42 protein-coding genes are annotated in these 46,451 nt (G+C 70.0%); 22 read left to right on the top strand and 20 right to left on the bottom strand.

All coding sequences use genetic code 11. The features are described 5' to 3' along the window. The first annotated feature begins 259 nt into the window (after nt 1–259). From G5C60_RS22560 to G5C60_RS22540, 5 genes are all read left to right on the top strand, one after another. Entirely contained in the window at nt 260–1,273 is a 1,014-nt protein-coding gene (locus G5C60_RS22560) for a hydroxyacid dehydrogenase (protein ID WP_206439855.1), read from the top strand. A 128-nt stretch (nt 1,274–1,401) separates the two neighbouring features. Beyond that, nucleotides 1,402–2,487 carry a substrate-binding domain-containing protein gene (locus tag G5C60_RS22555; RefSeq protein WP_165262132.1) on the top strand — a complete coding sequence of 362 codons (1,086 nt, stop codon included), beginning with the start codon at nt 1,402–1,404 and terminating at the stop codon, nt 2,485–2,487. A 391-nt stretch (nt 2,488–2,878) separates the two neighbouring features. Beyond that, entirely contained in the window at nt 2,879–4,213 is a 1,335-nt protein-coding gene (locus G5C60_RS22550) for an ABC transporter substrate-binding protein (RefSeq protein ID WP_165262130.1), read from the top strand. A 10-nt stretch (nt 4,214–4,223) separates the two neighbouring features. Beyond that, nucleotides 4,224–5,108, top strand: coding sequence for a carbohydrate ABC transporter permease (locus G5C60_RS22545; RefSeq protein WP_165262128.1), 885 nt, complete (start codon nt 4,224–4,226; stop codon nt 5,106–5,108). After that, entirely contained in the window at nt 5,108–6,046 is a 939-nt protein-coding gene (locus tag G5C60_RS22540; RefSeq protein ID WP_206439854.1) for a carbohydrate ABC transporter permease, read from the top strand. Before G5C60_RS22545 ends, G5C60_RS22540 begins: the two co-directional genes overlap by 1 nt. Before the next feature lie 91 nt (nt 6,047–6,137). Here G5C60_RS22540 and G5C60_RS22535 read toward each other — a convergent pair whose 3' ends face one another. The 3 genes from G5C60_RS22535 to G5C60_RS22525 all read right to left on the bottom strand — a co-directional run bounded on the left by G5C60_RS22535 (nt 6,138) and on the right by G5C60_RS22525 (nt 10,613). Further along, nucleotides 6,138–7,757, bottom strand: coding sequence for a glycoside hydrolase family 43 protein (locus G5C60_RS22535; protein ID WP_165262126.1), 1,620 nt, complete (start codon nt 7,755–7,757; stop codon nt 6,138–6,140). Nucleotides 7,758–8,002: 245 nt separating this feature from the next. After that, a complete protein-coding gene (locus tag G5C60_RS22530) occupies nt 8,003–9,205 on the bottom strand; it encodes a glycoside hydrolase family 1 protein (RefSeq protein ID WP_165262124.1) in 1,203 nt (400 codons plus the stop codon). A gap of 58 nt (nt 9,206–9,263) precedes the next feature. Further along, nucleotides 9,264–10,613: a glycoside hydrolase family protein gene (locus G5C60_RS22525; RefSeq protein ID WP_165262122.1), complete on the bottom strand. Its 1,350-nt coding sequence runs from the start codon at nt 10,611–10,613 to the stop codon at nt 9,264–9,266. A gap of 182 nt (nt 10,614–10,795) precedes the next feature. Here G5C60_RS22525 and G5C60_RS22520 point away from each other — a divergent pair, with 182 nt between their 5' ends. The 4 genes from G5C60_RS22520 (at nt 10,796) to G5C60_RS22505 (ending at nt 15,197) form a co-directional block, all read left to right on the top strand. Beyond that, the gene (locus G5C60_RS22520) at nt 10,796–11,818 is read left to right on the top strand and encodes a substrate-binding domain-containing protein (protein ID WP_165262120.1); all 1,023 of its coding nucleotides are present in this window, start codon (nt 10,796–10,798) and stop codon (nt 11,816–11,818) included. Nucleotides 11,819–11,926: 108 nt separating this feature from the next. Continuing rightward, the gene (locus G5C60_RS22515; RefSeq protein WP_165262118.1) at nt 11,927–13,270 is read left to right on the top strand and encodes an ABC transporter substrate-binding protein; all 1,344 of its coding nucleotides are present in this window, start codon (nt 11,927–11,929) and stop codon (nt 13,268–13,270) included. Nucleotides 13,271–13,460: 190 nt separating this feature from the next. Next, complete coding sequence (locus G5C60_RS22510) at nt 13,461–14,330, top strand: carbohydrate ABC transporter permease (protein WP_241266977.1); 870 nt, start codon at nt 13,461–13,463, stop codon at nt 14,328–14,330. Between the two features lie 12 nt (nt 14,331–14,342). Next, complete coding sequence (locus G5C60_RS22505; protein WP_165262114.1) at nt 14,343–15,197, top strand: carbohydrate ABC transporter permease; 855 nt, start codon at nt 14,343–14,345, stop codon at nt 15,195–15,197. Nucleotide 15,198: 1 nt separating this feature from the next. Here the strand turns inward: G5C60_RS22505 and G5C60_RS22500 are convergent, their stop codons facing one another. Then, complete coding sequence (locus tag G5C60_RS22500; protein ID WP_165262112.1) at nt 15,199–16,152, bottom strand: formylglycine-generating enzyme family protein; 954 nt, start codon at nt 16,150–16,152, stop codon at nt 15,199–15,201. 43 nt (nt 16,153–16,195) lie between these two features. Then, complete coding sequence (locus G5C60_RS22495; RefSeq protein WP_165262110.1) at nt 16,196–18,535, bottom strand: SpoIIE family protein phosphatase; 2,340 nt, start codon at nt 18,533–18,535, stop codon at nt 16,196–16,198. Between the two features lie 466 nt (nt 18,536–19,001). On the opposite strand from G5C60_RS22495, the gene G5C60_RS22490 reads away from it, so the two are divergent. After that, complete coding sequence (locus tag G5C60_RS22490) at nt 19,002–19,877, top strand: TauD/TfdA dioxygenase family protein (RefSeq protein WP_165262138.1); 876 nt, start codon at nt 19,002–19,004, stop codon at nt 19,875–19,877. A 24-nt stretch (nt 19,878–19,901) separates the two neighbouring features. Here G5C60_RS22490 and G5C60_RS22485 read toward each other — a convergent pair whose 3' ends face one another. The 7 genes from G5C60_RS22485 to G5C60_RS22455 form a co-directional block, all read right to left on the bottom strand. Continuing rightward, nucleotides 19,902–20,423: a MarR family winged helix-turn-helix transcriptional regulator gene (locus G5C60_RS22485; protein WP_165262108.1), complete on the bottom strand. Its 522-nt coding sequence runs from the start codon at nt 20,421–20,423 to the stop codon at nt 19,902–19,904. Nucleotides 20,424–20,519: 96 nt separating this feature from the next. Continuing rightward, on the bottom strand, nt 20,520–22,175 hold the full coding sequence (locus G5C60_RS22480) for a hypothetical protein (protein WP_165262106.1): 1,656 nt from the start codon (nt 22,173–22,175) through the stop codon (nt 20,520–20,522). 14 nt (nt 22,176–22,189) lie between these two features. Next, the gene (locus G5C60_RS22475; RefSeq protein ID WP_165262104.1) at nt 22,190–24,019 is read right to left on the bottom strand and encodes a flavin-containing monooxygenase; all 1,830 of its coding nucleotides are present in this window, start codon (nt 24,017–24,019) and stop codon (nt 22,190–22,192) included. A 109-nt stretch (nt 24,020–24,128) separates the two neighbouring features. Further along, nucleotides 24,129–24,956: an SDR family oxidoreductase gene (locus tag G5C60_RS22470; protein ID WP_165262102.1), complete on the bottom strand. Its 828-nt coding sequence runs from the start codon at nt 24,954–24,956 to the stop codon at nt 24,129–24,131. Further along, entirely contained in the window at nt 24,940–26,157 is a 1,218-nt protein-coding gene (locus G5C60_RS22465; RefSeq protein ID WP_338145893.1) for an NAD(P)/FAD-dependent oxidoreductase, read from the bottom strand. The genes G5C60_RS22470 and G5C60_RS22465 overlap by 17 nt, the downstream gene beginning before the upstream one ends. After that, nucleotides 26,154–26,351 (bottom strand): ferredoxin, encoded by a 198-nt coding sequence (locus G5C60_RS22460; protein WP_165262100.1) that lies wholly within the window; start codon nt 26,349–26,351, stop codon nt 26,154–26,156. Before G5C60_RS22460 ends, G5C60_RS22465 begins: the two co-directional genes overlap by 4 nt. Nucleotides 26,352–26,380: 29 nt before the next feature. Then, complete coding sequence (locus tag G5C60_RS22455; RefSeq protein WP_165262098.1) at nt 26,381–27,622, bottom strand: cytochrome P450; 1,242 nt, start codon at nt 27,620–27,622, stop codon at nt 26,381–26,383. Nucleotides 27,623–27,884: 262 nt separating this feature from the next. Here G5C60_RS22455 and G5C60_RS22450 point away from each other — a divergent pair, with 262 nt between their 5' ends. The 8 genes from G5C60_RS22450 (at nt 27,885) to G5C60_RS22415 (ending at nt 36,169) form a co-directional block, all read left to right on the top strand. After that, the gene (locus tag G5C60_RS22450) at nt 27,885–30,287 is read left to right on the top strand and encodes a glycosyl hydrolase family 65 domain-containing protein (protein ID WP_165262096.1); all 2,403 of its coding nucleotides are present in this window, start codon (nt 27,885–27,887) and stop codon (nt 30,285–30,287) included. Nucleotides 30,288–30,380: 93 nt separating this feature from the next. Continuing rightward, nucleotides 30,381–30,722 carry a metalloregulator ArsR/SmtB family transcription factor gene (locus tag G5C60_RS22445; RefSeq protein WP_165262094.1) on the top strand — a complete coding sequence of 114 codons (342 nt, stop codon included), beginning with the start codon at nt 30,381–30,383 and terminating at the stop codon, nt 30,720–30,722. Nucleotides 30,723–30,790: 68 nt separating this feature from the next. Continuing rightward, nucleotides 30,791–32,470 carry a SulP family inorganic anion transporter gene (locus tag G5C60_RS22440; protein ID WP_165262134.1) on the top strand — a complete coding sequence of 560 codons (1,680 nt, stop codon included), beginning with the start codon at nt 30,791–30,793 and terminating at the stop codon, nt 32,468–32,470. Nucleotides 32,471–32,575: 105 nt separating this feature from the next. Beyond that, complete coding sequence (locus G5C60_RS22435) at nt 32,576–33,142, top strand: hypothetical protein (RefSeq protein WP_165262092.1); 567 nt, start codon at nt 32,576–32,578, stop codon at nt 33,140–33,142. A gap of 126 nt (nt 33,143–33,268) precedes the next feature. Then, complete coding sequence (locus G5C60_RS22430; RefSeq protein ID WP_165262090.1) at nt 33,269–33,745, top strand: Fur family transcriptional regulator; 477 nt, start codon at nt 33,269–33,271, stop codon at nt 33,743–33,745. 202 nt (nt 33,746–33,947) lie between these two features. Continuing rightward, nucleotides 33,948–34,712, top strand: a complete 765-nt coding sequence (locus G5C60_RS22425; protein ID WP_165262088.1) for a class E sortase — start codon at nt 33,948–33,950, stop codon at nt 34,710–34,712. 78 nt (nt 34,713–34,790) lie between these two features. Beyond that, nucleotides 34,791–34,961: a 50S ribosomal protein L32 gene (gene rpmF, locus G5C60_RS22420; protein WP_165262086.1), complete on the top strand. Its 171-nt coding sequence runs from the start codon at nt 34,791–34,793 to the stop codon at nt 34,959–34,961. A gap of 5 nt (nt 34,962–34,966) precedes the next feature. Further along, nucleotides 34,967–36,169 (top strand): GTP-binding protein, encoded by a 1,203-nt coding sequence (locus G5C60_RS22415; protein ID WP_165262084.1) that lies wholly within the window; start codon nt 34,967–34,969, stop codon nt 36,167–36,169. 85 nt (nt 36,170–36,254) lie between these two features. On the opposite strand, the gene G5C60_RS22410 is transcribed toward G5C60_RS22415, so the two are convergent. Both G5C60_RS22410 and G5C60_RS22405 read right to left on the bottom strand, forming a co-directional pair. After that, entirely contained in the window at nt 36,255–37,466 is a 1,212-nt protein-coding gene (locus tag G5C60_RS22410; RefSeq protein WP_165262082.1) for an MFS transporter, read from the bottom strand. A gap of 5 nt (nt 37,467–37,471) precedes the next feature. After that, entirely contained in the window at nt 37,472–37,705 is a 234-nt protein-coding gene (locus G5C60_RS22405) for an MFS transporter (RefSeq protein WP_165262080.1), read from the bottom strand. On the opposite strand from G5C60_RS22405, the gene G5C60_RS22400 reads away from it, so the two are divergent. The 3 genes from G5C60_RS22400 to G5C60_RS22390 all read left to right on the top strand — a co-directional run bounded on the left by G5C60_RS22400 (nt 37,699) and on the right by G5C60_RS22390 (nt 40,014). Further along, nucleotides 37,699–38,181 carry a helix-turn-helix domain-containing protein gene (locus G5C60_RS22400; protein ID WP_165262078.1) on the top strand — a complete coding sequence of 161 codons (483 nt, stop codon included), beginning with the start codon at nt 37,699–37,701 and terminating at the stop codon, nt 38,179–38,181. The two genes, G5C60_RS22405 and G5C60_RS22400, sit on opposite strands and share 7 nt — an antisense overlap. A gap of 156 nt (nt 38,182–38,337) precedes the next feature. Beyond that, nucleotides 38,338–38,697: a DUF779 domain-containing protein gene (locus G5C60_RS22395; RefSeq protein WP_165262076.1), complete on the top strand. Its 360-nt coding sequence runs from the start codon at nt 38,338–38,340 to the stop codon at nt 38,695–38,697. A gap of 93 nt (nt 38,698–38,790) precedes the next feature. Beyond that, nucleotides 38,791–40,014: a phosphodiester glycosidase family protein gene (locus G5C60_RS22390; RefSeq protein WP_165262074.1), complete on the top strand. Its 1,224-nt coding sequence runs from the start codon at nt 38,791–38,793 to the stop codon at nt 40,012–40,014. A gap of 37 nt (nt 40,015–40,051) precedes the next feature. Here the strand turns inward: G5C60_RS22390 and G5C60_RS22385 are convergent, their stop codons facing one another. From G5C60_RS22385 to G5C60_RS22360, 6 genes are all read right to left on the bottom strand, one after another. Next, nucleotides 40,052–40,246 carry a hypothetical protein gene (locus G5C60_RS22385; RefSeq protein WP_165262072.1) on the bottom strand — a complete coding sequence of 65 codons (195 nt, stop codon included), beginning with the start codon at nt 40,244–40,246 and terminating at the stop codon, nt 40,052–40,054. A gap of 138 nt (nt 40,247–40,384) precedes the next feature. Further along, complete coding sequence (locus G5C60_RS22380) at nt 40,385–41,251, bottom strand: phosphatidylinositol-specific phospholipase C/glycerophosphodiester phosphodiesterase family protein (RefSeq protein WP_165262070.1); 867 nt, start codon at nt 41,249–41,251, stop codon at nt 40,385–40,387. 182 nt (nt 41,252–41,433) lie between these two features. After that, nucleotides 41,434–42,519, bottom strand: coding sequence for an acyl-CoA dehydrogenase family protein (locus tag G5C60_RS22375; RefSeq protein WP_165262068.1), 1,086 nt, complete (start codon nt 42,517–42,519; stop codon nt 41,434–41,436). Beyond that, complete coding sequence (locus G5C60_RS22370) at nt 42,516–43,697, bottom strand: acyl-CoA dehydrogenase family protein (RefSeq protein ID WP_165262066.1); 1,182 nt, start codon at nt 43,695–43,697, stop codon at nt 42,516–42,518. The genes G5C60_RS22375 and G5C60_RS22370 overlap by 4 nt, the downstream gene beginning before the upstream one ends. Beyond that, nucleotides 43,694–44,668, bottom strand: a complete 975-nt coding sequence (locus tag G5C60_RS22365) for an NADPH:quinone oxidoreductase family protein (protein ID WP_165262064.1) — start codon at nt 44,666–44,668, stop codon at nt 43,694–43,696. Before G5C60_RS22365 ends, G5C60_RS22370 begins: the two co-directional genes overlap by 4 nt. 94 nt (nt 44,669–44,762) lie before the next feature. Then, nucleotides 44,763–45,365 carry a helix-turn-helix domain-containing protein gene (locus G5C60_RS22360; protein WP_165262062.1) on the bottom strand — a complete coding sequence of 201 codons (603 nt, stop codon included), beginning with the start codon at nt 45,363–45,365 and terminating at the stop codon, nt 44,763–44,765. 77 nt (nt 45,366–45,442) lie between these two features. On the opposite strand from G5C60_RS22360, the gene G5C60_RS22355 reads away from it, so the two are divergent. Continuing rightward, nucleotides 45,443–46,381 carry an NAD(P)/FAD-dependent oxidoreductase gene (locus G5C60_RS22355; protein ID WP_165262060.1) on the top strand — a complete coding sequence of 313 codons (939 nt, stop codon included), beginning with the start codon at nt 45,443–45,445 and terminating at the stop codon, nt 46,379–46,381. Nucleotides 46,382–46,451: the final 70 nt, after the last annotated feature.

Here is a 46,451-nt window from a genome sequence, read left to right as displayed (position 1 = left end):
CTCCGAAACACTTTGGGTAACCGATTACGACGCGATGTAGAGTCGCGTCACCATCGACACCGACCGGCGAACTCCCCCCTCTGGTAGGGCAGGAGGCGCCGAACCCGCTGTTCACCACCTGCCGCCGCATTGGCGTACATACCCGGGAGCATCGAGAGAGTTCCCACTCGGCGATCGTCATCCTGATTGACCGCCCTCCACGCCAGACATACCGTAGAACACGCTTTCAGAAAACGTTTCCCAGCGCCTCAGGAGAGTCATGACCAGCGCCCAGCTGCCGAGGGCCGTGTTCGCCATGGATCCGGTGCACCTCCCCCTGCTCTTCCCTCCGCCGCTCATGGCACGGCTCCAGGAGGTCGCCGAGATCGACACCACGCTCGTCGTACAGGACTTCACCGAACCCGGCGCCGCCTCGGCGCTGGCTCGGACCGAGGTGCTCATCACCGGCTGGGGCTGCCCCCACCTCGATGCGGACGTCCTCGCCGCGGCACCCCGCCTGCGCGCCGTCCTGCACGCCGCGGGCTCGGTCCGCTCGCTGGTCGGCGAGGCCGTGTGGGAAGGCGGACTCACCGTCTCCAGCGCCGTGACCGGTAACGCGCTGCCGGTCGCGGAGTACACGCTCGCCATGATCCTGCTCGCCGGGAAGGACACCTTCGCGCACCGCGAGCGCTTCCGTGACACCCACGCCTACCCGTCCACCGCCGAGACCGCGGACACGGGCAATCTCGGCCGCCGGGTGGGCATCATCGGCGCCTCACGCGTGGGCCGCCGACTACTGGAACTGCTGCGGCCCTTCGACCTCTCCGTCGCGTTGTACGACCCCTACGTGGACGCCGACGAAGCCGCTGCGCTCAGCGTCGAACTGCTGTCGCTCGACGACCTGTTGCGCCGCAGCGACATCGTCAGCCTGCACGCCCCCGACATCCCCGAGACCCACCGCATGCTCGACCGCGACAAGCTCGCCCTCATCAGGGACGGCGGAGTACTGATCAACACCTCCCGCGGAGCCCTGGTGGACCCCGACGCGCTGGCCGACGAGCTGGTCGGCGGCCGGCTGAACGCGGTACTGGACGTCACCGAACCCGAACCGCTGCCCGCCGGATCCCCGCTGTACAAGCTCCCCAACGTCTTCCTCACGCCGCACATCGCCGGCTCGCTCGGCAATGAGCTGGCACGCCTCGGCCGCATCGTCGTCGACGAGCTGGAACGCCTTTCCGCGGGCCTGCCACCGGCCCACGAGGTGCGTCACGCGGATCTGACCCGTGTCGCCTGAATCCCGCCCCGAGCATGTGCGGCCACCGCGGAGAAACAATGGGATACGGTTCCAGCACCGGCCCGGGGCAGGGGCCCTGCACGGCCGGTGGGAGTCACTGGGACGACTGAGACGAAGGAGCCGCTACGGTGAGTCAGCGCACGGCGTCGAGTGACTCCGGACGGGCCACCATCCGGGACGTGGCGGCACGGGCGGGCGTCTCGGTCGCCAGCGTTTCGCGCGTCCTGTCCGGCAACTATCCGGTGTCGGAAGAACTGCGCCGCCGGGTGATGAAGGTCGTTCAGGACCTGGACTACGTCACCAACGCCCACGCCCGCTCACTCGCCGGTGGCGGCACGCCGACGGTGGCCATCCTCATCAACAACATCACCGGTGCCGCCTTCACCCATGTGGCCAAGGGAGTCGAGGGCGCGGCCTCGTTGCGCGGCTGGCTCTCGCTGGTCGGTACGACCGGAGACGATCCGGAACGGGAACTCGCGCTGGTCAACCTCATGCGCCAGCAGGGCGTCGCCGCGGTGATCCTGCTCGGCGGAGCGTACGACGTCGACGAGTACCAGCTGAGAATGGCCCGGTTCGCCCGCTCACTGGACGCGGCCGGCTCTCACCTCGTACTGGTGGGCAGGCCTCCCCTGGAGGGCGACGTACCGGCGACGACGGTGGACTACGACAACGAGGGCGGCGCCTACGCCATGGCCAGCCACCTCCTGTCCGCCGGTCACCGCCGTGTCCTGGTGCTGCCGGGCCAGGCCGAACTCACCACCGCCCAGGACCGGTTGAAGGCCGCCCGGCGGGCCTTCGAGGCGTACGGCGTGCCCTTCGATCCGGACATGGTGCTCCACGGCCCCTACGACTACGAGCACGGGTACGACGCCGTCGAGGAAAGCCTGCGGCGGGGGCTGGACTTCACGGCGGTGCTCGCGGGTACGGACGTGGTGGCCGCGGGTGCCATGCAGGCCCTGCGTGCGGCCGGACTCAGGGTGCCCGAGGACGTTTCGGTCGTCGGCTACGACGACATCCCGCTGGCCTCCCAGCTCACTCCCCAACTGACCACCGTTCATGTGCCGTACGAGGAGATGGGCCGGGTCGCGCTGCGCGCGGTGGCCAGTCGGCGCGAGAGCGGCGCGGGCCGCCGCAAGGGCAGTGACGGCGACCATGTGGTGCTGGGCACGCACGTCGTCGTACGGCAGTCCGTCCAGCCTCCCGCAGTGTCTTAAGGGCCTGGGGAGATGCCCCCAGCCCTGCGGTCGTAGCAGCTCGGATGATTGCTGTTACGTAAACGGCTTCAAGGCTGGTCGATGGCTCCGGGAAGCGTTCCGAGAGTGCCACGCGTATCGACTTCCGCACCGCTGACCTGCACATTTACTGCGGTGGGCGGGTGGGGTGCGACAGCGATGACGCGCAACGTCAGCGACAACCGAACTTAACAATTTGCCGTCGGACTCTTGCGTGAAACAGAGCGGGCGACCTACGTTTCACAGCAACCGTTTTCTATAGCTTCCGCAGAGGGTTTCCGAGACACGAGCCGGCGTCTTCTCCGCTCGCCGTCGCCCCACCGAGCCACCCCTCTCTCCCGCGATCGTCTACGCCTCGAAGGATGACCGTACGATGAACTTCACCAACCCCCGGAGAAGGTTCGCTCGCGCCGCTGTCGCGGGCCTCGCCCTGACAGGTCTGCTCGCCGCCTGCGGCGGCTCCGGAGACGACGAGCCCGCCAAGTCCTCCGGCCCGGTCACCCTCGACTTCTGGGGCTGGGCCAACGGCCAGGAGGCCGTCGTGAAGGCGTTCAACGCCTCCCACAAGGACGTCCAGCTGAAGTACACGAAGGTCACCGACCAGCTGACCATGCAGAAGCAGCTGACCAACGCCGTCAAGGCCGGCAACGCTCCCTGCCTGATGCAGAACACCGGCGAGTACGTGACGAGCTGGGTCTCCCAGGGCGCGCTCGCCGACATCACGAAGTACGTCGAGGCCGACAAGGACAAGTTCAACCCCGGCTCGTGGGCCACCGGCCAGGTCCAGGGGAAGGTCTACGGCGTCCCCACCGCCTCGGCGCCCGCCTTCACCATCTACCGCACCGACCTCTTCGAGAAGTACGGCCTGAAGGCACCCGCCACCTGGGACGACTTCATCGCTGCGGGCAAGGAGCTGAAGAAGCACGACGTCAAGATCACCAACTACGCCGGTGAGGACCCGAGCACCCTGGAGGTGCTCGCCATGCAGGCCGGGGCGCACTGGTACTCCGTCGAGGGCGACTCCTGGGTGGTGAACTTCCAGGACGAGGGCACCCTGAAGGCCGCCGACGTGATCCAGCAGATCATCGACAACGACCTGAACTCCAAGCTCTCGTTCGCCGACTACGCGGCCGTCCAGCGCAACTACGACAACGGCGGCACCGCGACCCGGCAGATCTCCACCTGGCAGATGTCCGGCATGGTGCAGAACTTCACCAAGTCCTTCGGCGACTGGGCGCTCTCCCCGTGGCCGACCTTCAAGGGCGAGGCCCCCAAGACGCCGGCCGGCACCAACCAGAGCGGCAACCTGACCCTGGTGTCCGAGCAGTGCAAGAACAAGGAGCAGGCCGCCGAGGCGGCGCTGTGGATGTCCACCGACACCGGTGCGGTCAAGACCATGGCGAGCCCGGAGACCGGCAGCGGTGTGATGCCGGCGCTGGCCGACAGTGACGCGTACGTCTCCGAGGCGATCTCCGAAAAGCTGCTCGGCAAGAACTACGAGCCGGCCAAGAAGATCGTCACGGACAGCCTGGGCACCGTCACCGACGACTGGACCTTCGGCCCGAACTGGACCGCGATGTTCACGGAGATGCAGGACGAGTGGGCCGCGGTCGTCAGCAAGAAGCAGAAGGTCACCGACCTGCTCGCGCACATGCAGGAGTGGACGGTCAACGACCTGAAGCAGCGCGGCATCAGCGTCAAGGGCTGAGGCACACTTCATGATTCGCTCGCAGCGCTGGAAGGGTGCCGCCTTCACGGTGCCCTTCCAGCTCGGCTTCGTCTTCCTCTACCTGCTTCCGATCGGCTACGCGGTCTACCAGTCGCTGTATCTGCAGAAGCAGTCCGGGCTCGGTCTCGGCGGCGCGACCAGGGAGTTCGTCGGGCTGGAGAACTACCAGAACGGCCTGACCGACTCGGCGTTCATGAGCTCCATCCTCAGGGTGGTGCTGTTCGCCAGCGTCCAGATCCCGTTCATGCTGCTGATCAGCCTGGTGCTGGCGCTCCTCCTGGACGCGGTCACCTCGAAGGTGGCCGGCCGGTTCCGGATCCTGCTGCTGGTTCCGTACATGATCCCCGGCGTGGTCGCGGCCATCGTGTGGGTCAACCTGTACAGCCCCGAGGTGGGCCCGCTGACACCGCTGGGCGAGCTGTTCGGCTTCGACTGGAACTTCTTCGCGCCCTCGATGGTGTGGCCGGCCATCGGCAACCTGCTGACCTGGCACGGCATCGGCTACAACATGGTGATCATCTACGCGGCGCTCCAGGGCGTGCCCCGCGAGCTCTTCGAGGCCGCGCGCCTTGACGGCGCCTCGGAGCTGCGGATCGCGCGGAGCATCAAGATCCCGTACGTGCGCGGCGCGCTCGTTCTGACCGCTCTGCTGTCGATCATCCAGATGCTGCAGATCTTCAACGAGCCCGCGCTGTTCCGGAACGTGACCCCGCAGACGGTCAGCGACGACTTCGCCCCGATCATGATCATCTACAACCAGGCGTTCAACGCCGGCAACTACAACTACGCCGCGGCCCTGTCGGTGCTGCTCGCCCTGTTCCTCGGCGTCGCGTCCTTCCTCTTCTACCGGCTGACCTCGAGGGAGGCGGACTGATGGCACTGACGGAAAACCGTAAGGAAAACGGCACGGAAACCGGGACCGTGCCACCCACGGGGCGCACCGTACGCCGGCGCACCCGCCCCGACCCCGCTGCCCGTTCACGGGGCGGGCAGCGGTTCCTTCTCCTCGGGCTGATCCTGGCCAGCGCCTACAGCCTGTTCCCGGTGTACTGGCTGATCATCGCCGCGACCAAGGACCGCGTGGGGCTGTACCAGAGCAACGGGCTGTGGTTCTCCGGCTTCCACCTGTGGGACAACCTGCACCAGGTGTTCACGTACGAGGACGGCATCTTCCTGCGCTGGACCGCCAACTCGTTCCTGTACGCCGGGGTCGGCTCCCTCGGCGGCACCCTCATCGCCCTCCTGACGGGCTACGGCCTGGCCCGCTTCGACTTCCCCGGGCGGGGCGTGGTGTTCGCGGCCGTGGTGGGCTCCTTCCTCATCCCGATCGCGCTGCTCACCCTGCCGCTGTACCTGATGTTCTCGGAGATCGGCCTGGTCGACACCCCCTGGGCGATGCTGATCCCCTGCCTGATCAACCCGTTCAGCGTGTACCTGGCCAAGGTCTACACCGAGGCCACGATCCCGTTCGAACTGCTTGAGGCGGCCCGCATCGACGGCGCCGGTGAGCTGCGGATCTTCTTCAGCATTGTGCTGCGGATGATGACCACGGGCGGCGCCACGGTGTTCCTGCTCGCCTTCGTGAACACCTGGAACGCCTTCTTCCTCCCGCTGACCGTGTTGCGCGGCGAGGAGAACTGGACGCTCAACCTGGGTCTGTACAACTGGTCGGGCAAGCGCCTGGAGTCGGGCATCGACGTGACCAGCCTCGTCCTGACCGGTGCGCTGCTGTCCATCATCCCGATGGCCATCATGATGGTCGCGATGCGCCGCTACTGGCGGAGCGGCGTCACCCTGGGCGCCCTCAAGTAACCAAGTCCTCGGGAACGCAACTCGGCGGTCAGCGACGTAACTTCGTCGCTGACCGCCGAGGCGTCCGCCAGGCACTACTGGCGGCGAACCCTTACTCCTGCCCGCCGTCCCCGTCGTCCAGATCCCGCACCTCGAACCAGTCGAAGTCGGCCGGAGCGCGCGTTCCGCCCAGGTCCTGTGCGCTGATTCCGACGAACGCGCCGGTGAACCGCAACCGGTTGCCGTAGTCGTCGGAGAGCTTGCTCGCGTCCAGGGCCGGGCCCACGGCCTGCCAGTCCGTCCCGTCGGGCGACGCGAAGAAACGCAGTTCCGCACTGTCGAAGCGGGCCCGGAGATGCACCAACGGCCAGTCGTCGACGCCGAGTTCGGACTCCGGGAGTTCCCGGTACGCCCCGTCGTCGGAGAGGACCACGCCCAGGACCCGTCCCCTGCCTTCGGTATGGGTGAGGCGCAGGTAGTAGTGCGTGGACGTGTCGTACCAGCAGATGAGGCCCGCGCGCTGGCTGAAGTGGGAAGGGCGGAAGTCGACGACCGTCGTCACCTCGCACCGCACCGAGGTGAGCCGCCGCGCGAGAAGGCTCTGGTCGAAGAGCGAGTGCGGACTCTGCCGGCCGCGCAGCCGCAGATGTCCGGGGCGCTCGCCGAGCGTCAGCCACTCGGAGGTCGCGGGGGCCCGCAGCGTACTCCAGTGCCCGTCCAGGGAAGGCGAGTTGAAGTCGTCACGGGCGGGAGGCCCGGCGGCCGGGCCCGGCTGTCCCGGCTCCACCCCCGTGGGTGCCAGAACCTCCAGACTCGGCCGCCGTCCGCCGTCGGCCAGCCGCAGCCAGCCGTCGTCCGTCCAGGTCACGCGCTGCAGGCAGGTCTCCCGGCCGAGAACGCAGCGCGGCCCTTCGGGCGTCCGTACGGGGCGGGAGGCCAGGTGCGCGAGGAACCACTCCCCCTCCGGCGTCTCGACCAGCTCACCGTGACCGGCCTTCTGCAGCGGCCAGTCCGGGGTGTCCCGGGTGGTCAGCAGCGAGCCGAGCGGGTCGAGTTCGTACGGTCCTGTCAGCTCGCGCGAGCGGGCCATGAGGATGCCGTGGTTCCAGCCGGTGCCGCCCTCAGCGAGCATCAGGTAGTACCAGCCGTCGCGGAAGTAGACGTTGGGACCCTCGATCAGCTCGTCGTGCTGGAGGATCGTGCGGGGCTGTCCGATCAGGGCCCGCTTGGCGGCGTCGTACTCCTGGAGCAGGATCCCGGCGAAGGACGGGTGCCCCTCGCGCGGGTCCCACTGGATGTTCAGCAGCCAGCTGCGGCCGTCCTCGTCGTGGAAGAACGACGGGTCGAAGCCGGAGGAGTTCAGGAAGACCGGCTCCGACCACGGGCCCTCGATCGAAGGGGCCGTGATCAGGTAGTTGTCGAGGTCCTTGTAGGGCTGACCGATCGTGCGGACGATCGTGTAGACCAGCCAGAACTGCCCGTCGCGGTACGACAGTGAGGGCGCCCAGACGCCGGCCGAGTCGGGGACTCCGCGCAGGTCGAGCAGATCGGGCCGGTCCAGTATGTGACCGGCCGGCTCCCAGTGGACGAGATCCTTCGAGCGGTGCACGGGCACGCCCGGGTACCACTCGAAGGTCGAGGTGGCGATGAAGTAGTCCGCGCCCACGCGCACGATGCTCGGGTCCGGGTGGAATCCGGGCAGCACGGGGTTGCGGAGGTGGCCCGCGGTCATGCAGGTCCTTTCACAGATGACTCAGCCCTGACTCAGGTGGCTTACGGAGGTGGGGATCGGCCTTTGACCGGGAGGTCGGCCCTCACAGAAGGAAGACGATCAGCAGCCACACGAAGTCGTTAATGTAGGAACCGGTTGCCATACGGTCAATGTCTCCGTCGGTCCGGGCCCACTATTCGAAACTTTCACTGCCACTTGGGTCCGCCGGGGGACGGGTTTCAGCGCTTTTGGGGTGGCGAGACCGCTCAGCGACCGGCGCGCGGCAGCATTCCGGTGCGGGCGAGTCCGCCGAGCCAGGCCGCCGAGGGCTTGGGGGTGCGTTCGAAGGTGTCGGGGTCGACGGAGATGAGGCCGAAGGTGGGCTTGTAGGAGCCCCATTCGTAGTTGTCTAGGGCGCTCCAGTGGAGGTAGCCGCGTACGTCGAGGCCGTCCTCCAGGGCGGCGGAGACTTCCTGGAGTGCTCCGGTGGTGTAGGCGATGCGGCGGGTGTCGTCGTCGGTGGCGATGCCGTTCTCGGTGACGATCAGGGGGACGTCGCCGACGATCTCGGCGGTGTGGCGCAGGGCATGTCCGATGGCTTGTGGGTAGTACTCCCAGCCGGTGAGGGTGCGTTCGGCGTCGTCGGGCGCCGGGATGGGGCCGTCGGTGGTGATCCTGGTGCGGGTGTAGGACTGGACGCCGATCCAGTCGTCGTCGCGGGCGGCTTCGATGAAGACGTCTTCGCGGGGATGGCTGTAGGCCGCGGTGACGGCCTCGGCCCCGGGCTGGGCCTGGTAGACCTGGTTGGCGATGGACCAGCCGGCCCGGATGTCGGCGGAGATCGCCTTGACGGCGGCCGTGGCCCGGTGGTGTGCCTGGATCAGGGCGTCGGTGGTGGCCTTGTCGGGCAGCGGAAGTCCCGCCGTGGGGAGTGCTTCGGTGCCCAGTTCGCGGATGGCGCCGGCGACCGCGATCATGTTGGGCTCGTTGATGGTGCACACGTGCCGCACGCCGGTGCCGATGATGGGCGCGGTCGCCCGCACGTACCGCTCGAACAGGTCCACCGCCCCGTCGGCGGTCCAGCCGCCGCGCTCGGCGAACCAGCGCGGGACGGTGAAGTGGTGCAGGGTGACCATGGGCCGCAGGCCGCGTTCGACGGCCCCGTCGACCATGCGTCGGTAGTGGGCGATCTCGGCCCGGGAGAAGTGTCCCGGAGCGGGTTCGATGCGGGCCCATTCGATGCTGAACCGGTAGTCGGTGAAGCCGAGTTGGGCGAGCAGGTCCATGTCCTCGCGCCACCGGTGGTAGCTGTCGGCGGCGTCGAGGCTGGGCTCGGCGATGGAGCCGCCGCTGTGTTCCATCTGCCACCAGTCGCTGTTGACGTTGTTGCCCTCGATCTGGTGGGCGGCGGTGGAGGCGCCCCACAGGAATCCGTCGGGGAATCGGAGACCGTCGGCGGTGACGTTCATGGCTGGGCCTTTCCGGGGGTCGTGCGGGATGCCGGTCAGCAGGCGCGGAGTCTCGCTGTCACCGGGGTACGGCACCGGGCCAGATGGCCGAGGCGTCGTCGCGGTGGGGCTCGGGCAGCCGTACGGGGCGGACGGGAATGGTGTGGCTGTGCCCTTCGGTGACGGCCGTCCAACGGGCGGGGTGGCCGGAGTAGCACAAGGTGGTCAGGGCGAAGACGCCGTCGGCGTAGACCTCGACGTACTCGCCGATGGTGAGGATGCGCAGGACGGCGGCGGGTTCGGTCAGGACGGTCTCGCCGAGCCGGGTCCCGCCGGGGCCGGTGACCCAAAGGTTTTTGCCGTCGCAGCCCACGGCGAGGGCGGAACGGTCGCCGTCCGGGGTGTCGGTGCGCAGGGTGATGTCGACGGGCCCGGATATGCCGATGTCGCCGACCGCGTGCAGGGCGGGGTGGTCGGTCTCCTCGCCGAGCCAGGCGTTCAGGCCGGGCCACCATTCCAGGCGGGGCGCGGAATCGCCTTGCACCACAAGAGACTTGGGCTGGGCGAGCATGCCGCGGCAGCGGTCCCCGGCGTCGCTGAGGCCGACCTGGCGGGGTGTCGTGTGCAGGACGACGCGGGAGCCGTCCGGGGCGGGGATCACCCTGGGGGCGTAGGCGCCGGTCGGGCCCAGTGGGCCGCGGCGGGTCCACGGGCCGCGCAGGCGGGGGGCCGTCCACGCCTCGATGCGGCGGGTCTGCCCGATGGAACCGAGCAGCAGCCAGCTGCCGTCGTCGAGGCGTTCCAGGACGGGGCACTCGAACTCGTCGATGTCGCCCGGTGCGAGGAGCGGCGGGTGGACGGTCCAGTGCTCCAGGTCGTCGGAGGTGGCCAGGGCTACGCAGCCGCCGGCCTCCACCGGGAGGGAGGCGTCGCTCGCGCAGACCGCCATGACCCAGCCGCCGCCCTCGTCGTCCCGTACGACGAAGGGGTCGCGCCAGCCCATCCCTTCGCCTGTGCGATACCAGCGCGGGTCGGCCTCGACGACCGGCCCGGTGCCATGGCGGCGCCAGCCCGTGCCGTCGGTGCGGTCGGAGTACGCGAGTCCGACGGCCTGGAGCGGCGTACCGCCGGGCAGCAGGCCGCTCACCCCCGTGTAGAACATCGCCATTCCCTCGCCGTACCGGAACGGATGCATCGTCCACACCGCCTGGGAGTCGAAGCGGCCCGGCAGCCCGTTGCCGAAGGCGGGTCCCTGCGGCTGCCAGTGAACGAGGTCGGTGGAGGTCGCCCGGCCGTACGAGGTCTCCATCCGCATGTGATCGAACTCGGCCGTCCAGGGCCCCTGAAGGTGCAGCACCGTGTAGGTGCCGTCCTCGTCCCGGAGCAGGGCGAAGTCGTTCAGGCAGAGGCCTGGCGGGGCGTATCGCATACGGAGTTCCTGTCGGCTCACAGCGCCCAAACGCGTGCGCTGACCATCAGTTCAAAACGGACTCACTTTGGAATCGGCCCAAGTAAATCTGAACGCAAACGCTTGCGCAACAAGGAGGCCGGGCTTACGGTCTCGTCACCCCCACATCACACCGACGTGAAATCAACGGGAGGAACTGCGCCGTGACGGCCAGCATCAACGACGTCGCCCGCGCCGCCGGCGTCTCGGCGTCCACCGTGTCCCGCGCCCTGCGCGGCCGGACCGGCGTCTCCGACGAGGTACGGGACCGGATCACGGCCGTCGCCGCCCAGCTCGGCTACACCGCGTCCCGCTCCGCCGCCAGTCTGGCCAGCGGCCGCACCTACACCATCGGCGTCCTGGTGCCGTACGTGGGCCGCTGGTTCTTCGGCACCGTGCTGGACGCGGCCGAGCGCGTGTTCAGCGCCGCCGGGTACGACGTGCTGCTGTACAACCTGGGCTCGCCGGAGATACGCAAACGCTTCTTCACCAGGCTGCCGGTGCGCAAGCGGGTGGACGCGGTGCTCTCACTGCTCATCCCGGACGAGGAGGAGTCGGCCGCGCTGCGCTCGCTGGGGGTGCCGCTGGCCACCACGGTCGGCGGCGCCCGGCCCGGCTTCACCGTCGTCGGCATCGACGACCGGGCCGGCACGGAGAGCGCCGTACGGCATCTGGTGAACCTCGGCCACCGCCGCATCGGCATGATCAGCGGAGCCAGCGGGCCGCTGCACTGGACGACCCCCATCGAGCGGCGCAACGCCTACCTGGACGTCCTGGCCGGCGCCGGAATCGAGCACGATCCGGCGCTGGAGGCGGACGGCGACTACACCGTCGAGGGCGGTGAGCGGGCCATGACCGAACTGCTGGCCGTCGCCCGCCCGCCGACCGCCGTGTACGCGCAGTCCGACGAGATGGCGATGGGTGCGCTGCGCGCCCTGCGCCGCCACCGGCTCAGGGTCCCGGAGGACGTGTCGGTCGTCGGCTTCGACGACCACGAACTCGCCGATGTGGTCGGCCTGACCACCGTCGCCCAGCCGGTCGCCGACCAGGGCGCCGAGGCCGCCCGGCTGTTGCTGCGTCAGCTGGAGGAACCCGGCGCCGAACCACCCGCGGCGCAGGTGCAGATGCCCATCCGCCTCGTCCTGCGCGAGACGACCGCCCCGCCCCGAGCACGCGGACCGCAGTAACCCGTTCCCCTTGAGACCCGTGAACCCCCACCCCCACGCCCAGACAGCACGTCAGCACGTCAGCACGTCAGCACTGCAAACCCTCGCCACAGCACGGAGGCACAGCCCATGAGTTCGAGCAGCAGAAATGTCCGCCGCACAGCCAGTACGGGCCTGGCCCTCGTCCTGCCCCTGGCGGCGCTGGCCGCCTGCGGCGGGGGCGGCAGCACCGACACCTCCGCGGAGGCGGGCAGCGGCAAGGGCACCATCAGCGTCTGGGCCCACCAGGGCCAGAAGAGCGAGGACACCGCCATACAGAACGCGGTGAAGTCCTTCAACTCCTCACAGAGCGACATCAAGGTCGAGCTGAAGCTGATCCCCGGCAACGACTACACCAAGACCATCACGACGACCAACGCCTCGGAGCTGCCGGACGTGATGGAGTTCGACGGCCCGACCATGGCGAACTTCGTCTTCAACCAGAAGCTCGCCCCGATCGACGACTACGTCTCCGCCAAGACCCTGGGCAACGCCACCGACGCCATCAAGGCGCAGGGCGAGATCGACGGCAAGCACTACGGCCTGGGCCAGTACGACTCGGGCCTGGGCATCTACGGCAACAAGAAGCTGCTCGACGCGGCCGGCGTGAAGTATCCGACGAGCGTGGACGACGCCTGGACGGCGGACGAGTTCACCGCCGCGCTCAAGGCCCTGAAGGCCAAGGACTCCGACGGCAAGGTCCTCGACATCCAGGAGAACAACGGGCTCACCACCGAGTGGGGCACCTACGGCTTCTCCCCCGTCGTCTGGTCGGCCGGCGGTTCGCTCCTCAAGGACGGCAAGGCGGAAGGCGCCCTCGACTCGCCGGAAACCGTTTCGGCCCTGAAGACCCTCCAGTCCTGGAAGTCCGATGTCGACCCCAACACCGACGGCAACGCCTTCGCCAAGGGCCGCGTCCCGCTCAGCTGGGTCGGCCACTGGATGTACCCCGCTTTCAGCGAGGCCCTCGGTGACGACCTCGTCGTCCTGCCGCTGCCCGACTTCGGCAACGGCCCCAAGACCGGCCAGGGCTCCTGGGCCTGGGGCATCGGCGCCGACTCCAAGAACGCCAAGGCCGCCGGCACGTTCCTGGACAACCTCCTGAACGACGAGAACGTCGCCGCGATGACGACGGCCAACGGCGCCCCGCCCGCCACCAAGTCCGCGCTCGCCGCGAGCGACCTCTACAAGCAGGGCGGCCCGCTCCAGCTCTTCTCCGACCAGCTCGCCAAGCCCTGCGGCGACATCGACATCACCAAGTCCTGCGTCGCCGTAACCCGCCCGCTGACCGCCGGATACCCCACGGTCACCGCGAAGTTCGCCGAGGCCCTCAACTCGGTCTACGGCGGCGCCGACCCGAAGGACGCCCTGTCCAAGGCCGCCAAGGCCATCGACCAGGACTTCTCCGACAACGCCGGCTACGAGATCCCGTAGGACCCATCGGCCGGGGCGGGCCGCGCACGTCGCGCCCGCCCCGCCGGGAACAGGACTCCCCGTGAAATCCGTCGAACCCGCGCACGCCGCGCCCCATGCCCGGGAGCAGGCCCTACCCGTGACCTCCGTCGAACCCGCGCGACCGGCGCGCTCTGTGCGCAGGAACCGCGACTGGTTGCACGGACTGCTCATGTCCACGCCCGCCGTCGTCGGACTCATCGCCTTCGTCGGGATCCCGTTCGGCTACGCCGTCGTCCTCTCCTTCTACAACGTCCGTCTCGGTTCCCCGCTGGAACCGACCTGGTTCGGCATCGAGCACTACCGGCGGCTGTTCACCGACCCCGATCTGTCCGGCCCGTTCCTCAGGTCCCTGCTCAACAACCTGACGTTCGCCGCGGTCGTCGTACCCGTGCAGACCGGTCTCGCGCTCGCCCTGGCGATTTTGCTCAACCGCAAGCTCAAGGCGATCGGCCTGTTCCGGTCCCTGTTCTTCATGCCGGTCGTCTTCCCGATGGCGCTGGTCGCCGTGATCTGGCGCCTCATCCTGGCCCGCAGCGACCAGGGGATGCTCAACTCCGCGCTGGACGCGGTGAGTTTCGGGAACTGGGGCGCCTTCGACTGGCTCGGAGACTCCGCCACGGCGATGGTCTCGATCATCATTCTCTCCATCTGGCAGGGCGTCGGCTTCCAGATGGTCATCCTGCTCGCCGGGCTCCAGCAGATCCCCGGTGAGCTCTACGAGGCCGCCGAGCTCGACCGCGCCTCCCGCTGGCAGCAGTTCCGCCACGTCACCCTGCCCGGCATCCGCGGCACCCTCGTGTTCGTCGCCATGCTCACCTCGGTGCTCTCCTTCAGGGTCTTCGACCAGGTCTACGTCCTAGTCAAAGGCGGCGGCCTCAACGAGGACGCGGCCCGCACCGTGATGTACCAGGCGGTCACCACCGCCTTCGACCAGAACAACATCGGCCAGGCGTCCGCGATCACCGTCGTCTTCTTCCTGATCGTCGTCGTCCTGACCCTGATCCAGCGCCGCGTCGTCCGGCCCGACAACACCGACTAGCAAGGGCTGACCATGAGCATGAACCCGGGCCTCACCCGCACTCCCCTGCGCCGCTTCCTCGACTACGCCGTCCTGTCCGTCCTGGCGTTCGTCTTCGCGCTGCCCGCCATCTACCTGCTCATCGGCAGCCTCAAGCCGTCCGACGAAGTTCTCGACGGTCTGTCCGGCTTCCTGCCCACCAACCTGTCGTTCGACAACTACACAGCCGTCCTCGACAGCCTCAACTCCGAGAGCACCGGCTACTTCTGGCGCTTCATGGGCATCTCGCTGCTGCTGGCCTTCGTGGTCGTGACGGGCGGTCTCTTCGTCAACTCCATGGCTGCGTACGGGCTTTCACGGCTGAAGTGGCGCGGGCAGAACGCCGTCTTCACCCTCATCCTGCTGCTGATGCTGATCCCGTTCGAGTCGGTGGCCGTGCCGCTCTTCTACATGTTCAACGACCAGCGCAACACGCTCCCCATCCTGGCGCTGCCGTTCATCGCCAACGCCTTCTCGGTCTACCAGTTCCACACGTTCTTCCGCACGATCCCGCCGAGTATCGAGGAAGCCGCCCGCATCGACGGCGCGGGCCCCTGGCGCACCTTCTTCGCCATCATCGTCCCGATGTCGAAGCCGGCCTTCGCCTCCGTGGCGATCCTGACCTTCCTCATCCAGTGGGGCTCGTTCCTGTGGCCGGTGCTGATGGTCTCCGACCCGTCGGTACGGCCGCTGCCGCTGGAGATGAGCGTCTTCCAGGTCCAACTGCCTCCGGACTGGGGCCAGATCCTCGCCTTCGGTGTGCTTCTGGTGCTGCCCGTGCTGGTCGTCTTCGTCTTCTTCCAGCGGTGGTTCGTCCAGGGCGTCGCCAGCTCGGCCGTCAAGGGCTGAGTCAGCCCGTCGTACGGTCGCGTACGCAGCGGAAGCCGGTATTGCCCGACGAGCTGTCCGGGGTGTTGCCGGTGCGCGCGGCGACGCGGTAGCGGTTGCAGTAGGAGTCGTGGCACAGGTAGGAGCCGCCGCGCATCACGCGGGCCGGGCCGTGGTCGGGTCCCGTGGGGTCGACGTGCGGCCCGGCGCCATGGTCGGTGCCCCACCAGTCGGCGCACCACTCCCAGACGTTGCCGGACGTGTTGAACAGGCCGAATCCGTTGGGCGGGAAGGCGTCGACGGGGGCGGTGCCTTCGTAGCCGTCCTCGGCGGTGTTGCGGAACGGGAAGCGGCCCTGCCAGATGTTGCAGCGGTGTTCGCCGTCCGGCGTGAGCTCGTCTCCCCAGGGGAAGCGTTTCTGGTCGAGGCCGCCGCGGGCCGCGTACTCCCATTCGGCCTCGGTGGGCAGCCGGGAGCCCTCCCAGCGGCAGAAGGCGAGCGCGTCGGCCCAGGAGACGTGGACGACCGGGTGGTCCCAGCGGTCGGAGAGGTCGCTGCCGGGGCCTTCCGGAGCCGACCAGAGCGCGCCCTGCACACCGCACCACCACGGCGTGCCCTCAGGACGCGGTGACACCTTCCGCAACTCCCCCGGCAGGAACCTGGCGAAGACGTACGACCAGCCGAACCGTTCGGCGTCGGTGCGGTAGCCGGTCGCGTCCACGAACGCGGCGAAGCGTTCGTTGGTGACGGCGCGGGTATCGATCTCGAACGGCCCGACGGTCACCTCGCGGACCGGGCCCTCGCCGTCACCGGGGTTGGTGTCCGCGTCCTCGCTGCCCATACGGAAGGTGCCGCCGGGCAGCGCCACCGTGGGCCCGCGCAGTGCCGTGCCGCCACCGGGGGCGGGGAGAGCGGATGCGGCGTGTGCGGCGGGTACCGCTTCGGGGGACCGGCCGGGGGAACAGCAGTGGGACATGCGGCCCAGTACAACACGCCCGCCGTTCGCGAAGGCGACCGAGTCAGCCCGGCGGCAACGGCTGTTCCGCCCAGATCGTCTTGCCGTTGACGGTCTGCCGGCTGCCCCACCGCTCGGTGAGCTGGGCGACGAGCAGCAGACCGCGGCCTCCCTCGTCGAAGACGTGCGCGCGGCGCAGATGCGGTGAGGTGGAGCTGCCGTCGGAGACCTCGCAGATGAGAGTGCGGTCGCGGATCAGGCGCAGCCTGATGGGGGGTTCGCCGTAGCGGATCGCGTTGGTGACCAGTTCGCTGACGACGAGCTCGGTGACGAAGGCGGCCTCGTCCAGGCCCCATTCGGTGAGCTGCTCGGTGGCGTACTGCCGGGTGGCGGCCACGCGTTCGGGGTCCGGCGGGATGTCCCAGGTGGCCACCTGGTCTGCGCCCAGCGCGCGGGTGCGGGCCAGGAGCAGGGCCACGTCGTCGGTGGGCTGCGGCGGCAGTACGGACTTGAGCACCGCGTCGCACAAGGCGTCCAGCGAATGCGCGGGGACGGTCAGCGCACGGCACAGCTCGGCAGTGCCGCGGTCGAGGTCGCGGTCGCGCCCCTCGATCAGTCCGTCCGTGTAGAGGGCGATCAGCGAACCCTCGGGCAGCTCCAGTTCCGACGCCTCGAACGGCAGGCCGCCCACCCCGAGCGGCGGCCCGGCGGACATCTCGACGAGCCGCGTGGTGCCGTCGGGCAGGAGGACGGCCGGTGGCGGATGTCCGGCACCGGCCACGGTCAGGCGGCGTGAGACGGGGTCGTAGACCGCGTACAGACAGGTCGCCCCCAGCTCCGCGACGTCCTCGGTGCCCTCGTCCGTCGCCAGATGGGTCACCAAGTCGTCGAGATGGGTGAGGAGTTCGTCCGGCGGCAGATCCACATCGGCGAGGGTTCGTACGGCCGTGCGCAGGCGCCCCATGGTCGCGGACGACTGGATGCCGTGCCCGACCACGTCCCCGACGACCAGGGCGACCCGGCTGCCGGACAGCGGGATCGCATCGAACCAGTCGCCGCCGATGCCGGCCGCGGCGCCACTCGGGAGGTAGCGGTGGGCCACCTCCACGGCCGCCTGTCCGGGCAGCCCCCGCGGCAGCAGGCTGTGCTGGAGGGCCAGCGCGGTCGACCGCTCGCGGGCGAAGCGGCGGGCGTTGTCCACGCAGACGGCGGCCCGGCTCGCCAGTTCCTCGGCGAGAACGACGTCGTCACCGGCGTACGGATCCGGGTTGACGGCCCGGACGAAGACCGCGACGCCCAGCGTGGTGCCACGGGCCCGCAACGGGACCGCGAGCAGCGAGTGGATGGTCACCCCGTACGCACGGTTCTTGGCGCCGCGTGCCTCGTGGCCGCTCAGCCACCGGTCGAATTCCGGTTCCCCGGCCCCGCTGAGCACCGCCCGCCCGTCCAGCAGCGCCCGCGCGGGCGGCGAGAACGGCGGATAGGTGTCCGCCTCGCCCAGCTCGACGGCCGCCTCCGGTGTGCCCGTGGTGACGGACCGGTGCGAGACCCGGCGCAGCACGACGCCGGTGCGCTGCGCCACCGGCGGTTCGTCGGCTCCGAGGACCCAGTCGAGCAGGTCCACGCTGGCGAAGTCGGCGAACCGCGGGACCACGAGCCCCACCAGTTCCTCGGCGGTGCGCACCACGTCCAGGGTGGTGCCGATGGAGGCGGCCGCCTCGTTCAGCAGGGCCAGCCGCTGGCGTGCCCAGTGCTGCTCACTGCTGTCGAACGCGGCCAGGGCGGTGCCGACCAGCTCGCCGGAGGGATTCCGTACCGGCCACATCTCGAGGTTCCAGGCGTGGTACCGCGTGCCGGACGGTGCGCGGGTGAAGCTCTCGTAGTGGACGGGTTCGCCGGTCTCGACGACCTGGCGCATGTGATCGAGAAAGCCCCGGCTGTGATCGGCGTCCTCCACGGTGTCCGGGTAGTACCGGCCGAGCAGGGCGTCCTCCGGGACTCCCATCACCTGGCAGGCCACATCGTTGAGGCGCAGGTAGTGCTGCCGGGTGTCGAAGACCGACATCGACATGGACGCCTGCTCGAAGGCCTGCGCCGCCAGGCTGGGGCCCGGTCCGCCGGACCGCTCCGCGGTGACCGCGAATCCGTCGGGTTCGCCGTCCGCGCCCAGCACGGGGCTCACCCTGAGGGCGAGTGCGACGGGAGAACCGTCCCGGTGACGCAGCACGACGGTGCCCGTCAGCGCTGCGACGGTCTCGGACGGCACATCCTCGGCGAGCAGCTCACGCGCCGCCCGGCCCACGACTTCCTCGGCCGCGTACCCCGTCAGCCGCCGGGCACCGTCGCTCCACCCCGTCACCGTTCCCTGTGCATCGACGAGCGCCGCAGCGGCGACATGCTCCATATGCCCCAGAATGATCCCTTCGTGGCCTCACATCAACCCGGCTGTCGTTGACAGTGGCGCGACAGAGATCGCACTATGACCGCATGACCAGGCAACGGCTCGACACGATGGGACCTCTGCGCGTCCCGGATCGGACCGGCTGCGAGCGTTCCGGCCGATAGCTGCGCCGCCGCCGGGGCTGTGCCCCGGCCCTCCTTTGCGGGCCTCGACGGCCCGGATGTTTTCGAGTGCACGTCCGCCTTGAGCGGATGCGAGTGCATCTCTGCCTCGGGTGAATGCCCGAGTGGATGACAGACATCGAAATCTGCCATCCGTCAGCTGTGTTCTCCCCGGCCTTCTCCCGCCTTCTCCCCGGCATTCCCACTGCCGGGTCCATCCCTGCCTGCTCACACACCAGGAGACCCCTGTGACCGTCATCGAGACCAGACCCACCACCCTGCGCGAGGCGCAGACCCCACCGGACGGCATGTACGAAGGGCCCCGTACGCTGCGGCGCCTGCCCGAGGGGTGGGAGGAGCGCCCGTACGAGCGCTTCGAGGTCGTGCCCCTGGGGCGCACCATCGGTGCGGAGCTGCGGGGAGTCGATCTGTCAGGACCGCTGGAGCCCGCGCTGCGCGAGGAGTTGAACCGCGCCCTGCTGGAGTGGAAGGTGCTCTTCTTCCGCGGGGCGCACCTGACCTCCGCACAGCAGCGTGAATTCGCCCGGCACTGGGGCGAGTTGGAGACCAATCCCCTGCTCGCCACGGGCTCCACCGAGGACGTGGTCCGCTTCGACAAGGGCAGTAGTGGCACGCCGACGTTCGAGAACATCTGGCACACCGATGTCACCTTCCGGGAGCGGCCCGCGCTCGGCGCCGTGCTCCAGCTCCGGGAGGTCCCGCCGTTCGGCGGGGACACGATGTGGGCGGACATGGCCGCCGCATACGACAACCTGCCGGCGGAGGTGAAGGACCGGATCGACGGGGCCACCGCCGTGCACGACTTCATTCCCGGCTTCGCCCGCTTCTACGGGCCCGAGCGGCTCGCCCCGTTCCAGGACGCCTTCCCGCCCGTGGAGCACCCGGTCGTGCGCACCCACCCGGAGACCGGACGGCGGCTGCTCTTCGTCAACGCCTCCTTCACGACCCGGATCACCGGGATGGAGCGCGGCGAGAGCGACCGGCTGCTGAGCTACCTGTGCCGGCAGGCCCATGTGCCGGAGTACCAGGTTCGCTTCCACTGGCAGCCGGGCGACGTCGCGTTCTGGGACAACCGAGCCACCCAGCACTACGCGGTCAACGACTACGCCCCGCACCGCCGGGTGGCCGAACGCGTCGCCATCGAGGGCGACAGACCGTACTGATCCCGTCGCCCGTGCGGCACCCGGTCAGACCTTGCGGGCCGCCGGGGCGGCTTCCTCTCCGGCGCCCGTTTCGGCGGCGTAGGAGAGGAAGTCGTCGACCATGCGGTGGAAGAGCGTGGCGAGCTGCCGGAGTTCCTCGGGCGACCAGCCGGACAGGGCCATCTGCATGCCGCGGGCGCTGGTCTCACGGATGCGGTCGACGGCTTCCTGACCGGTCTGGGTGATCTGGATGCGCTGGGCGCGGCGGTCCTCCGGGTCGGGTACGCGGGTGACGTAGCCGGCCTTCTCCAGCTGCTGCACCTGCCGGGTCACGTGGGAGGCCTCCACGGCCAGCCGGTTCGCCAGCTCGCCGGGGCGTGCCGGCTCGGAGTCGCCGATCTGCCGCAGCAGTGCCACGGCGGCGCGGTCCAGCGGCACTCCGGCCAGCGCCATGAGCCGGTCGTGCTGGCGGGTTCGGCCCATGAGATAGGCGATGCGCGTGAGCGCCCGCTCGATCTCGGTCACTTCCGTGGAGGCGGGGGTGGTCGCCGGCGATGGTGTGGACATACGGATCACTTTACCATCTCATTGCGTAACTCAACTAAATTCGCTCCCGACCGTTCAGCCCAACCCCGGTTACTCCCTCCATGGTGCTCCCCTGGGTCAGGGTGCTCCCCTGGGCGACAGCTTCAGCACACTCCCCTCGCCGTTGGCCGAGAGCAGCAGGGATCCGTCCGGAGCGACGGCGAGACCCGCGAACTGCCGGGGAGAGCCGGGCATGCCGTGGGCGAACAGCGCGGGCTGTTCGGTGCGGGCGGTCCCCGGAGGCAGGCCGACCGCCAGGTCCTCCGCGTCGACCCTGCTCTCGCCCGTGGTGCGGGAGATCGCCAGCAGCCTGCGGTGTTCGGTGTCCACCGTGAACAGCTCGTCGCCCAGGATCGCCAGTCCCTGCGGTGCGCCGAGCCCCTCCGCGACGGGCACCGCCTTCCCGCCGCCCTTCCCGTGATCGTTCCCCTGATCGTTCCCGTCGTCGATACGGAGCACCGCCCCACGCCGGTCGTCGCTGACATAACAGCGCTGTTCGGCGTCGAAGGCCACGTCCACGGGGTGGTCGAGCCCTTCGGCGAGCACCGTGACGGAGTCGTCGCTCGCGTCGATCCGTACGATCCGCCCGGCGCCCGCCTCCGCGACCACGAGCGAGCCGTCCGGCCCCACCGCGATGCCCAGCGGCTGGTCAAGGCCGGTCGCCCGGACCCGCGTGGTCTTCTCCACGGGGTCGTAGGTCTGGACGTTGCCGTACTGGGAGGTGAGGTGCAGGAGCCCGTTGTCGGCGGTGATGCCGTGGGTGAATGTCAGCAGCTCCTGCGTGGTCACGCCGCCCGGCTCACCCCCGGCGGTGGGCTCCGGGCGCGCCACGCGGTAGTGGTCGGCCGCGTACACCGTGCCGCCGAGGTCGATCGTCACCCCGTAGGGGCCGTCGAGCCCGCGCGGCACGATCTCCCTGATCCGGCCGTCGGGGTGCATCTCCGTGACGCCACCGCTGGCGAAGCTGGACACGTACATGCGGTTCTCGGCGTCGAACGCCGCGTTGTCCAGGCCCACGACACCGCTGGTGACGATCGACCGGTCGCCGGTGCCGAAGAGGTCGATACGGGTCACGATGCCGGCCACGCCACGCGACAGGACGGTCAGGACGCCGCCCTTGTCGAAGCGCACCGCGACCGGCTCGTGCACGTCCTCCGCGACCAGTTCGGGCGTACCGCCGTCGGGAGGTATCCGCCAGACCTGGTTGGTCATCATGTGCGGGTAGTACAGGCAGCCGTCCGGGCCGAGCTGCATCGCGTTGCCCAGGGCCAGCCCGTCGGTGAGTACCACCGGGTCACCGCCGTCCGGGAACAGCTCCAGGACGCGGCCGTCCATCTTCATCTCGTTGACGAAGAGGCGGTCGCCGACGCAGGTGATGCCGTTGGGCAGCTTCACCTCCTCGGAGACAAGGGTGCACTCGCCCTGCGGGCTGCGGCGCCACACCCTGCCCGGAGTCAGATCGGCGATGTACATCGAGCCGTCCGCCCCGAACGCGAGGTCGTCCGGCGCCTGGACCGGGCTGTCCAGCGGCACCACCACGTCGACGTCCCCCGAGGCGGGGTCCACGGCGCTGATCTGCCCGGCGATGAACTGCGCGACGTACAGCCGCCCGTCGGGGCCGAAGGTCACGCCGTTCGAACCCCACAGCCGGCTCGGCTGGTTGAGTCTCCTCGTGTCCCACCGGCTGCTCGTGGCGGACCGGCGGCCGGTGTCGTCGTACCGGCTGGGCTGCATCGTCACTCCCTCTCTCATTCGGCTGCGACGAGGACGTCGCGCATGCCGCCGTTCTCGCGCCAGCGCCGGAGCAGTTCGTGGAACGCGATCGGACCGTCGCCGTACGACTCGCTGCGCTCCCTCGGCTTGCCCTCGTTGTTGTAGTAGCCGGGAGTGCACTCGGCCTGGAAGGCGTACAGATCGGCCGCCTTCTCCCGGATCGTGGCCACCCAGGCGGCCTCGGCCTCCGCGCTCGGCTCGACGTACCGGGCCTGCCGCTTGCGGGCCTCGCCGACGACCTCGGCCACGTGCGTGGCCTGCTCGTCCAGGACGTGTACGAAGTTGACGGCACTGGCGTTCTGCAGCGGGCCCAGCTGGAAGAGGTTCGGGAAGCCGTGGCTGTAGAAGCCGTGCAGCGTCTTCGGACCCTCCTTCATCCAGGTCTCCAGCAGGCTGACGCCACCGCGGCCGTGCACCGGGATGAGTCCGGAAAGGATCCCCGAGACGCCGACCTGGAAACCGGTCGCGAAGATGATGCAGTCGACCTCGTACTCCTTGCCGCCGACCACGATCGCGTCCTCGGTGATGCGCTCGACGCCCCCGTGGTCGGCCGTGTCCACCAGGGTCACGTCGGGCCGGTTGAAGGTGTCCAGGTAGGTGTCGCTGAACGTGGGCCGCTTGCACATGTAGCGGTACCAGGGCTTGAGCAGCTCGGCCGTGGCCGGGTCCTCCACGATCGCGTCCACGCGGGCGCGGATCTCGTTCATCTTCTGGAAGTCGGCGAGCTCGTACAGCCGTTCCCGCTCCTCGGGGGACACGTCCGCGTAGTTGTTGTTCGGGATGAGCTTCTGCTGAAGCCGGGCGGTGGAGGTCCAGCCGTCGTCCACCAGATCCTCGTCCGCCTGGCCGCCGGTGACGAGCGCGAGGAAGTTCTCCCTGCGGCGCTTCTGCCAGCCGAGGGTGAGCGACTTCGCCCACTGTGGATCCGTGGGGCGCTGGCCGCGCACGTCCACCGAGGACGGTGTGCGCTGGAACAGGTACAGGTGCTGCGCGTCGCGTCCCAGGTGCGGCACGATCTGGATGGCCGTCGCACCGGTGCCGATGACCGCCACCCGCTTGTCGGCCAGCTTGTGCAGGTTCCCGTTCGCGTCGCCGCCGGTGTACGCGTAGTCCCAGCGGCTGGTGTGGAAGGCGTGCCCCCGATACGTCTCGATGCCGGGGATGCCCGGGAGTTTCGCCTGGCTGAGCGTTCCGCTCGACACGACCACGTACCGGGCCCGCATGCGGTCGCCGCGGTCGGTGGCGACGATCCACTCCAACTCGGTGTCGTCCCAGCGCAGTTCGGTGACCTGCGTCTGGAAGCAGGCACCGTCGTAGAGGTCGAAGTGCTTTCCGATGGCCTGTGCGTGCTGCCGGATCTCCTCGCCCGGCGCGTACTTCCACTTGGGGACGTAGCCGACCTCTTCGAGCAGGGGCATGTAGACGTACGACTCGATGTCGCAGTGGATGCCGGGATAGCGGTTCCAGTACCAGGTCCCGCCGAAGTCCCCGGCCTGCTCGATGATCCGGATGTCCCGCACGCCCGCCTGGCGCAGCCGCGCGCCGGCGAGCAGACCGCCGAAGCCACCCCCGACGACCAGCGCCTCGACCCGGTCGTGGAGCGGCTCCCGGGGCATGAACTCGGTGTACGGATCGTCGGCGTACGAGGCGAACTCGCCGACGAGGCGCTTGTACTGCCGGTTGCCGTCGGGGCGGATCCGGCGGTCGCGCTCGGCCCGGTACTTCTCGCGCAGGGCGTCCAGGTCGAGGCCTGGTTCCTCCTGGGTCGAGGGGGTGGTGGTGGACGGATTGTGGGGGGTGGACATCCGTGTCCTCTCTGCTGTCCGTGAGTAACTACCGTTGTGCGGCATGCCGTTGACCGGTCTCCGCCCGCGTGGCGCGGCCGTCAGTGCGTCGGCCGTCGGTCTCCGGCCGTCAGTGCGTCGGCCTGTGCCGGCGGATCCATGCGGCCTGACCGCCGTCGACGAGCAGGTCGGTACCGGTGATGTAGCGCGATTCCGGGCCGGCGAGGAACGCCGCGGCGTCGGCGATCTCCCCTGTCGTTCCCATACGGCCCGCGCCGCACGCCTCCAGCGTCTGCAGCATGTGCGCGCCGGTCTCCGACTCGGCCTCCGCCTGCGCCATCGCGGTGGAGATCACGCCGGGGCTGAGGGTGTTGATCCGGGCGCCGCGGAGGTTCCAGGCGAGCGCGGCGGCCTGGACCCGTACGTGGTTGGCACGCTTGGACAGGACGTAGGCGCCGGCCGCGTTGTCCCCCACGGCGGTGACGACGTCGAGCTCCATCAGTTCCTCCGCGGGAACCGTCGCGAGGGCGGCCTCCTCCTCCCGGCTCAGGGAAGCGTAATGACCGGCCATGCTGGAGACGCAGACCAGGGACGTGCCCCGGACGGCCACCTTCTCGAAGGCGTCGATCACATGGACCGTGCCGACCAGGTCGACCTCGAAGATCGTCTTCGCCGACCCGGTCGCGGGGGACACCCCCGCGGTGTGCACCACGGCGGCCAACCGGCCCTCCCCGGACGCCGTTTCCGCGAGCTTCTCGACCGACTTCCGGTCGGACACGTCGGTGACCACGCCCTGAGCGGCATAGCCCTCGCTGCTCAACGCGTCGACGAGCCGGTCGAGTTGAGCGAGCGAGGCGTCGGCGACGATCACGGTGCGCCCGCTGCCCAGCCGCCGCGCGACCGCCGAGCCCATGCCTCCGGCCCCTGTGACCACGAGAACGTCAGGACGGTCCACCATGGACAACCTCCTTGATTGCAGCCTGTGTTGCCGATGTCGCGGCCGGTACCGCCTCGTGCCAGGCCGAACGAGTCGCGATGGCCTGCCGCCAGGGCCTGATCGCCTTCGGCGTCATCCCCACCGCGAGGGCGCCCACCAGGCGGTCGCCGCTGCGGTAGGCGGCCAGGAACCGGCGTTCGGCCGGATTCCCCTCCACGACGGCGACTTCGTCATGGCCGCGCAGGTGGCCGTAGGCCTGGATCTTCATGTCGTACTGGTCGGACCAGAAGTAGGGCACCGGCGTGAACGGCTTGCGCGTCTCGCGGTTCAGGAGGTTGCGGGCCGCGGCCATGCCCTGCTCGGCGGCGTTCGTGCGGTGCTCGACGCGCATCGGCACAGCGAACAGCGGGTTGTACCAGCGGGCGATGTCACCGGCCGCGTACACATCCCGCGCGGCTTCGCAGTACACGTCGCAGATCACACCGTCGCCCACCGTCAGGCCGCTGTCCGCGAGCCACTCGGTGTTCGGCAGCGAGCCGACGGCGACCAGCACCTCGTCGGCGTCGACGAGTTCGCCGTCCGCGAGCCGTACGCCGTCCTCGGTCACCGCGGTCACGGTGACCCCGGTACGCAGATCGACCCCATGGTCCAGATGGGCCCTCGACAGCACGCGCCCGACCTCCTCGCCGACCGCGTGGGCCAGCGGCACCGGGGCCGGTTCCAGGAGGGTGACCTCGCAGCCGAGGCCCCGGGCCACCGCGGCGGCCTCCGCGCCGAGGAATCCGGCACCGACCACCACGAGGCGCCGCCCGGGTTCCAGTCGGTCCCGCAGGGTCAGGGCGTCGTCCAGGGTCCGCAGCACATGCGCGCCCTCACCGGGCAGGCGGCGCGGCCTGACACCCGTGGCCACGATCAGGCCGTCGTACGGCAGCCGGGTCCCGTCGGCCAAGTGCACTGTGCGGTCGGCGAGTTCGAGGCCCGTCGCGGCGGCTCCCAGCCGAAGATCGAGGCCGAGGGCGTCGAGGTCGGTCGCGGCACGAAGGGCGAGCCGCTCGGTGCCCCACTCGCCGGAGAGGATCTGCTTGGACAGCGGCGGGCGGTCGTACGGGGTGTGCGGCTCGTCCCCGACGAGGGTGAGCGTGCCGTCGTAGCCCTCCCGGCGCAGCGTCTCGACCGCCGCGAGACCGGCGGCGGAGGCGCCGACGACCACGACCTGCTTCACTGCTCCACCAGCCGGATGGCGGCGGCCGGGCAGATCGCCACGGCCTCGCGCACTCCGTCCAGGAGGTCGACGTCAGGTGTCTCGGCCAGCAGGACGGCGACGCCGTCCTCGTCCCGCTGGTCGAACACCTCGGGAGAGGCCATGACGCACTGCCCCGCTGCCACGCATTTCGGCTCGTCCAGTTCCACACGCATGGGTGTTTCCTCCTTCGGTACGTGATGGGTCACCAGGTGACGGGCAGGGAGTGGACGCCGTAGGTCGTGCCGGTGTGGTCGAACTCCAACCGGTCGACGGTGGTAGCCAGTCGGAGGGTGGGGATACGGCGGTACAGGGTGCCGTAGACGACCTCCAGCTCCAGGCGGGCGAGGTTCTGCCCCAGACACTGGTGGGGGCCGTAGCCGAACGCCTGATGGTGGCGTGCGGGGCGGCTCAGGTCCAGCCGCTCGCTCTCGGGGAACGCCTCCGAGTCCCAGTTCGCGGCGTGCAGGTCGAAGATGATGCCGTCTCCGGCGCGGATGACGACGTCGCCGATCTCGATATCCTCCTTGGCGACCCTGCGCACCCCGGTCTGGACGATGCTCAGGTAGCGCAGCAGCTCCTCCACCGCCTTCGCGATCACCTTCGGGTCGTCGGTGTCGCGCAGCACGGCGAGCTGGTCGGGGTTCTGCAGCAGGGCGAGGGTGCCGAGGCTGATCATCGTCGCGGTGGTCTCGTGCCCGGCGATGAGCATGGCGACGCCCATGTTGACGGCCTCGACGTGGGCCATCTCGCCGGCCTTGACCCGGCCGGCCATCTCGGACAGCACGTCCTCGCCCGGGTTCTCGAGCTTCTCCCGGAACAGGGTGTCCAGATACTGGGCCAGCTCGCGGCTCGGCACCATCGCCTCCTCCGCCGAGAGCGAGCCGTCGAGGACGAGGCCGGCGTTGCGCTGGAAGAACGCGTGGTCCTTGTACGGCACCCCGAGAAGCTCGGCGATGACCAGCGAGGGCACGGGCAGCGCCAGAGCCGTGAGCAGGTCGGCCGGGTTCGGCCCGGCCAGCATGTCGTCGATCATGCCGTCGACCATCTTCTGGATGGCGGGCCGCATGGCCGCGATCCGCTTGACGACGAACGGCCCGTTGACGGAACGGCGCAGCCGGGTGTGCTCCGGCGCGTCCGTGTTGGTGATCATCCTCGGGGTCTTGTCCGCGATGGCCGCCCGGTGCGCGTTGACGTACGGAAAGCCCGACGCGCAGTCGTCGTTGCTGACCCGGGGGTCGGTGAGCAGGGTCCGCTGGTCGGCGTGCCTGGTCACCAGCCAGGGCGTGTCGCCGTTCCAGATCCGGACCTTGGCGATCGGTTGCTCCGCCCGCAACGGCTCCACGGCCGGAGGCGGGGCGAGCGGGCGTTCCGCGGCCCGGGTCATGGGGTACTCGGGAACCGGCTCCGCCGCGTGCGCGGGACAGCCGGTCACGGTGTCGGCCATGTGTCTCCTCGGTGGTGGGGGCTCCGAAGGGATCGGAGACCGGGGATTCGGTGATGGAAGGCCTCGATGAGCACATGGAAGCGGACCGGACTGACACCATCCGGTCAGTTGCCTGACAGAAAGCTGACGTGACTCAGATCACTCGCGCGTGCCCTCGCCTGGGCGGCTCGGCGTGACGAGTCGCGCGACCCGTTACGCCAAGGTGTGCGCGGGCACCCGGGTGGCACACAGAGGCACAGACATATCACCCGGAGTACGGGAAGTGAACGACTGGATCTGGCAGTACGAGGGCTACGACCCCGACCAGGAGCGGCTCAGGGAGTCGCTGTGCACCTTGGGCAACGGCTACTTCGCCACGCGCGGGGCGGCCACCGAGTCCACCGCGGACGCCGTGCACTACCCGGCCACGTACGCGGCCGGCTGCTACAACCGGCTCACCTCGAACGTCGCCGGGCGGCAGGTCGAGAACGAGGATCTGGTCAACCTCCCGAACTGGCTGCTCCTGCGCTACCGACGTGTCGACGGTGAGGGCACGGGACCGTGGCTCACTCCGGACAGCGACGCTTGCGTGGAGCACCGGCAGGCCCTCGATCTGCGGTCCGGCGTCCTGCACCGCGAGACGCGGTACGAGGCGGAGGACGACCGTGTCCTCGATGTGCGGCACCTACGCCTGGTGCACATGGCCGACCCTCATCTGGCCGTGCTCCGCACGGAGTTCACCGCGGAGGGCGGACCGTACGAGCTGGAGGTGGAGGCCGCGCTGGACGGCACCGTCACCAACACCGGTGTCGCACGCTACCGCGAGCTGGCGGGCAACCACCTCGTACAGGTGCGCACCGGGGAGGCGGACCGGGACACCGTGTGGCTGCGCTGCCGTACGTCCGCCTCCGACGTCGGCATCGGACTCGCGGCCCGCACCAGCACCGGCACCGGCGCCGGCGCCTCGGCGGAGCGGCTGCCGCCACGGCAGGCGACGGGCCAGGCGATCCAGCGCTTCCTGCTGACCCTCCACCCGGGGCGCCCCACCGTCGTCGACAAGGTCGTCGCCCTGCACACCTCGCGTGACCGGGCGATCAGTGATCCGGTGCGGGCCTGTGTCGAGCGGGTGGAGCACGCGGGCACCGTGGACGAACTGCTCGCCTCGCACCGCGTCGCCTGGCAGCAGCTGTGGCGCAGGGCCGAGTTGAAGGTCCCGAACGAGGCCGGGCGCATTCTGCGGCTGCATCTGTTCCACGTCCTGCAGACCCTCTCGCCGCACACCGCCGAACTGGACGTCGGCGTCCCGGCCCGGGGCCTGCACGGCGAGGCGTATCGCGGCCACGTCTTCTGGGACGAGCTGTTCGTACTGCCGTACCTGAACCTGCACTTCCCCGAGGTGTCGAGGGCCCTGCTCACCTACCGTCACCGGCGCCTGGACCAGGCCCGCCGGGCCGCGCGCCGGGCGGGCCGGGCCGGGGCGATGTACCCGTGGCAGAGCGGCAGCGACGGCCGCGAGGAAACCCAGAAGCTGCACCTCAACCCGCACTCCGGCCGCTGGCTGCCCGACCACTCCCATCTCCAGCACCACGTCGACTCGGCGATCGCGTACAACGTGTGGCAGTACTACGAGGCCACCGGAGACGCGGAGTTCCTGCACACCAAGGGCGCCGAGATGATGCTGCACATCGCCCGCTTCTGGGCCGACGCGGCCACGTACGACGACCGCCTGGGCCGCTATCGCATCCGCGGCGTGGTCGGCCCCGACGAGTACCACGACGCCTATCCGGACGCGGATCGCCCCGGCCTGGACGACAACGCCTACACGAACGTCACTGCCGCCTGGGTCCTTGCCCGCACCCTCGACGTCGTACGCGCCCTGCCCGAGCCGCGCCACCTCGAACTGACCGAACGCACCGGCCTGGACGACGATGACCTGGCCCGGTGGGAGGAGGTCTCGCACAAGCTGTACGTCCCCTTCCACTCCGGGGTGATCAGCCAGTTCGACGGCTACGGAGAGCTGGCCGAGCTGGACTGGGACGGCTACCGGGCCCGTTACGACGACATCCGCAGGCTCGACCGGATCCTGGAGGCCGAGGGCGACACCGTCAACCGCTACCAGGCCTCCAAACAGGCCGACGTCCTCATGCTCGGCCACCTCTTCTCGCCCGCCGAACTACGGGGCCTCTTCGAGCGGTTGGGCCACCGCCTCGACGAGGCGACCTGGCAGCGAACGGTCGACTACTACCTGCGGCGCACCAGCCACGGTTCCACCCTGAGCGGTCTTGTGCACGCCTGGATCCTGGCTCGCGCCCGGCGCGCCGAATCATGGGAGTTCGCGCAGGAAGCCCTCAAGGGCGACATCGCCGACCTCCAGGGCGGCACCACCGGCGAAGGCATCCACCTGGGCGCCATGGCCGGCACCCTCGACCTCGTCCAGCGCGGCCTGACCGGCCTGGAAACCCGCTCCGGCGCCCTCTGGCTCGACCCGGTCCCGCTGCCGGAACTCTCCCAGTACAGCTTCGCCGTCCGCTACCAGGGCCACTGGGGCATCCGCCTGACCATGCGCCCCGGCACCCTGAACATCGACGTCCCCTCCTCCGACCGCGACCCCGTCGAGATCCAGCTCCCCGACCGCACGGTCCGGGTCGACCCCGGCGAGTCCGGCGAACTGCCTCTGGCGGACTGAGCGGATGCAGAATTGCAAAATTTTGCAATTGCTTGGATGCTGTAGTCGCCGTGCCCGCATTCAGGCGGCCGTGCCCGGGAAAGTCGAGGAGTCGTGTCCGTTCCGCTGTACCAGGCCAAGGCCGAGTTCTTCCGGATGCTGGGGCATCCCGTTCGCATAAGGGTGCTGGAGCTGCTCCAGGACGGACCGACACCGGTACGGGACCTGCTGGCCGCGATCGAGGTGGAACCCTCCGCGCTGTCCCAGCAGCTGGCGGTGCTGCGCCGCTCCGGCATCGTCGTGTCCAGGCGCGAGGGCTCGACGGTGGTGTACGAGCTCGCGGGCGGGGACGTCGCCGATCTGATGCGGGCCGCGCGCCGGATCCTGACCGAGGTGCTCGCCGGGCAGCACCAGCTCCTCGCCGAGCTGCGGGACACCGAGGTCGGGGCCGAGTGAGACTCCTGCCGCACCGGGTCTGGAATCCGGTACGTGCCCTGCTGCCCGCGCGCGCCGACTTCCGGGCCATGGCGCGCAACCCGCGCCGTGACCTGCTCGCCGGGCTGACCGTCGCGATCGTCGCGCTGCCGCTCGCGCTCGGTTTCGGCGTCTCCTCCGGCCTCGGCGCCGAGGCGGGCCTGGCGACCGCGGTGGTCGCGGGCGCGCTCGCCGCGCTCTTCGGCGGCTCGAACCTTCAGGTGTCCGGGCCGACCGGCGCGATGACGGTCGTCCTGGTGCCGATCGTCGCCGAGCACGGCGCCGGGGGCGTCCTCACCGTCGGGCTCATGGCCGGTGCGCTGCTGATCGCGCTCGCCCTGCTGCGCGCCGGCAAGTACATGCAGTACGTGCCCGCTCCGGTGGTCGAGGGCTTCACCGTGGGCATCGCCTGCGTGATCGGTCTGCAGCAGGTCCCGAACGCCCTGGGGGTGGACAAGCCCGAGGGCGACAAGGTCCTGGCGGTGGCCTGGCGATCGGTGGAGGAGTTCGTACGGCAGCCGAACTGGACGGCTGTCGCGCTGGCCGCGGGCGTCGCCGCGGTCATGCTGCTCGGCGCCCGATGGCGGCCGACCGTGCCCTTCTCCATCATCGCGGTGATCGCCGCCACGCTCGTGACGCAGATCTTCGGCCTGTCCGCCGCCGTGCCCATCGGCGATCTGCCCTCCGGCCTCTCGGAGCCCTCGCTGGCCTTCCTCGATCCGTCAGCGCTCTCCTCGCTGATCACTCCGGCGGTCGCGGTCGCCGCGCTGGCCGCGCTGGAGTCCCTGCTGTCGGCCACCGTCGCCGACGGCATGACGGTCGGGCAGAAGTACGATCCGGACCGCGAGCTGTTCGGCCAGGGCGTCGCGAACATCGCCGCCCCGCTCTTCGGCGGCGTACCGGCCACCGGGGCGATCGCCCGCACCGCCGTCAACGTCCGCACCGGCGCGGGGTCCCGGCTGGCCGCGCTCGTCCACGCCGCGATCCTCGCGGTCATCGTCTTCGCCGCCGCGCCGCTCGTCTCCAGGATTCCGCTGGCCGCGCTCGCGGGTGTCCTGCTGGCCACCGCGATCCGCATGGTCGAGGTCGGCTCGCTGCGCGCAATGGCGAAGGCGACCCGCTCGGACGCGTTGATCCTCGTACTCACCGCCGCGGCGACGCTCGTCCTCGACCTGGTCTACGCGGTGATCATCGGCCTCGTGGTCGCGGGCGCGCTCGCCCTGCGAGCGGTGGCCCAGCAGGCGCGTATGGACCAGGTCCCCCTCGACCGGGGTGACCACAGCGACGAGGAGCACGCGCTGCTCGCCGAGCACATCGTGGCGTTCCGTATCGACGGGCCGCTGTTCTTCGCCGCCGCCCACCGTTTCCTGCTGGAGCTGGCCGAGGTCGCCGACGTCCGCGTCGTCATCCTGCGCATGTCCCGCGTGTCCACCATCGACGCCACCGGTGCCCTCGTCCTCAAGGACGCGGTGCAGAAGCTGAACCGGCGCGGCATCGTCGTGATGGCCTCCGGCATTCGCCCCGGCCAGCGTCAAGTCCTCGACTCCGTGGGCGCGTTGACGCTGCTCCGGTTCAAGGACCGCGAGTACGCCACGACTCCCGAGGCCATCCAGGACGCCCGCGCCCACCTGGAGAGCACCGGTGTGCTCCCTGCCGTCCCCGCGCAGCCCGTGCAGCCCGTGCAGCCCGTGCAGCAGAACCGGGCCCCCAGCGAGGCACCCGTCCGATGAGCACGACATCACCGCGACCCGCCCACAGGGATCCGGGACCCCTCCCGTAGTCCGGTCAATAGACTCGCCGCCCGACCTCGGACGAGACGCGAAGGGCTGGACGCCATGGCGAGGCTGATCACGGCAGGACGTACGGGACGGGCGGCGGGCTGTGCCCTGCTGGCGACGCTCGCCATGCTGGCCGTGGCCGGGTGCGGCGACTCAGGCGGGGACTCCGCCGCGGACTCGGGCACCACCGAGTCACCGGACGCCGGCAAGACCCGTACTCCGAAGAGCCCGCCCGCCACCACGTCAAGCCCGTCCCCGTCGGTGACGGCGGCGGACGGGACCGACACCGGCGCCTGCACCGACGGCAACTGCGAGATCGCGGTGTCCGAACCGGTGACGATCCGCTTCAAGATCCCGGACGGCCCCGCGAAGCTGTCCGTGACCAAGGTCGGCAAGAACGAGGTCGGCTACAAGGTGACCTCGGGCACCAGCACCAATGGCAGCTCGGCCGGCGGTACGGCGAGCGGCGAGGGAAGCGGCTGCACCACCGTCTTCCACAGCAACGGCAGCGGCACCCAGTGCGGCGCCGCCGGGGAGCCGCCCGGCAAGCAGGCCGACGCGGTCGTCATGCAACTGGTGCCGGGCGCCGACGGCACGGCGATCCTCCGCCTCGTCTCGGACTGACCCCGCCCGACGCGACGTGGTCACGCCCTTGCAACGCATGAAGTATTGCTCATATGGACATGGCTTTCATTTCCATCTAACCTGGAGTCGCAGCGATTCGGCACGCGCCACAGGAGGTGATCTGCCATGGGTGGCCGGACGACCCGGCAGCGAATGGCGGTCCTCCGCGTGCTCGGGGGCTGTCAGGACTTCGTGTCGGCCCAGGAGTTACACACCCTGCTGACCGCGGACGGCACCCGGATCGGTCTGACCACCGTCTACCGGGCCCTGCGTCAGCTGGAGGCGACCGGCGGCGTCGACGTCGTACGGGACGACGACGGCGGGCGCCTCTACCGCCAGCGGCCGGCGGAGGGACACCGCCACTACCTGATCTGCCGCTGCTGCGGCCGCAGTCGGCCGGTGGACTCGGAGGTCGTCGAGCAGTGGGCCGGACGGATCGCGTCCGACACCGGGTTCACCGCGGTGGAGCACACCGTCGAACTCACCGGCATCTGCGCCGGCTGCCGGCCCACCGCGGACGGCGGGGAATCGCCGTGCGAGGCGGTCGTCCCATGGGATCGTCCCCTGGACGCCCCTGATCGGGCCCGCAGCTGCGCGAGCTGAAGGCGACGAGCCGGTGTCCCGTGCGTCCCGTCCGGGTGAGGCCGGGCGCACCGGATACGGAACACGCCGCGTGGCCATCCATGCCGGGCCTTTCGGGAACCCCTGAGTGACTTGCGCCGTTGTCACCTTTGAGGCGGCCACCGTCCATGCAGGGCGAGCGACCCGCCCCCGGCTACCGATCCGGCTACCGATTCCGAGTGCCATGCACCGTTTCCGAGTCCTTCCCGCCGCGCTGGCCTGCACCGTCATGGCCGCGCTCCTCGGTTGCTCCACCGGTGACGGCGCGACCGAGGAGTCCACGGCCACGTCGGGCGCGAGGGTCACCGACACGGCCGACGATCGCTCCGGCCGGGCCAGCACCGGATCACCCTCGACCACGAAGGCCCCTGAGCCGGTGCCGGACACGACCTCCGCGCAGCCGACTCCCCGCGAGACCGACACCCGGACCCGGATCGCCTGGCTGACCATTCCGGCGATCGATGTCGAGAGCCTGCGCGTCGTCCCCTACGAGGGGACAACCGATGACTGGCCGGGCACCCGGATCCAGAACCGCGGCGTGGCCGCCAGCCCCTACGGCAACCGCGGTGGTGTCGGGCCCGGCGAGGTCGGCAACTACCTGGTCACGGCTCACCGTCTGTCCGCCGGCGGCCCCCTGCGCGAGCTGCCGGCCCTCGACGAGGGCGATACGGTCCGGGTCACGTCGGGCGGCACGGTGTACGAGTACGAGATCACGGACAGCAGATGGACGTCCTTCCGCTCCCCTCGCTCGCTCGCCGAACAACGGGCTGCCGTCCCGGGCTTCCCCGGCAGGCGCCCCACCCAGGCCATGATCACCCTCTCCACCTGCGCGACACCGGAGGACAACGCGGCCGGAAACTACTGGCGTGACGCGAAAGGCAACCCCGAGCACCGCATCGACATGATCGGCGTACTGACTTCCACACGGCAGCCGTCGAGCACACCCTGAACAAGGGCCCACCCCATTTAGTAATGGGATCCATTTTCATGTAGCGTCTGGGTTCACTCGCTCACCAAGGAGGAACCCATGGCCGTTCCCAAGCGGAAGATGTCCCGCAGCAACACTCGTCACCGTCGCGCCCAGTGGAAGGCCAGTACTCCGCAGCTCGTGCCGGTGACGATCGACGGGGCCGTCCACCAGGTGCCGCGGCGGCTGGTGAAGGCGTACCAGCTCGGTCTGCTGCACCCCGAGGGCTGAGCGAGATGACGGACGACCGGCTGCCCGTGACCGTGCTGTCCGGATTTCTCGGCGCGGGCAAGACCACCCTGCTCAACCATGTCCTCGGCAACCGTGAGGGACTGCGTGTCGCGGTCATCGTCAACGACATGAGCGAGATCAACATCGACGCCGCCCTCGTGCGCGGCGGCGAGGCCGCCCTGTCGCGGACCGAGGAACGCCTGGTCGAGATGACCAACGGCTGTATCTGCTGCACGCTGCGCGACGATCTGCTGGAAGAGGTCGACCGGCTGGCCCGCGAAGGCCGCTTCGACTATCTCCTCATCGAGTCCAGCGGCATCTCCGAGCCGATGCCGGTCGCCGCCACCTTCGCCTTCGCCCGCGACGACGGGGCCGTACTCGGTGATCTCGCCCGGCTCGACACCATGGTCACGGTCGTCGACGCCGCGAACTTCCTGCCCGAGCTGACGGACGGCGACGAGCTCGTCGAGCGGGGCCTCGACCAGTACGAGGACGACGAGCGCACCGTCAGCGATCTGCTGATGGACCAGATCGAGTTCGCCGACGTGATCGTGCTGAACAAGCTCGACCTGGTCGACGACGAGACCGCGGCCCGGCTCCGGGCGACCCTCACCCGCCTCAACCCCGTGGCGAGGATCGTTCCCGTCGCTCACGGCCGGGTGAACGTCGGCGAGGTGCTCGGCACCGGACTGTTCGACCTCGACCGCGCCCAGCAGGCGCCGGGCTGGGTCATGGAACTCAACGGCGACCATGTCCCGGAGACCGAGGAGTACGGCATCTCCTCCACGGTCTTCCGCTCCCAAGTGCCGTTCCATCCAGGACGGTTGTGGACGTTCGTCACCGAGGAACTCGACAGCGGGGCCTTCGGGCAGATCCTGCGGTCCAAGGGCTTCTTCTGGCTGGCGAGCCGCCCGCAGGTGACGGGGCTGTGGTCGCAGGCCGGTTCCGTCGCCCGCTTCGAGCCCTCCGGCGCCCGCGGCTCGGAGGGACCCTCCGGCCAGGAGCTGGTGTTCATCGGCACCGGGCTGCGCACGGAGGCGCTGCGAGCGGCGCTGGCCGACTGCCTGATGACGGACGGCGAGAGCACGCCGCTCATCGATCCGTTCCCCGCCTGGGACACGTACGGCATCGACGATGCCTGCGAGCACGAGCACTCCGGACACGAGCACTCCGGACACGAGCACTCCGAACTCGTACCAGGCGCCTGAAGACTCCGGGTCGGGCAGTGGTCAGCCACGGCACTGCCCGACCCGGTGGCCGACCAGCGGCTGCCCCAGGTGGACGAGTACTGGCTCAGTCTCGTCCGACTGCCCTGACGGGGTCGTCGGTCTGGGTGAACGGCACTTCGGGTTCCTGACGCTCGGACGTGGTGCGCGCCAGGGCGACGAGGAGTACGGCTGCCGCGAGCGTCGCGCCCGCCGTGACCACGCCTGATACGTGCAGCCCGTCGACGAAGCCGTCCGCGAAGCCGGCGGTGCCGATCCGCGTGCCGGAGTACGTGCCGACGATCAGGCCGAGGACGGCGACGCCCAGAGCCGTGCCCACCTGTCGAGTCGTGCTGATGCTCGCGGCGGCCAGACCCGAGCGCTGGACCGGCAGGGCGGCCACCCCGGCGAGCTGGGTGGGGCCGATGGCCGCGCCCATGCCCGCGCCGAGGACGACGGAGACCGCCGTGAGGGTGCCGAGACCGGTGTCGACGTCGAGCAGCAGGAGACCGGCGAGCCCCACCGCGGAGACGAGGTAGCCGGCCGCCATCACCCGGACCGGCCCGACCTTCGCACAGAGCCTGCTCGCGAAGGGCGCCACGGCGCAGATGGTCAGCGTCAGCGGCAGGAAGTACAGGCCCGTCCGCACGGCCGAACGCCCCTGGACCTGCTGGAGATAGAGCGAGAGCAGGAAGAACACCGCGCTGGTGCCGAAGCCGAGGACGAACGAGCAGACGTTCGGCACGGTGAACGGCGCCTCACAGAAGAGCCGTACCGGCAGCATCGGCCGCGCACTGCGCCGCTCCCACCACACGAAGAGGAACAGGGCCACCACGGCGGTGACCAGCGGCACCACGGTATGGGCCGAACTCCATCCGTAGGCGCGGCTTTCGATCAGGCCGTACGTGAGCGTGCCGAGCAGGACGAGGGCGAGGATCTGGCCGGTGAGGTCGAAGTGGGCGTGCCGCGGATCGGAGGTTTCCGGGAGCGAGCGGGCGGCGAGCCAGAGGGTCAGCAGACCGATCGGCAGGTTGATCAGGAAGATGCCGCGCCAGCCCACGCTGTCGACCAGCAAGCCGCCGACCAGCGGCCCGATGACGATCGCGGATCCACCGACGGTGCCGTTGAGGCCGATCATCCGGGCGCGTTCGCGCGGTTCCGGATATGCCTGGGCGAGGTTCGACAGCGTGCCGGTGAAGAGAAGCGCGGCCGCGGCGCCCTGCACGGCACGCGCCGCGATGAGCGTGCCGATGGACGGGGCGATCGCGCAGCCCAGCGAGGCGAGAGCGAAGAGGGCCACGCCGGTCAGGTACGTGCGTTTGCGGCCGATGGGGGTCCCCCCACGCCCTTAAGGCAGTGGGGGAGGTCGCTGATCACGCCGCTGGTCAGCAGGAGCGCGGACAGGGGCAGGATGTAGGCGTCGACGACCCATTGCATGCCCGAGGTTCGGGTGTCCAGATCGGATCCGATGTCGGGCAGGGCGACGGTCACGATCGAGACGTCGAGCAGGGCGACGAACGCGCCCAGCATCAATGTCAACCACGACCTCGAAGTCCCCCACCGCGTACGGCATCGGAGAGGTCGCGGCACGCTTCGGCGTGGCCGTGTCCACCCTCCGCTGGTGGGAGCGGTGCGGTCTTGTCACGCCCGCCCGTACCTCGGGACGCCGTACCTACAGCGACGCGGACGTGCGGCGCATCGCGGTGGTCCAACTGCTGCAGAAGACCACGATGATGAGCCTCCCGGAGATCTCCGCCCTGCTGGCCGGCTCCGGCAACGACCGCGACTGGCGTACGGCGGTCCGTGCGCGCGTCACCGAGTGCGAGGAGCAGCTCGCCCGCCTGACCGCCGCCCGTGCCTATCTCGCCCACCTGCTGTCCTGCCCGAGCGACCATCCGACGGACCAATGCCCCTATCTGGCCCAGGAGATCGACGGCTACCTCGCGACCGGGCGGATCTCGTCGCCGCCGGACCCGGTCGAGAAGGAGCCGAGCGCTTCCCCGAGCACTCCGTGATCCGCGGCGCCGCTTCTCCGTGCGTGCGCCGTTTCTCCGTGCGTGCGCTGTTTCTCCTGCGTCACTCCTCCGCGTGCAACCTTCTTGCAACGGGTCAGATGGTTGGCTGCGTCACGGCCGCGCCGGCGAGCGCGCCGAGCCGAGGAGTGATGCACGGTGACCTCATCCGCCCCGCGCGTGGAACTGACCTCCGCCGCCGCCGAACTGCTGCGCCGACTCCGCGCCGTCCACGGTCCGCTGATGTTCCATCAGTCCGGCGGCTGCTGCGACGGCAGCGCGCCCATGTGCTACCCGGAGGGCGAGTTCCGGACCGGCGACTCCGATGTGCTGCTGGCCTCGCTCACCGTCGAGGGGGTCGACGAGCCGGTGACGTTCTGGATGTCGAAGAGCCAGTACGAGGTGTGGAGTCACACCCGGCTGATCGTCGACGTGGTGGAGGGGCGGGGCAGCGGCTTCTCGCTGGAGGCACCCGAAGGGGTACGTTTTCTGATCCGTTCGCGTCTCGTCGGTACGTAGTCGGTGCGTAGCATCGTCACGTCAACCACCCTGTGGTGAACTCCCCCGTGTCCTGGGCTTGTTGGGAAGACGGCGGAGACAGCAGGGGGCAACATGGCATGCAGACGGTTCAGAACCGCGCTGACGGTGGTCGCGGTATGGAGTGCGCTGGCCGGTGCGTCCCTGGCGGGGGCGGCACCGGCCGGCGGCGCGCAGAGCGCGGTCGAGATCGCTCCGGGCGTGGAGTACACGGAGTTGGATATTCCGGCCGCGAAGGGTGTGGCGCACGCACACGTACTCAGCGTCGATCTCCGCAACCCACGGGTGAACGTCGACCTCCTCCATCCCGGCGTTGTGGCGGCCCGCGCCACCGTCTCCCGACTGGCCGACACGCGCGGCGCCGTCGCGGGCGTCAACGGCGACTTCTTCAACATCACCGAGACCCAGCATCCGGGCGTCGAGGCGACCGGAGCGTCCGTCGGCCCCGCGATCGCGAACGGACACACCCTCAAGGCGGCGGTTCCCGACGGTCAGCGCTTCGGTCCCGCTCTGCCGCCCGGTACGAGCACCAAGGACGTGCTCGGCGTGGGCACCGACCGCCGGGCCCGCCTCGACAGCCTGGCCCTCGACGGTTCGGTCCTTACCGGTGAGGCACGGCTGCCACTCGGCGGGCTCAACCAGTACGCGCTGCCGGTCGGTTCCGTCGGCGCGTTCACCGCGGACTGGGGCAGCGCCTCCCGGGTGCGGGCCACCTGCGGCACGGACACCGACCGGGCCGCGCCCTGCAGTGCGGACACGTACGAGGTGAGGGTCGAGGACGGCCGCGTCGTGTCCTCGGCCGACACACCCGGCAGCGGACCCATCGCGTCCGGCACGACGGTCCTGGTCGGCCGGGAGGCGGGCGCCCAGCAGCTGCGGAAGCTTTCCCTGGGCGAGCGGGTCGAGGTGCGGCACAAGCTGGTGGCGGCCGGCTCCAAGGTCGCGTACCGCTTCGTGGTCGGCGGCTACCCGGTCCTGAGAGGGGGGCAGCCGCTCGCCGGTCTCGACAACGCGACCTCCGCGGTGCGCACCGCGGCGGGCATCTCGGACGGCGGCAAGCGGCTGCTGCTGCTCGCGCTGGACGGGGCGCCCGAGTTCCGCACCGGTCTCACCATCGCCGAAGTGGCGGACACCCTACGCCAGTTGGGCTCCGTCGACGCCTTCAGCCTCGACGGCGGGGGCTCCACCACGCTGGTTGCCCGGGAGCCCGGCGCGGCGGCCGTGAGCGTACGCAACCATCCCAGCGGCGGCGCCGAGCGCCCGGTGCCGAACGGGATCGGTGTGTTCACCCGGCCGTGATCCGCGCGCTGTGCAGAGCGCTCAGGGCCTGAGGCTGCTAGGGCCTGAGGCCGCTGACGATGTCCGCTGTCGCCGAGATGCCGCTGTGGATGGTGGGCGCCATGCTCGTGCTCGCGAGGTAGAAGCCGAGCAGGACGCAGACCAAGGCGTGCGGGATCTTCAGTGCCCCGGTGCGCATGAAGATCACCGCCAGGATCGTGAGCAACAGCACCACAGAGATGGAAATGGCCATCGTCAACCTCCTCCGCCACGCCCATATCGCGGCTTTCGGCCGCAAGTGTGGCGTAGCGGGGGGTTCGTCCGAGCGGCTGACGTGTCCGCCGAACGTGTGTTGACTGGTTGTGAAAGCGCTGGGCTGGGCCAGGCCGGCCTAAGCCCGCTTGTTGGCGTCCAGGAACTTCTCGAGCCCGGCGAGATCATCGGTGTTGAGGTAGTCGACGTCGGCTGCGAGGAGTTCGCCCCAGAGCGCGTCACGGGCCGGGCCCGCCAGGTCGGGCGTGGCCCAGAAGCGGACCTTCTGCCCGCGCGAATGCGCCGCCGAGATGATGCCGCGCAGCTTCTGGCGCTCGGCGTCGGGGAACGGACCGACGCCCTGCCAGGTGAAGTTGAGCGTCCAGTTGTCGCTGATCAGCGGGATGAAGGAGGCCGGGGCCGGGACGGGAGCCAGGAGGTCGAGGAGCCTGCCGTCGTAAAAGGCGCGCCGCACGGTCTGGGCCTGCATCGGCGTACGGGCCGCGCGGTCGCCGGAGATCACAGCCGTGACCGGGCCGGGGAAGACACGGCCGTGCGCGTACGTCGTGAACAGGTGCCGGTAGCGGCGCAGATGGCGGTCGAGTTCGAGGTACGTCGACGAGCCCTCGGTCTTGATGTCGATGAGGAGCTGGATCGGCTTGCGGTAACCCCGGTACACCGAGCCGTGGTTGCCCTTCACGCGGGCGGCGAGCGGGTCCAGGTAGAGGGACTCGAGGGTGCGCGTCGGGTCGAGGTCGATCGGGTCGTGGGCCACGAGGAGTTGGTCGCCGACGAGGAAGATGTCGGCCTCGATGCTGCCGAAGCGGTGGTCCAGGGCGTCCAAGAGGGGCCTGGTGTGCAGGTAGTCGTTGTGGGCGTGGGCGCGCCACAGCGGGCGCGGGCCGTGCTTCCGCTCGCTCGCCTGTGCGTACGCGGGCACGGCGACCGTGCCCGCGAGGGCACCGCCGAGGATGGTGAGTGCTCTGCGACGGGTGGTGAGGGCCATGCGCTGCCTCCCTGAGTGCCGTACGGAATCTCAGCGAGTATGCGATGCAGAGGGGCCCAAGGAGCAGGGGCATGCGGGGAGTTGGCCGGACTGCCGCTGTGCGTTCACTTCATCCGTGCAGAGCACACGGAAAAGCCCGCCCCATGTGGGGCGGGCTTCTCACAGGTGTAAGCAGGTGTACGTCAGGGTGCTGGGAGGTCGACCAGTTCGGCCAGTGCCTCCCGGTGGCCGCCCGCCGTGCCGTACGCGATCGAGTCGGCCTTGGCCCGCTTCAGGTACAGGTGCACGGGGTGCTCCCACGTCATGCCGATGCCGCCGTGCAACTGCACCGCCTCCTCGGCGGCGTGGACCGCGACGCGCGCGGCGTACGCCTGGGCGACGGCGACCGCCACATCCGCGTCCGTGCTCCCGGTGGCCAGCGCGTCGGCGGCGTTGCGGGCAGCGGCACGCGTGTTGACGACTTCCAGCCACAGCTGGGCGAGCCGGTGCTTGAGGGCCTGGAAGCCGCCGACGGGCCTGTTGAACTGCTTGCGGTCCTTCAGGTAGCGGACCGTTTCGGTCAGGCACCAGTCGGCGAGGCCGAGTTGCTCGGAGGCGAGCAGTCCGGCCCCGGCGCGCAGAGCACGTCGTACGGCGGGTTCGGCGTCCCCCAGCAGGCGGCAGGGCGCGCCTTCCAGAACCACCGTCGCGACGGGCCGGGTCAGGTCCAGGGACACGTGCGGGCTGACGGTCACGGCGTCGGCCTCCACCGCGTACAGGCCACCGTCGTCCGCGGGCACGAGCAGTACGTCGGCGACGGCCGCGTCCGCGATGCCCGTCAACTCCCCGTGCAGGGCGCCCTCTTCATGCCGTACGGACTTGAAGGGCGCCCCGGGCGCCGTGGACAGCGTCACCGCCAGTGCGCCGATCGTACGGCCGGATGCCAGCGCGGACAGCAGCTCGGCCGCCTCGTTCCCTTCGCAGGCCAGCAGCGCCTCCGTGGCGACGACGGCGCTCGTGAGATACGGCACGGGGGCGATAGCGCGGCCCAACTCCTCCAGAACCACGGCGGCTTCACGGTGCGTGGCGCCCTGTCCGCCCGACGACTCGGGAACGAGGAGGCCCGCCAGGCCCATACCGTCGCTGAGGGCCTTCCACAGCTCACGGTCGTGCGGGGCCTCGGACTCCACGCGGGCGAGTACGTCCGCCGCGTCGCAGTGGTCGGCCAGGAGGCCGCGTACGGCCGCGCGCAGCGCCTCTTCCTCCTCCGAGTAGAGCAGATCAGTCATCGGGCGAGGTCCTTCCAGGCGACGTCCTTGTCGGTGCGCGGCTCGGACGGCAGGCCCAGGACGCGCTCGGCGACGATGTTCAGCAGGACCTCGCTGGTCCCGCCCTCGATGCTGTTGCCCTTGGAGCGGAGATAGCGATAGCCGGCGTCGCGCCCGGTGAAGTCCACCAGCTCCGGTCGGCTCATCGTCCAGTCCTCGTACAACAGGCCCTCCTCGCCGAGGAGTTCGACCTCCAGGCCGCTGATCTCCTGGTTGAGGCGGGCGAACGCCAGCTTCAGACCGGAGCCCTCGGGGCCCGGCTGGCCCGCGACGAGTTGCTGGCGCAGCCGTTCGCCGGTGAGGCGGGCGACCTCGGCCTCGACCCAGAGCGTGAGCAGCCGCTGGTGCAGGTCGTGGGTGCGCAGGTCGGGGCGCTGGCGCCAGGTCTTCGACACCGGGCCGATCATGCCGCCCTCGCGCGGGATGCGCATACCGCCGATGGACACGCGCTCGTTCATCAACGTCGTCTGGGCGACCCGCCAGCCGTCGCCGATCTCGCCGAGCCGGTGGGCGTCGGGGATACGGACGTCGGTGAGGAACACCTCGTTGAACTCGGCCTCGCCGGTGATCTGGCGCAGCGGCCGCACCTCGACACCGGGGTCGGTCATGTCGCAGATGAAGTACGTGATGCCGCGGTGCTTGGGCACGTCCGGGTCCGTACGGGCGATGAGGATGGCCCAGCGCGCGAGGTGGGCGCTGGACGTCCAGACCTTCTGGCCGTTCACCACCCATGAGTCACCGTCACGGACGGCCCGCGTACCCAGCGCGGCGAGGTCGGAGCCCGCGCCCGGCTCACTGAACAGCTGGCACCAGACCTCCTCGCCCACCCAAAGGGGCCTGAGGAAGCGGCGCTTCTGCTCCTCCGTGCCGAAGCCGAGGATCGTCGGCGCGGCCATGCCCAGGCCGATGCCGATGCGCCGCGGGTCGTTGTCGGGGGCGCCCGCCGCCTCCAGCTCGGCGTCCACGACGGCCTGCAGGGAACGCGGCGCGCCGAGTCCGCCGAGGCCCTCCGGGTAGTGCACCCAGGCGAGTCCGGCGTCGAAGCGGGCCTTGAGGAAGTCGAGGCGGCCGGTCGTGTCAGGCGGGCACACGGCCAGCAATTCACGCGTACGGCGGCGCAGTTCGGCGGCATCGGTCATACGGCGGCTCCGTCCAGCGACGGCACTACGGCGACACGGCCCGTGGTGACCCCGTCGGCAACGCGCTGCACAGCCGCCGCCGCACCACCCAGCGGTACGCGCTCGCTGACCAGCGGCTTGATGGCGCCGCGGCCGGCCAGCTCGGTGAGCTGCTCATGGCAGTGCAGGACCAGCTTCGGGTTCTTGGTGTTGTAGAGGCCCCAGTGCAGGCCCAGGATCGAGTAGTTCTTCACCAGGGCGTGATTGAGCGCCGGACTGGGAATGGACCCGCTCGCGAAGCCCACGACCAGGATCCGCCCCTCGAAGGCGACGACCTTCGTGGACTGGGTGTACGCCTCGCCGCCGACCGGGTCGTAGATCACGTCCGCACCCCGGCCGCCGGTGGCCTCCTTCACGGCGCCGACGACGTCCTCGGCGCGCCGGTCGATGACGACGTCGCACCCCAACTCCCGTGCCACGTCCGCCTTGTCGGCCCCGCCGACGACGCCGATGACCCTGGCGCCCGCGGCCTTGCCGAGCTGCACGGCCGCGCTGCCGACCCCGCCGGCGGCAGCGTGGACGAGCAGCGTCTCGCCGGCCTCCAGACCCGCGCGACGGTGCAGACCGAACCACCCCGTCTGGTAGCCGATGTGCAGCGCCGCGGCCTCGGCGTCGTCGAGCGCCTCGGGCGCGGGCAGCAGGGCCGCGGCGTCCGCGACCGCGTACTCGGCGAAGCCGCCGTACGGCAGCGCGGGATTGCCGATGACCCGCTGCCCGTCCTCTGTCTCGCCGCAGATCTCCACGCCGGGCGTGAACGGCAGCGGCGGCCTGATCTGGTACTGCCCGCGGCACAGCAGGGCGTCCGGGAAGTTGATGTTCGCGGCACGCACCTTCAGCAGGACCTGCCCCTCACCGGGCACCGGCAGCTCCACCTCATCGAGCCGCATCACCTCGCCCGGCTCGCCGTTCTGATGCACTTGCCATGCCTGCATGCGGGGCCTCCACGGGACACGAGACTGCGTCGTCTGACCGGGGTCAGTTTGCATACTAAGCGGTCGCTTGCCGATCAGGCTACCGTCACGCACATCACGACCGCTTGGGCCGTGCCCGTACGTGCATCCGCTCCCCCTGCGGCCCGAACAGGCTGAGGAACTCCACCGGCCCCTCCCCCGTCGACCCGAACCAGTGCGGCACGCGTGTGTCGAACTCGGCGGCCTCCCCAGCCGTGAGCACCACATCGTGCTCGCCCAGCACGAACCGCAGCCGCCCGGAGAGGACATAGAGCCATTCATACCCCTCGTGGACACGGGGTTCCGGCTCCTCCTGCCCCTGCGGTACGAGCACCTTGAACGCCTGGAGTCCGCCCGGCTGGCGGGTGAGCGGCCAGTAGGTGCGCCCGTGCCGCTCGATCGGCTGGGACCGGATCCGCGGATCCCGCACCGCCGGAGCCCCTACCAGCTCGTCCAGAGCCACCTCGTGGGCCCGGGCGATCGGCAGCAGCAGTTCCAGGCTGGGCTTGCGCAGGCCGGACTCCAGCCGCGACAGGGTGCTCACCGAGATACCGGTCGCCTCCGACAGCCCGGCGAGCGTCGCGCCCCGCTCCTTCCGGATCCGCCGCAGCCGGGGGCCGACTCCCGCCAGCACCTCGCCGGTGTCCCGCTCATTCAGCTCCGCCTCGTCCTCACTCATGAGTACATTGCAGTTTCGGCAAATGTGTTTGTCAATGCCGCAGCCGTGGGGCGACCTTGTCCGTGGAGGTGGTCACCATGACCGATCGTTACGAAGTGGTCGTCGTCGGAGGCGGCGCGGCCGGGCTGTCCGCCGCACTCGTCCTGGGCCGCGCACGGCGCCAGGTGCTCGTCGTCGACGCGGGCGAGCCGCGCAACGCGCCTGCCGCGCACATGCAGGGCTATCTGTCGCGGGACGGGATGTCACCCGCCGAGTTCCTCGCCGAGGGGCGGCGGGAGATCGCGCGATACGGGGTCGAACCGGTCAAGGACCGTGCGGTGGACGCCGTGCGTGACGACGCCGGGGAGTTCGATGTGACGCTGGCGTCCGGGCGTACCGTGCACGCACGTCGGCTGGTGATCGCGACCGGGCTCGCGGACGAGTTGCCGTCGGTGCCCGGGGTTGCGGAGCGGTTCGGCCGGGATGTGCTGCACTGTCCGTACTGCCACGGCTGGGAGGTCCGGGACCAGGCGTTCGGAGTGCTCGCGACGTCCGTCATGAGCGTGCACCAGGCGCTCATCGTCACGCAGTGGTCGAAGGACGTGACCCTGTTCCTGCACACGGTCGCCGAGGCCGAAGTTCCCGACGACGATCTGCGCAAGCTCGCCGCGGCCGGGGTCAAGGTGGTTCCCGGCGAGGTCGAGGAGCTCGCCGTGGAGGACGACCGGCTGACCGGGGTGCGCCTGACGGACGGTTCCACGCACGAGCGCTCCGTGGTCTTCGTCGTGCCTCGCCCCGTTCCGCGTACGGACCTGCTGGAGCGGCTCGGCGCAGACATGAACGAGACTCCGTTCGGGGTGTACGCGGCGGTGGACGAAACAGGGCGCACGAGCGTGCCCGGCGTCTGGGCCGCGGGCAACGCGGTCGGCTTCGCGGAGCAGGTCATCAACGCGGCCGCCTTGGGGTATCGGGCGGCGGCCACGCTCAATGGTGAGCTGGTGCTCGGGGACATCGAGGCGGTTGCCTCCGGCGGTTGAGCGGTTGGGTTCGTTGTTTCGTGCGGGGTGCGTTGTGGCTGGTCGCGCAGTTCCCCGCGCCCCTTGGGTG

Origin of the sequence: Streptomyces scabichelini (genome assembly GCF_011045015.1) — a bacterium.
GTDB lineage: Bacteria > Actinomycetota > Actinomycetes > Streptomycetales > Streptomycetaceae > Streptomyces > Streptomyces scabichelini.
The sequence above is the reverse complement of the archived record's forward strand: the minus strand, read 5'-3'. Positions and strand labels throughout refer to the sequence as shown.

Bases quoted from the DNA above. Each gene is read 5' to 3' on its own strand.
- G5C60_RS22560 (WP_206439855.1), top strand. From the start codon at position 260: ATGACCAGCGCCCAGCTGCCGAGGGCCGTGTTCGCCATGGATCCGGTG.
- G5C60_RS22550 (WP_165262130.1), top strand. From the start codon at position 2,879: ATGAACTTCACCAACCCCCGGAGAAGGTTCGCTCGCGCCGCTGTCGCG.
- G5C60_RS22545 (WP_165262128.1), top strand. From the start codon at position 4,224: ATGATTCGCTCGCAGCGCTGGAAGGGTGCCGCCTTCACGGTGCCCTTC.
- G5C60_RS22540 (WP_206439854.1), top strand. From the start codon at position 5,108: ATGGCACTGACGGAAAACCGTAAGGAAAACGGCACGGAAACCGGGACC.
- G5C60_RS22535 (WP_165262126.1), bottom strand. From the start codon at position 7,757: ATGACCGCGGGCCACCTCCGCAACCCCGTGCTGCCCGGATTCCACCCG.
- G5C60_RS22530 (WP_165262124.1), bottom strand. From the start codon at position 9,205: ATGAACGTCACCGCCGACGGTCTCCGATTCCCCGACGGATTCCTGTGG.
- G5C60_RS22525 (WP_165262122.1), bottom strand. From the start codon at position 10,613: ATGCGATACGCCCCGCCAGGCCTCTGCCTGAACGACTTCGCCCTGCTC.
- G5C60_RS22515 (WP_165262118.1), top strand. From the start codon at position 11,927: ATGAGTTCGAGCAGCAGAAATGTCCGCCGCACAGCCAGTACGGGCCTG.
- G5C60_RS22510 (WP_241266977.1), top strand. From the start codon at position 13,461: ATGTCCACGCCCGCCGTCGTCGGACTCATCGCCTTCGTCGGGATCCCG.
- G5C60_RS22505 (WP_165262114.1), top strand. From the start codon at position 14,343: ATGAGCATGAACCCGGGCCTCACCCGCACTCCCCTGCGCCGCTTCCTC.
- G5C60_RS22500 (WP_165262112.1), bottom strand. From the start codon at position 16,152: ATGTCCCACTGCTGTTCCCCCGGCCGGTCCCCCGAAGCGGTACCCGCC.
- G5C60_RS22495 (WP_165262110.1), bottom strand. From the start codon at position 18,535: ATGGAGCATGTCGCCGCTGCGGCGCTCGTCGATGCACAGGGAACGGTG.
- G5C60_RS22490 (WP_165262138.1), top strand. From the start codon at position 19,002: ATGTACGAAGGGCCCCGTACGCTGCGGCGCCTGCCCGAGGGGTGGGAG.
- G5C60_RS22485 (WP_165262108.1), bottom strand. From the start codon at position 20,423: ATGTCCACACCATCGCCGGCGACCACCCCCGCCTCCACGGAAGTGACC.
- G5C60_RS22480 (WP_165262106.1), bottom strand. From the start codon at position 22,175: ATGCAGCCCAGCCGGTACGACGACACCGGCCGCCGGTCCGCCACGAGC.
- G5C60_RS22475 (WP_165262104.1), bottom strand. From the start codon at position 24,019: ATGTCCACCCCCCACAATCCGTCCACCACCACCCCCTCGACCCAGGAG.
- G5C60_RS22470 (WP_165262102.1), bottom strand. From the start codon at position 24,956: ATGGTGGACCGTCCTGACGTTCTCGTGGTCACAGGGGCCGGAGGCATG.
- G5C60_RS22460 (WP_165262100.1), bottom strand. From the start codon at position 26,351: ATGCGTGTGGAACTGGACGAGCCGAAATGCGTGGCAGCGGGGCAGTGC.
- G5C60_RS22455 (WP_165262098.1), bottom strand. From the start codon at position 27,622: ATGGCCGACACCGTGACCGGCTGTCCCGCGCACGCGGCGGAGCCGGTT.
- G5C60_RS22440 (WP_165262134.1), top strand. From the start codon at position 30,791: ATGGCGCGCAACCCGCGCCGTGACCTGCTCGCCGGGCTGACCGTCGCG.
- G5C60_RS22435 (WP_165262092.1), top strand. From the start codon at position 32,576: ATGGCGAGGCTGATCACGGCAGGACGTACGGGACGGGCGGCGGGCTGT.
- G5C60_RS22430 (WP_165262090.1), top strand. From the start codon at position 33,269: ATGGGTGGCCGGACGACCCGGCAGCGAATGGCGGTCCTCCGCGTGCTC.
- G5C60_RS22425 (WP_165262088.1), top strand. From the start codon at position 33,948: ATGCACCGTTTCCGAGTCCTTCCCGCCGCGCTGGCCTGCACCGTCATG.
- rpmF (WP_165262086.1), top strand. From the start codon at position 34,791: ATGGCCGTTCCCAAGCGGAAGATGTCCCGCAGCAACACTCGTCACCGT.
- G5C60_RS22415 (WP_165262084.1), top strand. From the start codon at position 34,967: ATGACGGACGACCGGCTGCCCGTGACCGTGCTGTCCGGATTTCTCGGC.
- G5C60_RS22400 (WP_165262078.1), top strand. From the start codon at position 37,699: ATGTCAACCACGACCTCGAAGTCCCCCACCGCGTACGGCATCGGAGAG.
- G5C60_RS22390 (WP_165262074.1), top strand. From the start codon at position 38,791: ATGGCATGCAGACGGTTCAGAACCGCGCTGACGGTGGTCGCGGTATGG.
- G5C60_RS22385 (WP_165262072.1), bottom strand. From the start codon at position 40,246: ATGGCCATTTCCATCTCTGTGGTGCTGTTGCTCACGATCCTGGCGGTG.
- G5C60_RS22380 (WP_165262070.1), bottom strand. From the start codon at position 41,251: ATGGCCCTCACCACCCGTCGCAGAGCACTCACCATCCTCGGCGGTGCC.
- G5C60_RS22375 (WP_165262068.1), bottom strand. From the start codon at position 42,519: ATGACTGATCTGCTCTACTCGGAGGAGGAAGAGGCGCTGCGCGCGGCC.
- G5C60_RS22370 (WP_165262066.1), bottom strand. From the start codon at position 43,697: ATGACCGATGCCGCCGAACTGCGCCGCCGTACGCGTGAATTGCTGGCC.
- G5C60_RS22365 (WP_165262064.1), bottom strand. From the start codon at position 44,668: ATGCAGGCATGGCAAGTGCATCAGAACGGCGAGCCGGGCGAGGTGATG.
- G5C60_RS22360 (WP_165262062.1), bottom strand. From the start codon at position 45,365: ATGAGTGAGGACGAGGCGGAGCTGAATGAGCGGGACACCGGCGAGGTG.
- G5C60_RS22355 (WP_165262060.1), top strand. From the start codon at position 45,443: ATGACCGATCGTTACGAAGTGGTCGTCGTCGGAGGCGGCGCGGCCGGG.